The sequence below is a fragment of the Streptomyces sp. NPDC086554 genome (assembly GCF_040686095.1).
Classification (GTDB): domain Bacteria; phylum Actinomycetota; class Actinomycetes; order Streptomycetales; family Streptomycetaceae; genus Streptomyces.
Genome location: NZ_JBFBJK010000006.1, coordinates 1 through 57,412 on the forward strand (window position 1 = coordinate 1; position 57,412 = coordinate 57,412).

The window sequence follows — 57,412 nt, forward strand, 5'->3', positions numbered from 1 at the left end:
CGAGGTCGGCGAACGACACGCCGTCGCACCCCGCCACGACCCCCACCCCCTCCCCCTCCCCCTCCCCCTCCCCCGCACAGTCCGCCCACGCCGTTCCATCGGCACGGCCCTTCCCCCTGAGAGGCGACACCCAGCGAAGCCACTGACGTACCAGCATCAGCTCGGCAGCGCCGATCAGATCGAACTCGCACTGTTGCGTGTCAAGACGCTCAAGCACCATCGCCGCCTCTTCTGCCCCGCCCTGCCAGGCGAGGGAGCTGCTGAGCAGCACCATGCCGCGGCCGTCCAGACTCCCGTCCTCAAGTGCCGAGCACAGCGGCACCAGCAGCGAGGTCACCGCTGAGGGCTTGACCAGCCACAGGACCCGTGCCAGGGCCCCTAAGACCTCGGCCCGCTCCTGGGCGTCACCACAGGCTCCACGGGCAACGTCGAGGAACTCGGCCGCGCGACCTGGATCCCCCTCCCTCATGCCCTGCCGGGCCGCGTCGCGCAGGACGCCCACGGACCAGTTCTGCGGGGTGCCTCCGGCGGCGACGAGGCGTTCGGCAACCTTCGACGGCACCGCGCCGTCATGGTGAAGCAGCAGGGCGGTGCGCTCGTACAGCGCGGCGAGTGTGTCCCCGTCGAGCCCGCTCAACGCGGCGTCTTGGGCGGCGGAATGACAGAACCACCCGGAACGAAGCAGTCCCGTGCCGGTGAGAGCGCTCAACGCCTCTTCCACTGTCCGGCGTTCACTCCCCAGCAGCCGCGCCAGTACGGCAGCGGATGCCGGTCCGCCGAGAGCGGCCAAGCCGCGCGCCACTTCGAGCAGTTGAGGGTCCCAGCGGTGCAGGCAGGCCTCGATGGCGACCTGAAAATGGGCCCCTACGGAAACCTCGTCCTCCGCGGGAACCCACTCGACGTCTTCGGGATCAGGCTCGGTGCGCCCGTATAACTGATCGGATAACTGATCGGACAACTGATCCTGGCACAGCGCTTGCAGGAGCAGTGGGCTCCCTCCTGTCGCCGCCAGGAAGGAAGGGGCAAGTCGCTCGGCACGCGCCTCGCCGAGACGTTGCTGCCGCAGCCAATCGGTCACGCCGCCAAGAGAAAGCGGGCCCAATTTCAAGTAATGGAAATATGGCTGCTTGATGCACTCGGACAAGACCCCCGGGCCATTGGAGTTCGGTATTCGCCACTCGGCGAATACCGCGATGACAGGTCTCGATGCAAGTCGACGCAGCATCAGGAGGAGCGCCTGCAGACTGGCCGGATCCGCATACTGCATATCATCCAGGGCCAACACCAAAGGGCGGCCGTCGGCCGCCCCAAGGAGAATGTCCGTCAACTCATCCACCGCGCACGTACTCAGCAGGGAATCCCAGCATTCTAACTCTCGCGAGTTCAGGGTGGACTCAAGACGCTCTTTTTCCTCGACGCTTGAATAACCCTCCGCTACAGAGCCACCCAGTCAATTTTGCCTGGGCTTGGTCCGGGAGAGCTGTATGGCCAGGGCGCGGTCAGAGTTCGCTCAGTCGGCTCACCGGGGACAGGATGAGCGCGATCAGTACGGCGGCGGAGCCGATCGCCGCCACGGTCAGGGCGCCCTGGGCGCCGATCCGGCCGGACAGCAGGCCCGCGAACAGGCCGCCGAGTGCGCCGCCGCCGAACAGCAGGGTGCGGAACACCGCCGTCATGCGGCCCATCATCGACTGCGGGGTGCTGGCCTGGCGCAGGCTGACGATGATGACGCCGGCGACGCCGAGTCCGAGGTAGGTGGTGAAGAAGGAGAGGACGAACATCCCCACCATCACCGGCCGGGGGCCTGCGGCCAGGACGATCAGTGTCGGCCCTATGAGGAGGGCCGACTGGGCGACGACGTAGACGAGGCCGAGTCGGAAGCGCCGGATGACCCGTCGGGAGATGGCCGCGCCGATCAGTCCGCCCACGGAGGCGGTGGCGAAGATGCCGCCGAGGGTCGTCGAGTCCAGGTGCAGGTCCCGTGTTCCGTACAGCAGGAACATCGTCCAGACGGTGATCATGGAGAAGTTGCAGCAGAACCCGATCAGGGCCAGCGACCGCAGGATCGGATTCTTCAGCACCAGGCGCAGCCCGTCCCGGAGTTCGGTGGGCAAGTGCCGTCGTGCGGAGGGCGGTTGGGGGCGGGGCTCGGGCGTGCGGATGAGCAGCAGCGAGATCAGGGACACCAGATACGAGAAGGCGTCGACGATCAGCGCCACGGGCGCGGTCAGCGCGCCGACCAGGACGCCCGCGAGCCCGGGCCCCGCCACATCGGCCGCCGATGAGCTCATGCCCATCTTGGCGCCGGCTTCGACGTAATGCTTGGGGTCGCGTACGAGCGTGGGTACGTACGACATCCAGCTCACGTCGAACAGCACCGATGCCACGCCGACGGCGCAGGCGATGACGAGAAGCGAGGCCAGGCTGAGCGCGTCCGTCCAGTACAGGACGGGGACGAGGGCCAGCAGGATCATCCGGACGGCGTTGGCGCCGAGCATGATGCGCCGCCGTCGGGCCCGGTCCACCCACACCCCGAAGAGCAGGGCGAGGCCGAGATACGGGACGAGTTGCAGGAAGCGCAGGATGCCGACCTGCTCGTCGCTGGCGTCGAAGGCGGTGATCGCGGTCAGCGGCAGGGCGAGGTTCGTGACCTGGGTGCCGAGGAGCGACAGGGTCTCGCCGAGCCAGAACTTGAGGAAGTCGCCGTTGCGCCAGAGGCTCCGCGGGGGCGGTTCCTCGGTGCGTGTGCGGGTCTGTGTGGTGGTCATCGCCGTCCCTGGGCGGCGAGTTCCGCGACCGCGTCCGCGACGTGGTCCACTTCCTCTTCGGTGTTGTAGTAGTGCGGCGACAGGCGCAGGCACCAGTCGACGCCCTTGTCCCCGAAGTCGAACTGCGCGAACTCCCGGTAGCTGAGCGCCGAGTTGATGCCGCGGGCGTCCATGGCCGACTTGAAAGGCTGCGGCTGCCAGCCCGCCACACCGAAGGTGACGATCGCGGCGAGGCGCGGTCCGCGGTCGAGCAGGCGGATGCCCGGGATCGGTGCGAGGCGGTCGCGGAGCCGGGCCGCGAGAGCCGGGGTGCGCTGCTCGATGGCCTCGATGCCGACCTCGCGGGCATAGCGCGTCGCGGCGGCGCTGCCGAGCACCGTGGCGTACGGGAACTCCCACTCCTCGAAGCGGGCCGCCGTCGCCGCGGGCTCGTAGCCGCCCGGCTCGGTCCAGCGGGCGCCGTGCATGTCGATGAACAACGGTTCGTAGCCCGCGCGCAGGACGCGATCGGATACGTACAGGAATCCGGAACCGCGCGGGCCGCGGAGGAACTTGCGGCAGGTGGCGGTGAGGAAGTCGCAGCCGATCTCCTCCACGTCGATGACGTACTGGCCCACCGACTGGCAGGCGTCGACCAGGTAGAGCAGGTCCAACTCCCGGCAGTGGCGGCCGATTTCAACGACGGGCGAGACGAGGCCCGAGTTGGTGGGGACATGGGTGGCGGACACCAGGCGGGGTCGGTGGGTCCGCATCAACGCGGCCATCGCCTCCACATCGACGCCGCCTTCCGGGATGTTGGGCGCGTGGACGATGCGTACGCCGAAGCGCTTGCGCAGGGACAGGAAGGCGATCTGGTTGGAGACGAAGTCGTCGCGGGTGGTGAGGATGACGTCGTCGGTCTCGAACGGGATCGACGACAGGGCATTGGCGTAGGCGTGGGTGGCACTGCCCGCGAAGGCGACGTTGTCGGGCGTGGTGTTGATGAGGGCGGCGATCTCCGTGTAGAACTCCCGGACTTCGGCGGCCCGGGCGGCCGACGCCTCGTAACCGCCCATCCGGGCTTCGAGGTGCAGATGCCCGACCATCGCGTCGAGGACCGGCGCCGCAAGCAGTCCGCAGCCCGCGTTGTTGAAGTGGATGACTTGGCGGCAGCCGGGGGTGTCGGCTCGCAAAGCGGCGACGTCCAGCTGGAGTTGGCCCTGAAGTGCTTCCGGAACTGCCTGAAGTGCCGGAACTTCCTGAAGTGCCTTCTGAAGTGCTTCCTGACCAGGACCAGAAGCGCTACTGTTGTCTCTCATGAATGACAGTAGCACTTCTGTCGAGTTGGCCGACAGGCTCCGTGCACTGGTCTCCCGGCTTTCGCCCGGCGACCGGCTGCCGAGCAGCCGGGAGCTGATCAAGGAGTACCGGGTCGGCCCGGCGACCGTGGCGCGGGCCATCGCCGCGCTGGCCGCCGAGGGCGTGGTGGTGACCCGTCCGGGCAGCGGGACGTACGCGGCGCAGCGCACTCGGCTCGACAGAGAACTCGACGGAGAAGCCGACGCCGCCGACACCGACTGGCAGACGGTCGCCCTGACCGACCGCGCCGTCGACACCCACCTGATCGCCGACCCGCTCGGCCCGCCTCCGGCCGGGACGATCACGCTGGACGGCGGCTATGTGCACCGCTCGCTCCAGCCGACCCGGGCCCTGAGCGCGGCACTTGCGCGGGCGGCACGCCGTCCGGACGCCTGGGACCGCGCCCCGGCCGGCGGCCTGACGGCGCTGCGCACCGTGTTCGCCCGGATCGTCGGCGGCAGCGTCACGCCGGACGACGTGCTGGTCACCGCAGGCGGGCAGAGCGCCCTCTCGATCGCGTTCCGCGCCATCGCCGGTCCTGGCAGCCCGGTCCTTGTCGAGTCCCCCACCTATCCCCGGGCCCTGGCCGCCGCCCGCGCCGCGGGGCTGCGGCCCGTCCCCGTACCGCTCGACGCCGACGGCCTGCGGCCCGACATGCTGGCCGACGCGTTCGCGATGACCGGCGCGCGGCTGCTGTACTGCCAGCCGACTTTCCAGAACCCGACCGGCACCGTGCTCACGCCCGAACGGCGCCGCCAGATCCTCGATGTGGCGCGCGCATCGGGCGCGTTCGTGCTGGAGGACGACTTCGCGCGGCATCTGGGACACGGCAGGGCAGTACCGCGACCGCTGGTCGCTGACGACCGCGACGGCACGGTCGTGCACGTCACCTCGCTCACCAAGCCCGCCGCACCGAGCCTGCGGATCGGGACGCTCGTGGCCCGCGGACCGGTGATGGAGCGCATGCGTGCGGTGCGCCTGGTCGACGACTTCTTCGTCACGCGCCCGCTCCAGGAAGCCGCGTTGGAGGTGCTCAGCTCCCCGTCCTGGGACCGGCACGTCCGCTCGCTCGGCACGGCGCTGCGGGAACGCAGCGCCGTACTGGCCGCCGCGCTCACCCAGGAGCTCCCCGGTGCGACCCTGGCCGGGCCGCCAACGGGCGGACTGCACCTGTGGGTACGCCTGCCGCCGGGCGTGGACGACACCGTCCTCACCGCCGCCGCCCGGCAACGCGGCGTCGCCGTCAGCGCAGGCAGCCGCTACTTCGCCACCGAGCCACCGGCGGCCCACCTGCGCATCGGGTTCGCCGCGACAGCCGATCACGCGGAGCTGACGGAGGGGGCGCGCCGACTGGGGGCCGCGCTCGCCGGCCTCGGCACCACAGCGGCCTGAAGGCACCGACCCGCGACCGCGGACCACTCCGATGGCATGATCGGCTACTCGACGGGCGACCCAGTTGAACATCACCTAACAAATCGGCCAGGCAATTGATACCTATAGTTTCGCGGGTGCTTTCGCGAATACCCCGCAGTAGTGAGCTCGCCGCATGGCGTCGGCCACGGGTGATCCTGTGGGCCACGGCCGGTGTGGTGGCCCTCGGATTCCTCATCGCGCTGGAGATCGCCGCGCGTCGCTACGGCGGCGTACCGGGGCCGATCACCAACCAGGCGCGAGAGGTGCTTTTCCCGCCCAAACCGGGCCCGCTGTACGGCGGTCTGGCGTTGATGATGGTGGTGCTCACCTGGCGGCAACGGTTCATCGCGGCCGGCGCGGCGATCGGCATCGACGTCGTCTTCGTGCTGGTGCGGTGGGCGGTCGACGCCGAGGTGCCCGAAGACCAGTTCTTCGGCAATGGCGCGTTGTGGGCGATGCTGGGCTGTGCGGTCTTCGCGATCAGGCGCCGCACCGGCAAGGAACGTGTCCTGCTCCTGAAGGGCGTCGGCCTCGGCCTGCTGCTCGTGGCCGGCCGCAAGACCGGTGACACCTGGCTGCTCATCACGGCGAAGACCCGCCCGACCGTGCTCGACCCTTACGTGGCCATGGCCGATCACGCGCTGGGCAACCCCTCGTGGCTGGCGGGCCGGCTACTCAAAGCCAGCGGCCCGATCAGCACCCATATTCTCGACCTGGTCTACGCCCAGCTCGCGGTGGCCGCGGTCGCCGTCGCCCTGTACCAGCTGCGCAACGTCGCGAGCGAGGGCCGCTTTCCACGCCACCATCTCGTACGCACCTTCCTGGTGATCGGCCTCATCGGGCCTGCCTTCTACATGCTCTTCCCGGTGGTCGGGCCGATCTTCACCTACGGCCCGGGGACCTCCGGCACCGGCGGTCTGCAGTGGGCGGTGGCCGACCTGTGGCCGCACACACCGCCACCGATCGGCGCCCCGCACCCGGTGCCGTACGACGGGATCACCCCGCGCAACTGCATGCCGAGCCTGCACACGGCGTGGGCCACCGCGATCTTCATCCACTCCCGCAAGGGCCCACGGATGCTGCGCTGGGCGGGCACGTTCTGGCTGATCGCCACACTCGGCGCGACGCTGGGCTTCGGCTACCACTACGGCGTGGATCTCGTGGCCGGCGTGGTGTTCGTGCTCACGATCGAGGCGGCTCTGCGCGCGCTCGACCGCGGCTGGGACAGGTCGGGAGTCCGCCTTGTCGCCCACGGCACGGCGGTCTTCGCCGCGCTCCTGGTGTCGTACCGCTATCTGCCGATGGAGATGGCCCGGTATCCCTGGGTGTTCGGGCCCCTCGTCCTGCTGTCGATGGCTTCAGTGATCTACGGCTACGTACGGACGACAAGAGCGTGGGACGCGACGCCCGCACCGGTGCGGCTGCCGACGCAGACGGAACCGCGACCGGCAGCCGAACTGGTGTGAGCCGTGCCCAGCTCTCAGCGGCGCCCCGTCTCCGTCACCGGCCGGTCGTGTCGCAAGTCGTCGAAGAGCCGGGCCGACCGCTCGGCGTCCCACTTCAGTACGTTGCCCTTGGGCGTGGGGACGCCGATGCCGGACACGGGTACGTTGATCTGCTTGCCGTGTCCGCCCGCGACGCCCTGCACGGCGCGGAACATGTTGCTGAGATCGCGCAGGCTCATGTCCTTGTCGACGATGAGCGTGTCGAGCCCGGCCTGCACGGCCGGTCCGATCTCCAGCGGGTCGAAAAGGGTGTCGGGCCGGGCGGCCTGGTGGGCGAGGGTCGACAGGAACTTCTGCTGGTTCTTCGACCTGCCCAGATCGCCCTCCTTCTCCTGGTGCCGCTGACGGACGAAGGCGAGCGCCTGCTTGCCGTTCAGGGTGTGACAGCCCTTGCGCAGGTCGGCGCCCGACTTCTCGTCCTTGATGTCCCGGTCGAGGCACATCCGTACGCCGCCGATGGCGTCGACGATGTTCACGAACCCGGCGAAGCCGATCTCCGCGTAGTGGTCGATGCGCAGGCCGGTGTTCTGCTCGACGGTGTGTACGAGGAGTTCGGGGCCGCCGTAGGAGAACGCGGCGTTGAGCTTGTCCCCCTCGGGTCGCTTGGTCTTGCCCGTGGTCGTGTCGAGGCGGCCCGGCACGGTGACCCAGGAGTCGCGCGGCAGGCTGACCATGCTGGTGCCGTTGGCCCCGGTGTGCAGCAGCATCATCGAGTCGGTGCGCCGCCCTCCGCCCCCGCCGGCGTGCAGGTCCTTCACGTCGCCCTCGGAGAGCCCGTCACGGCTGTCCGAGCCGACGATGAGGTAGTTGGTGCCCTCGCCGGGCGGCGGACGGTCCCCGTACGCGCCCAGGTCGACGTCCCGTTGGAGCCGGGTCTCGGCCCAGCCGTACGTGCCGCCCACCGCGACGGCCACGACGGCCAGCACGACGAGCACCGCCCGCCGCAGCCTCCTGCGCTTCACCTTCGACTGCCGGGCGTGGGCGCGCCGAGGTCCGTAGTGGGAGCTGGGGCGCTCGGCGAACCGCTCACGCGCGGCAAGCGGATCTGTCATGGTCAACTCCCTTGCAGGCTCCGCCGCGCCTCTTCGGGCGGCGCTTCGAGCAGATACGGGTCGGCGGTTCCGGCGCGCTTCATGCTGTGCCACTTCAGGCGGGTGCCGAGCAGCGCCGTGGTCACGGAGTGGATGACCACCAGGTACATCAACTGCCGGTAGACGAACTGCTGGAGAGGCAGCACCCACAGCACGCGCAGCCGTTCACGGTCGAGCCGCAGCGCGTACGCGGCGGTGACCAACTGGACGGCGAGGAACCCGAACCAGACGAGGCCGGCCTCAACGGGGTCGCGGAACAACGCCCCGAACAGGGCGAACATGTCGACGACCGGTGCGCACAGCGGAAGGACGATCTGGAACAGCGTGACGTACAGCAGCACGCGTCGGCCGAAGCGTCCGGCGGGACCGATCTCCTTCACGGCGTGCCGGTGTTTCCACATCGACTGGAGAGTGCCGTAGCACCAGCGGTAGCGCTGACGCCACAACTGCCGCACGGTGCCGGGCACTTCGGTCCAGGCGACCGCCGACTCCTCGTAGACGACGCGCCAGCCGGCCCGCCACAGCGCCATCGTGAGGTCGGTGTCCTCCGCCAGGGTCTCGTCGCTGACACCGCCGACGCCCATCAGTGCGTCCCTGCGGAAGGCGCCGATCGCCCCCGGAACCGTCGGCATGCACTCCAGGACCTCGAACATCCGCCGGTCCAGGTTGAATCCGAGTACGTACTCCAGATGCTGCCATTTGCCCATCAGGCTGCGCCTGTTGCCGACCTTGGTGTTGCCGCTGACCGCGCCGACCGCCGGGTGGGCGAGCGGCTGGACGAGCCGGGCAAGCGCCTCGGGTTCGAAGATGGTGTCGGCGTCGACCATCACGACAATGTCGTGCCGGGCGTGCGCCAGGCCGGTGTTGAGGGCGCTCGGCTTGCCCCCGTTGGGCTGCCGGATCACCGTCACCCGCGGGTCGTCGATCTCCTCGGCGATGTCGGCTGTGGCGTCGGTCGAGCCGTCGTCGATGACGATGATCTGGAAGTGCGGGTGTGTGGAGGCGAGCAGCGAGTACACGGTGGAGGCGATACCGGCCTCTTCGTTGTACGCGGGCACGAGCACCGTCACCGGGTCACGCACCTCGCGCAGCCGTGGTGCGCCGGGCCGGTACCGGCGCAGCCTGCGCACGTGGAGCCGGGCGAACACCGCGAACAGGAGCATCCGCAGGACGCCGAGCAGGCCCGTGAGGGTCAGCGTCCACACCATCACGGTGAGGAAGGCACGCCCGAGCCGCTGCGACCAGATCAGGCCCTCGCCCTTGATCTCCTGGGCGACCGGGACCTCTTCGAGGAAGGAGGGCCGGCCGAGGCCGCCGCTGACGGTGGTGAACTGTTTCACGCTGCGGTCCCGCAGCAGGTCCTGGGCCTCGTGGTAGCCCAGGTCGGTCTGGCTGTGCTGGGTCACGAGGCCGCGCCACGGCTTGCGGTCCTTGTGGTCCGACGCGACCACCAGGTACCCCTGCGACGCCGCGCGCCGCGCGGCCGGCCACTGCGGGCCGCAGAGCGTGTCCGCGGCCGTGGTGTGCGGCAGCCTCAGCAGGGTGGTGTTGACGCCGGCCGAACCCGCGAGAGCGGTCTGGGTGAGCGACAGTTCGAGGCGCGCGCGCAGCACCGACGCGACGCCGAGGTCGCCGCCGCTGTAGGTGTACGACCCGATCTCGTGGCCCTCGTACAGGATCCGCCGCATCAGCTCCGGGTGGCGGGCCGCGTCCTTCCCGTAGACGAAGAAGGTCGCCCGCGCGTGGTGCCTGCGCAGCAGGTCGAGCAGGCGCGGCGTCCACACCGGGTCGGGCCCGCCGTCGAAGGTGAGCGCGACGGTACCCGGCGGCATGGCCGCGGTGGTGACCCCGTTCGGGCCGAATCGCAGCAGCGGCTTGCCGTCGTCCGCCTCGCGCGGGATGGGCCGGGTGCACAGCGGCTTGGTGCGCGCGGCATCGACCTGGTGGGTCGTCCAGCCCTCGAAGAGAAGGGCGACGGCGACCACCAGGAGAACGAGGAGGAGCACGAGCCAGTGTCCGCGCGGCGGGCGGCGGACAGCGGCACGCCGGCTCACTGGTTCGGGCCTCCGGCCGGCGGGGCGGATCTGCCGGCCGTGCCGGTGTCCGGCGCGGAAGGCGCCGGTCCCTTCGTACTCGGCGGGTGCGTGCCGACGGGCTGCCAGAGGCCGCTGATCACCGTGCCGACGAGCAGCAGATACCCGAGGCAGGCGCAACTGACGGCCAGCGCCATGCCTTGCAGCGTCCGCCTGCGCCAGCCCGACTGGTCGATGAAGACGGGGAGTTGGGGCGGCGTGCGCCGCGTCACCTCCCGCGCTGGGTGGTGCGCCGTGTACTGCTCCCTGCGGGCAGGGGGTACGGGCGACGATCGCCCGTCGTGCGGTGTGCTGGCTATGTGGGGGATGCCCTGCACTGGTGCTCCTGATCTGCGGCCGCGCACGCGCGACTCTTTGTGTATGTGGGGGGTGCGGGCCCGGGGGTCCGCCGTACCGCACGTGAGACGTCGGGGACCGCATCCCGGTGCCCGGCGCGTACGGAAGTTCCCGTACGCGCGCATGACTTGCGCCCTCCCGGGTGGGGCCGGGAGGCCGAGGTGCAGCCGTCAGCCGTCACGCAGCCCCCGACCCTACTCGGACACGCCTGGACCAACAACGCGGCCGGTTGAATTGGTAATCAATCGGCGTGGCCAGAATTTCACCCACTCAGAATGAGCCGCTCCCCCTCGCGGCAATGCGCTGAACTCGCCAGTCACATGACATTGGCAAAAATCATGCGCCACCGACCCGTTCCGTCCGGTGAATCGAAGCGTCACCCCTTGCGTGCCCTGCGAACGTATCGCGCACCCCCGGATCACGGCCTTCGGCCAGCTGTCTCAAAATGGAGGAAGCCGCATGACATGTGGGGTGCCTGTGAACACAGTTGTGGCCAAGAGCAATGGAAAGGGCATCGGTCGGCGCGCACTGTTTTCAGACAGACCATTAGAAGAGTCACCTATCCGAAACATCTGGCCCTACGGTTGCTCCACGTGGGGGGAACCACGAGGGGCATGAGGGGGGAGACGCCGATCGTGCGGGAGTGGCGTGAGAACCGGGGGGTCCGCGCCGCTCTGTAACACAAAAGGCTGTTCCTTCGAAGGGGAAGTTCCGTGCGGTCACCGCTGAACGCGGGCCGCCGGAAAGGGTGTTGCTGCCCGGCTTGATCAGCCGAGTAGGCCGCATCGGCATCGAAGTCCTTCTGCTCTTCGGCATGCTCAAAAACTCTGGAATCTGCGCAGGTTGCGTGCGCCCCACACGACCATGTCGGGCAACACAGGGACTTTCTGAAGGAGACCCTCGTGACGGAATCTCGGCCGAACAATCCCGTTTCCGAAGGGAGCGGATTACTGCTCGACGCGTTTGACGCCCAGCTGTTCAGGGAGACTTCCGAAACCGCTCTCGCGAAGCTGGAGAAGCACCTTTCCGATCTCTCCATCAGGGGCCTTGAGCTGACGGATCCGGCGCTGCTCTCGCAGGCCGCGAGGGCTCTGATGACGACGGAGCGCGAGAGCGTCGCGGCGTTCGACGAGGAGAAGCTGGCAGGGATCATCGACCTGTACATCAGGACCGGCATCCAGGTGCACTCGCCCGGATACATGGGCCGGCAGTTCTCGGGCGTCGTACCGCTGGCCGGCGTCATCGACTTCGTGAGCTCGGTGATCAACCAGCCGGCGTCGTTCTACGAAGCGGCCCAACTGCCCAACGTGGTCGAGCGGATCATGGCCGACGAGCTGAACCGGTTCATCGGCTGGGACCCGGCTCGATTCACCATGGTGACCACGTCAGGGGGGTCGCTGGCCAACCTCACCGCGCTGCTCGCGGCCCGGAACCAGAAGCTGCCCGGATTCTGGGCGCACGGCGGTTCCGCCGTGCGGGGACAGCCCCGGCCCGCCATCGCGGTGGGCGCGGACGTGCACTACAGCGTCGCCCGCGCGGCCGGTGTGATGGGCATCGGCGAGGCGCAGCTCGTGCGGCTGCCGCTGAACCCGCAGGGACAGATCTCGGTGGCCGACGCCCGCCCGGCCCTCGCGGCGGCCGAGCGGCAGAACCTGAAGGTGTTCTGCCTGGTCGCATCGGCGGGCAGTACGTCGGTGGGAGCCTTCGACCCGATCGACGAACTGGCGGAACTGGCCCGGGAATTCAATCTCTGGCTGCATGTCGACGGGGCACACGGGGCGAGCCTCCTGGTGTCGGACACGCTCCGCGAAAAGCTGCGGGGAATCGAGCAGGCGGATTCCCTGACCTGGGACGCGCACAAAATGATGTTCGTGCCCGCGCCCTGCACCATGCTCTTCTACCGGGACAAGGAGTCGAGCCGCACCGCGTTCCGGCAGAAGGCCAGCTATGTGTTCGACGAGGAGCCGGACATATACACGGCGTACGACAGCGGCGGCAAGAACTTCGAGTGCACGAAGCGCCCGATGATCATGACCCTGTGGACGCTCTGGGCCATGTACGGACCGGCGCTTTTCGCGGAGAAGATCGAGTATCTCTGCCGGTTGACGGAGGAGGCCCACGGAATCCTCAGGGCCGATCCCGACTTCGAGACGCTGCACCGTCCCGAGGCGAACATCCTGTGCTTCCGATATCACCCGGCGGACATCAGGAAGGAGGATGTGCACCACCTTCAGATCGCCATCCGAAATCGCGTCAAACTCCGGGGAAACTTCTTCATCTCCAAGGTGAACATCGATGGGGTGGCCGCACTGCGCGTGGTCATGATGAACCATCAGGTCACCGACGGGCACTTCCGGATGCTGATCTCCGAGATCAAGGCGACGGGACGGGAAATCCTCAGTAGCGAACTCAGCAGCGAACCGGGAACAGAAACAGCTTAGAGGGGATGGATGTTGAGTACATCGCACGCTCCACAGGCCACACATGTTCCACCGACCGCCACCGCGCCCGGCGGCGCCACCGAACTGGCCCATTGGCTGATCCCCGACTGGGAGTTACGGCCCGAATCGGTTGAAGCCGTAACCGTACTTCCCTCGTTCGCGAGCAAACTCCAGGAATGCGAGCGCGTCTGCCAGGCGCCGTACAGCGAGGTGTCGCACGAGGTCCAGGAAGCGCTCGTCCTGCGCCGTCTGCAGCAGATGGTGAACACGGTGATGCTCAACCCGCTCTGGCGCGAGAGGCTGCGCGGCGCGGGCACCGTCCAGGCCCCCGAGTCGTACGAGGCATGGCAGCGCATCCCGCTGTCCGACAAGGACGTTCAGCGCGACTTCTTCATGGAGTCGCGGCCCGGCATGGTCGTCCCGCTCACCCGCGGCGAGTTCGAGGTCGTGGCCAGCGGCGGCACCAGCAGCGGCCGACCCCTCGAAGTCGTCTACTCCCTGCGGGAGTTGAAGGACACCTACGAGATCGCCGGGCGTTTCATGGGCGCCTATCAGCTGGCCGAGCATCTGCGCGGCAGCGACCCCAAGTGGCTGTTCACCACGCTGGCCGACTACCAGATGTGGAGCAGCGGCACCATGGTGGGCGGCGTCCTCTCGCACGTGCCGGGCGTCAACTACGTCGGTGCGGGCCCCGTGACGGCCCCCGTACTCGAGCACATGTTCTCCTACAAGGGCCCCAAGGCGCTGATGGGGATCTCCGCCGGCATCGGCATCCTCAGCGAGCTGGGCGCGGGCATGCGCCAGGAGTCCAGGGAGAGCTTCCGCGTCGCCCTGTACGGGAGCGGGGTGCTCTCGCAGCGCAAGCGGGTCGAACTCCAGGCGCTGTACCCGAATCTCTCGATCCTCAGCTACTTCGCCGCCACCCAGGCGGAGACCATCGGGCTGCAGCTCGACGCCGCGTCGCCGGATCTGTCCGCGGTGCCGGGCCTGCACTTCATCGAGATCGTCGACGAGAACGGGCGCTGGGTCGCGGAGGGCGAGGAGGGCGAGCTCGTCGTCACCCGGCTGCACGCGCACGAGGCGCCGCTGCTCCGGCTGAAGCTGGGCGACCGGATGATCCGGCGGCCGAGGACCGAGGGCCCCGGCCTCAAGACCCAGCGGTTCGAGTTCGCGGGGCGTACCGGCGATGTGCTGCACATCAACGACAGCCAGTACTCGGCCGCGCGGGCCTATGCCTCGCTGCGCGACGAGCTGAAGGCTGCCGAAGTGGTCGACCTGGACGCGGTGGCGCACGAGGTCCAGTTCGTCAACCACCGTGAGGGCAAGCAGATCACGCTGTTCGCGTCGGTCGACGACGTGCTCGGCCTGACGTACCGGGCGGACACGGTACTCGGCCCCTACGGCCTGCAGCAGGTGTTCGTGAACGCCCTGCCACGGGCCCTTTCGCTGTTCAACCACGGAGAGGCGAACACCGCGTCGATCGAGAAGACCGGATACACCCTCCAGCTCAAGTTCGTGCCCAGGCTGTCCGCCGAGATCGAGCGGACCGCCGTCGGCAAGGTCCCGCTGGTGCGGGACCGCGGCTAGGCGCGGGGCACCGCGCGCAACCACCAGGTGCGCAGACAGGAGTGGAATGACCGTGAGTGGAACGAAATCGCAAGTGAACATCATCGCCGTCGTGGACGTCATCGGGGCGCTGTCGATCAAGTCGCTGCTCGACGGCAATCTCTGCATGGTGGACGACGGGGCGTTCAACAGCGCCCACCAGGGGACGCCGAATCTCGTCACCGTCGTCAGGCCCGGTCAGGTCGTCTCGTGGACCGCGCTCGCCGTGGACCTGCAGACGCCGGTCGAGATCAAGAACATCTCGTTCGTGCCGGGCAACGGCCACATCGCCGCGGGTGCTCCGGGGGCGGCCGTACCCGGAGCACTCCCGCAGGGCGCGGCCGCCGCGGGCAGCCCCGGCGGGCCCGTTCCGAGCGCCCCGGCACCGGGTGCGCTCGGCCCGGCGACGGCCTCGGTCGGCGCCCAGGCGCACGGCGAACCGGCGAGCGCGAAGCTGGACCTCGACGTGTGGACCGGCGTGGTGCCGCACTGGATGACACGGGGCGTGCCGTACCAGTACCGGCTCGAAGTCCAGATGTACGACGGCCCCAACAGCATCATGCACATCGACTCCCCCGCGTTGATGTGCCAGTAGCGGCAGACCCGACGACAACGGCTAGGCCGGGAACGACGACGAAGGCGGAATCATGCCCCAACAGTTGGCGATCATCGTGCTCGTGGACGTCGGCAATGCGCTGGAGTCCAACACGCTCGACGGCAACACCTACCTGTTCGACAACATGAAGCTCCACGGCTCCACGAACCAGGGGACCGGCGATCTGGTGACCGCGGTCCACGGCTCGTACTGGCGCGACGGGTCGCAGGCCAGCGAGCAGGTGCTCAACTGGCTGCCGTACAGCCTCGGTTCCATCCCGCCGACCGTGCCCCGCGGCTACGAGGTCGAGCGGGCCCGGCAGAGCGACGAGCAGGCCCTCGCCGAACTGCAGGACCTCGCGGCCAAGTCCACGGTGCCGAGCGCCGACGCGGCGGCCGAGCTCAGCCGCATCCGCAGGAACGTGGGCACCCGGGTCAAGACCACGCGGCGTACCAGTGGCCGGATGTCCGGACAGAAGATCGTGGACGTCACGGGCCAGGTCGTCACCGAGGAGTCGGCGGGCACGGCCAGCTACCCGGCCCCGGTGATCACCGACATCTACGGCGAGGCCGTGGACGCGAAGATCATGTATCCGGCGGAGTACGGCTCCCCGGACATGGTGACCGACGGCTGGTACTGGGCGGCGTCGGTCGACACGTCCCGCCCGGGGACGTACTCGTACACGATGCGCATCCAGCTGCACAAACTGGCGCAGACGAACGGCGAGATCCGGTGGGAGCCGGTGAACCTGACGTGTTCCTCGTCCGTGAGGATCACCTCGGAACCGCGGCGCAACGCCTTCACCAAGGCGGGAATCGGCCCGCTGCCCATCCCCCCGGCCCCACGGCCCGCCCAGGGCACCTGAGCACCCACACCGGACGAGGAGGAACACATGACCACCAAGCAGAGGCGGGAGGCCGCGGCGAAGCGGCCGATCTCCATCACCGCAGTCGTGGACGCGGTGGGCGCCCTCGCGGGCGGCAACCTGCAGGGCCACCTGTACATGTACGACACGAACAAGTCGGGCGGCTCCACCGGGTTCGCCAGCGGGGAGCTGCAGACCAGGGCCCAGCGCGGTGACCAACTCCTGTGGAACTGCCTGGCATTGGAGTGCGAGGCGTTCGTCGCCATCGACGGCATCATCATCGACAGCGAGTTCTGCGAGCCGGAGCGGAAGGTGTATCCCGGCACCGACGTCGCGTACTGGACCGGGACGGTGAAGAAGACCGCCGCGGGCCCGATCCCGTACCAGATCAAGTTCAAGCTGGGCACGAGGGACGAACCGCTCACCACCACACAGGCGTCGGCCATCGTCGGCCAGTGACCGGGCAGTCATGACGGTGTACGCGAAGGAGGAACGATGACGACCAGCACGCGCAGCGTCGCGCCGGAGAAGCAGAATCCCGGCCAGCTGAACTCGGTCCAGCTCAACATCGTGACGCTCATCAACATGGAGCGGGCGACGGAGACGGGCTCGCTGAGCGACTCGATGTACATGATGGACAACAGCATCGGCGGCAAGGGGCAGGGCACGTCCTCGCTGGAGACGGTCTGCAAGCAGGGGCAGGTCATCAACTGGATCGTGCGGCCGATCGACATGGAGAAGCGCCCGGACGGCACCTGGCCGCCCATGCCGAAGATCAACAACATCGTGTTCCTCGACACCGAGGTGGGTGACGAGGAGGACGTGTCGGAGCGCAGGATCTTCAACGAACTGAAGATCTACGGCGGTCCGGACCGCACCCGGGACAAGTTCACGTCCGTCTACTACTACTGGGCGGGCGCGGTCAGTCCCACCGCGAAGCCCGGCCTGTACCGCTACCGGCTCGTGATGGAGCTGGAGCAGGAGCGCAAGAAGGAGAGGCTGTACCTGAACACGGCGATCCATCCGTCGATCAGGATCCTCGGCGTGTGACGCGAGCACACCTCTGAGGCCCCTCCGGCGGGCGTGTTCCGCCGGAGGGGCCTCTTGGGCACAGGGCCGGTTCTCGGCCTGGCGGTCATGTGCCACCGGGCGTAGAGAGAAGAGTTCACCCCTGGGAGGCCGGCGTGGACAGGACCATCGACAAGGGAACGTTCCAGGACGCGTTCAAGAACCAGGCAGTCGTCATCTCCGGGCTGCCGCGGGGCACGGCGCGCAGGCTCGCCACGGAGGCCAACGCCGCGGCGGGCCCGGTCGACGCGGCGCTGCGCACCAAGGCCGAGTTCGGTGTGCTGTACGACCTGCTGCTCGCCGAGCAGGGCGACGCGCCGGCGGACGGCCGGCTGCTGCTCCTGGACGCGGACGGGCGGATCACCGCGATCGGACAACTGGTCGAGACGCTCCTCAACTCCGCGGAGAACAAAGAGGAGTTCTTCGCTCAGGACATGTATCAGGTCAAGGTCACCGGCTGGCCGCAGGGCGTGCTGACCGCCGACGAGGTGATGGTGGCCCCGCCGGGCGCCCGGCTGACCCTGGCCAGGAGCGCCACCCCCGGCGACACGCTCCTGTCGACCGGCGCGTTCTCGATGGTCAACAGCGGCAACATGACGGCCCACGCGCCCAAGCGGTCCTGGAAGGTCGACTTCGAGGTCGGGGAGAGCGAGGACCGGCTCTACGGCATGGAGCGGGTCAACCTCAAGGCGATGTACAACGACCCGTCGCAGATGCGCGAGGCCGTCGCCTGGCGGCTGCTCGACCGGGCGGGGATTCCCGCGGCGCAGCACACGTACGCGACGTTCTCCCTCAACGACCGCTACATGGGCCTCTATTCGGTCATCGAGCAGGTCGACAAGAAGTTCCTGAAGGACCACTTCGGCAAGAACTCCGCGGGCAATCTCTACAAGGCGTACTGCGGCGACGTCGGCTGCGCGACCCTGGAGCACCGCACCGGCACGGGCGGAGACGACGACGGCCGCCAGTACTTCACAGCGGGCAGCGTCGAGGACGACCGTACGTACCGTCTGAAGACGAACGAGGACGACCCGGCCGCCAACACGTACGACGATCTCGCCACGCTCATCCGGACCGTCAACGGAGTCCAACTGCCGGGCGGCGAGGACCGGTTCGCGAGTGACGCCTTCCGCGAGTCGGTCGAGCAGGTGCTGAACGTCCGCGCCTTCCTGCGCTGGGCGGGCGCCAACGTCCTGCTCGGCAGCTGGGACAACTACTTCGCCACCCCGTCGAACTACTACCTCTACAACTCGGGGCGGCTCGGCGACCCGCGGAGCTTCATCGACCGCCCGTACTTCACGCTCGTCCCCTGGGACTACGACAACAGCTCGGGCATCGACTTCTTCGGTACGCCGTGGCAGTACACGGACCTGCTCGACTGGCCCGCGATGACCCGCAACTACTGCCGGATCACGCATGCCCCGCACGAGGTCTCACGGCTTCCGCTCTTCACCAACCTGCTGCGGCACCACGACTTCTGCCAGTACTACCTCGACCACCTGGAGTACCTCCTGGACACCGAGTTCGGCCCGGAGCGGGTCGCCGCGCTGATCGGCGCCGAGGGCTCGGGGCGTACGGACGGTCTGTGGCAGCTGATCTCGTCCGCCGCGTACGGAGAGGCCGAGAGCCCGCACGGACAGCCGTTCACCGGCCGGCAGTTCACCAACGACGAGGTGTACCGGGCGGCGTACCGCCAGTGGGAACTGAGCCGCGGATCGCAGTTCACCTACGGGATCTTCCACTACACGCGGATGCGCTACGACCACGCCCGGCAGCAGCTCGCCGAGCTGCGCAAGACCTATCCCAACGGCGCCAGCGGGGCGGAGTTCCCGGGCGCGATGGAGGTACTCCCCTCATGACCGCAGCCAACAAGAAGTCGAAGAAGGCTGATCAGAAGGCTGATCAGAAGTCCGAGCAGAAGGCCGAGCAGAAGGCCGACGCCTCGCGCGAACTGCGCCTGGTGAAAGAGGCCAAGCTCCAGGACCTGATCGGCGACGGCGCCGGCACCCGCCTGGAGGCGAGCGGCGTCATCTACCGCGACGGGGCCTTCCTGGTCGTCTGCGACAACCTGACCTCCTTCATCCGGATCAGCAGCGAGCTGTCGCCGAAGGCACCCGAGAACGGCGTCCTCACCCCCAAAGGCCAGAAGAGCAAGGGAAGTTCGAAGGAGAAGGAGGTCGAAGGGTACGAGGATCTCGCCCACGACGAGCTGCGCGACCACTACTTCACGCTGAGCGAGGCCGTGCCGGTCAAGCCGAAGGGCTTCCACGCCCGCGTCCAGGAGTACGACGCGAAACTGCGCCCGAGCGGCTCCTCCTGGCTCGACTTCACCCTGACGGACGCCAACAAGGGCATGGAGGGCCTGGAGTGGGTCGAGCGCTCGGGCACGGGATACCTCCTCGGCCTGTGTGAGGGGAACCGCTGCGCCGGCGGCAAGGAGGGGCAGCGTCCCGGCGGCGGTCGGATCCAGGTCTTCCGGCACGGCGGCAAGCAGTGGGACCACAAGGCCACGATCCGGCTGCCCGCCTCGCTGCCCTTCGAGGACTACAGCAGCGTGTCCGTGCGCGATGACGGCAGGATCGCCGTCCTGTCGCAGGCGTCGTCCGCGCTGTGGGTCGGCCGTCTGTCGACGAAGAAGTGGCAGGTGGACGAGGGCACGGTCTACCGCCTGCCCACGGACTCCAAGGGCCGCACGGTCTACGGCAATCCCGAGGGCGTGTCCTGGGTCTCGGCCGACCACGTCGTGGTGGTCTCCGACCGGGCGAAGAAGGGCGCGGCCAACGAACGCTTCCGGGCGAAGGACCAGTCGATCCACCTGTTCCTGATTCCCGGCACGAGCTGACCTTCCCGAAGTCCCCGACGGGGCGGCCGGGTTACTCGGCCGCCCACATGCCGCGCACATGGCCGAGATGGCGGGTCATCACCTCGCGGACGGCCTCCTCGTCGCGGTCGAGCAGCGCGTCGAGGATCTCCAGGTGCTCCTCGGCCGACGCCTCCAGGCGGCCCGCGTCGACCAGCGCCTGCAGCCCGTAGAGACGGGAGCGTTTGCGCAGGTCCCCGACCACCTCGACCAGGTGGTCGTTGCCGGACAGCGCGAGCAGGCCGAGGTGGAAGCGGATGTCCGCCTCCACGTACGCGATGAGGTCGCCCTTGGCGGCGGCGGTGACGATCTCCCGCGCGACCGGACGCAGCGCCTCGAGCGCGGCGGGGTCCGCGGTCGTGGCGAGCTCCGCCGTGGTGGGGATCTCGATCAGCGCACGGATGTGCTTGTACTCGTCGAGCTGCTTCCCGGAGACCGCGGTGACCCGGAAGCCCTTGTTCGGCACCGTGTCGACGAGCCCCTCCTTGGCGAGGTCGAGCATGGCCTCGCGCACCGGCGTCGCCGAGACGCCGAAGCGCACGGCGAGGGTGGGTGCCGAGTAGACCTCGCCCGCACGCAGCTCGCCCGCGATCAGCGCGGCGCGCAGCGCGTCCGCGACCCGCTCGCGGTAGCTGCTGCGCGTCCCGCCGAGGCTGGGCAGGGCCGCGGGCGCGGCGGACGGGGCACTGCTGCTCCGGTCGGTCATGGGCCGGTCCTCCTTGGTGCTGTCACGTGCAATGCACACGTGCAATGTCACATGCAATGTCACGTGCCGCGAGTATGCCAACCCGCTGCAGGACGAATCCCGCGGGGAAGGGATCGTCCGGGTCGAGCAGGTACTGGGCGGTGCCCGTCACCCATGCCCGCCCGGTGAAGCTGGGCAGCACGGCGGGGAAGCCCGCCACTTCGGTCGTCCCCAGAAGCCGCCCGCTGAACCGTGTCGCTCGTGCCGGTGCCGCACGGCGAGCGGTCGAACCAGCCGGGGTGGATCGCCATCGCGTGCCGTGAGTGGCGGGCGGTGGCCATCAGCGAGAGCCCGGCGGCGAGGATGTCGTCCTTGCGGTCGAGGGCGACGGCGACCTCGGCGACGACGAGACCGGCGGGGGTGTCCAGACGAATGGTGGTGACCGGCTCAGTTCAGCGTCGTGCCGGGGACGGTGCCGATGCCGCCGGTGATCACCCGCGTCGGCATGCCCTCGGTGTGCGAGTCGACCGCGTGCAGGACGAGTTTGCCAGCGTGTCAGGCGAGCCCGGCGGCGACGGCCCGCTCGGTGGCGGCACGCACCGACTTCTCCTGCTCCGGGAGCAGCGGCACACGCGGCGGACGGCAGGGGCCGCCGTGCCGCCCGACGATGTCCATGGACAACTTGATGGCCTGCACGAACTCCGGCTTGGAGTCCCAGCGGAGCAGCGGGTGCAGCTGCCGGTACAGCTTGCCCGCGGTGGCCAGGTCGCCGGAGACGGCGGCGTGGTAGAGCTCGGCGGACGCGGTGGGCAGCATGTTCGGGTAACCGGCGATCCACCCCTTGGCGCCCGCGACGGCGAGTTCGAGGAGCACGTCATCGGCGCCGATCAACAGGTCAAGATCCGGGGTGAGTTCGGCGATGCGGTAGGCGCGCCGCACGTCCCCGGAGAACTCCTTCACGGCATGGACGTACCCCTCGCCGTGCAGCTTCGCCAGGAGCTCGGGCACCAGGTCGACCTTGGTGTCGATGGGGTTGTTGTACGCCACGACCGGGATGCCCGCTTCGGCGACGTCGGCGTAGTGGGCGATGACGGAGCGCTCGTCGGCGCGGTAGGCGTTCGGCGGCAGGAGCATCACGGACGCGCAGCCCGCATCCCTGGCCTGCTCGGCCCACCGGCGTGCCTCGGCGGAGCCGTAGGCGGCGACGCCGGGCATCACGCGCTGCCCGCCGACGGCCGCGACGGCGGTCTCCACGACCTTGGCGCGCTCCTCGGACGTGAGCACCTGGTACTCGCCGAGGGAGCCGTTGGGCACGACACCATCACACCCGTTCTCGACGAGCCAGGCGCAGTGCTCGGCGAACTTGCCGTAGTTGACGGAGAGATCGTCGTTCAGCGGAAGGGCGGTGGCGACGAGGATGCCGTGCCAGGGGCGGTGCTGGGATGTGGCGGCGGGGGTGCTGGGCGTGGTGGGGGTGCTGGGGGTGCTGGGGGTGCTCATGTGCTTGGTCCCTTCTCGGTGCGAGGCGGTGCGGATTCGTGCGGGCCGGGGTCGGGCTCCTCCTCGCCCGCCCGTGCGAGGACCCCCAGCGGTACTGGCCGGGCGAACGGCCTGCGCGCGGAGCGCTCATCGCAGCCCGCGAGCGGGGACCTCCTCGCAGCGGCAGGCGAGGGTGTCGTCGCGGAGTTGCTCGGCCCAGTGTGCGGGCGGCGCGTACACGGCGTCGACGGCGGCGGCGAACTGCCGTGCTCTGGTACGGGACTTGGCCGCCGCCGCCCACGAGCGAGGGTCGGGCTCCCGCCCCCGGAGCCCGCCGCGTTCACGACGGCCGGGGCGTGGATCTCCCCCTGGTCGGTGCGGACCCCGCGGAGCACGGCGGTGACGGTCAAGCCGGTGCGCAGTTCAGTGCCCAACGACCGGGCAAGTCTCACCAGTTGGGCCGCCGCGAGGGACGGCATCACCTGGCTGTCCTGGGGATAGTGACGGCCCGCGCGTCGACCCCGGCAGCCCGCTGCCCGCTGCCCGGCGGCGAACTCCCCCAGCGCCGCGAGCCCTTCACCCGACGAGGCCATGATGACGCCGCCCTTGGCCTCGAACTCGATGCCCGCACCGAGGCCACCAGGACGACGGACAGCCCGGCACGCGCCGCGTACAGCGCACATGCGGCGCCCACCATCCCGGCGCCGACAACCACAACATCGCAGGTCAGCCGCTTGGCCACATCAGTACTATGTCACATATTCCTTTACCGGCCAAGGGTCTCTACGCTGACAGGACCGCTGTCGCGCAACGCCCGCACGAGACGACGTAACTGACGTAACTGGTGAAAAAGGTGAACCAGATGACCGATTCCACGAAGCCCGCCCCCAGGCCCGAGGGGCGCAAGAACGGCCTCTACCCCGCCATCTCCGAGGAACTCTCCGCCCTGATGAGGACGGGCTGGGCCGACACCGAGCAGCGGGACCTGCGCCCGGCCGAGCAGTCCGCACACGCCGCCCGCCGCCGCGCCGCCCTGTCCGCGCGCTTCCCGGGCGAGCGCCTCGTGATCCCCTCGGGAAAGCTCAAGACCCGCTCGAACGACAGCCATTACCCCTTCCGCCCCTACTCCGCGTACGTCCACATGACCGGCGACCAGGCGAGGGACTGCGCCCTGGTCCTCGAACCGCGCGCCGACGGCGGCCATGACGCGCACCTCTACCAGCTCCCCCGCGACGGCCGGGACAGCGACGAGTTCTGGACCGGCATGACGGCCGAGCTGTGGATGGGCCGCCGGCGCAGCCTCGCCGAGTCCGAGCTGCTGCTCGGCCTGCCCTGCCGCGATGTCCGCGACGCCCCGGCGGAGCTGACGGAATCCGCCGCGCCGACCCGCATCGTGCGCGGCCACGACCCGGCGCTGGAGGCGGCGGTGACGACCGACGAGCAGCGCGACGCCGAGCTGGAAGAGGCGCTCTCGGAGCTGCGGCTGATCAAGGACGACTGGGAGATCGGCGAGCTGCGCAAGGCCGTGGACTCCACGGTGCGCGGATTCACCGATGTCGTACGGGAGTTGGCGACCGCGATCGCCACGTCGGAGCGCTGGATCGAGGGCACCTTCTTCCGCCGCGCCCGCCTGGAGGGCAACCACATCGGCTACGGGTCGATCTGCGCGGCGGGCGAGCACGCCACGATCATGCACTGGGACCAGAACGACGGGCCCGTGCGCCCCGGCGAACTCCTGCTCCTGGACGCGGGCGTGGAGACCCACTCCCTCTACACCGCCGATGTCACCAGGACCCTCCCCATCGACGGCACCTTCACGCCGCTCCAGCGCAAGATCTACGACGCGGTGTACGAGGCGCAGGAGGCGGGCATCGCCGCCGTGAAGCCGGGTGCCGCCTACCGGGACTTCCATGACGCGGCGCAGCGGCACCTCGCGCACCGGCTTGTCGAGTGGGGCCTGCTCGACGGCGACCCGGACCGGGTCTTCGAGCTGGGCCTTCAGCGCCGCTTCACCATGGCAGGCACCGGCCACATGCTCGGCCTTGACGTCCACGACTGCGCCCAGGCGCGCACCGAGGAGTACGTCGGCGGCGTACTCGAAGCGGGCATGGTGCTCACCGTCGAGCCCGGCCTGTACTTCCAGCCGGACGATCTCACCGTGCCCGAGGAGTACCGCGGCATCGGGGTCCGCATCGAGGACGACATCCTGATCACCGCCGACGGCAACGAGAACCTGTCGAAGGGTCTGCCCCGGACCGCTGCCTCGGTAGAGGCCTGGATGAGCGACCTGACGGCCGGGCGGTAAGCGCTCCGCGCGGGGAACTGCCGCCCTCACCTGCGGGCGCGTCGTGGCTGGTCGCGCAGTTCCCCGCGCCCCTTCGGGGCGCTCCCCCGCTGCCCACTATGCACTCGATGTATACACACTATGTATAGTCATCGCATGCCTGCTGCTGCGAACAACAAGATGAAGAGACTCGCCAACCGGTTGCTTTCAGCTCCCACCTTTACGGCGGTAGCTGCCCTTGGCCTCGCCGTGGCCCTCACGGGATGTACCAAGCTGGACACCACATCGCCCAGTACCGTCCGCAAGGACGGGGCGGCCGCGAAGGCCGTGAATCAGGTGAAGCTCGGCACGGTCGACTGCCGCAAGGCCAAGTGCGTCGCGCTGACCTTCGACGCCGGGCCGAGCGAGAACTCGGCGCGGCTGCTCGACATCCTCAAGGAAGAGAAGGTGCCCGCCACCTTCTTCACGCTCGGCAAGAACCACATAGCCAAGTACCCCGAGCTCGTGAAGCGCATGGACGCCGAAGGGCACGAGGTCGCGAGCCACACCTGGTCGCACAAGATCCTCACCGACATCGATCCCGACGAGGCGCGTGAGGAGCTGCGCAGGCCCAACGAGGCTATAGAGAAGCTGATCGGCCACAAGCCGACGCTGATGCGTCCGCCGCAGGGGCGCACCAACGACGAGGTCAACAAGATCTCCCGCGAGGAGGGCCTCTCGGAGGTCCTCTGGACCGTCACCGCCAAGGACTACACGACGAACGACTCCGCGCTGATCAAGAAGCGCGTCCTCGACCAGACGGAGCGGGACGGCATCATCCTGCTGCACGACATCTACAAGGGCACGGTGCCCGCGGTGCCGGGCATCATCGACGGCCTGAAGAAGCGGGGATTCGTCTTCGTGACCGTCCCGCAGCTGCTCGCGCCGGGCAAGGCGGAGCCGGGGAAGGTCTACCGCTGAGCGCTCCGCGGGAAGTGCGGTGCTCGTCCGCGGGTCCGTCGCGGCCGGTCGCTCAGCCCCGCGCCCCTTCGGGGCGCTGCCGAACCGCAGTGGGCTTCGACAAGACCGCTCAGCCCGCCACCTGGGAGGATCGGCGGGTGGCTCTCTTCCGGATCGACCAGGAATCGCCCCTGCCCACCCGCGAGGTCTGGCGGCGGCTCACCGTGTGGGAGCGGCACGGCGATGTGGTCCCGCTGACGCGGGTCGCCGTCAGGACGCCGCCTCCGACGGGCGAGGGGACGGTGTTCGTCGCGCGCACCGGACTCGGGCGCATCGGATTCGACGACGTCATGGAGGTCGTGGTGTGGCACCCGCCGGGCCCGGACGGCGCGGGCCTGTGCCGGTTGGAGAAGCGGGGGTCGTTCGTGACGGGGTGGGCGGAGATCGAGGTGTCACCCCGGAGCGCCGAGAGCGGCGGGAGCGCAGGGGACGCCGGGACCGCCGGGACCGCCGGGACCGCAGGGACCGCAGGGACCGCAGGGGATGCCGGGACGGCCGGGACCGCCCGGACCGCCGGGGACGCCGGGACCGCGGGGGACGCCGGGGACGCCGGGACCGCCGGGAGCGCCGAGGACGCCGGGAGCGCCGGGGACGCCGGTTCGCTCATCGTCTGGCGCGAGGACCTGCGGGTGCGGTGGCTGCCGGCCGTCTGCGACGGGGTGTTGGCGGGGGCGGCGCGGTGGATGTTCGGCCGGGCGGTGACGGGGCTACTGAAGTCTCCCCGCATCTAGCCCGTCCGGCGTTCGAGGACGAACTCGGCGAAGCCGGAGCCCCGCAGCGCCAGCCCCCGCCAACCCCCGCCAACCCCCGCCAAAATCCGCCTACTTCAGCCGCACCGGCAACGCAGCGAACCCGTCCGCGATGAAGGACCCCACCGGGAGCGCACCCCCGGCCCCCGGATCCAGCCGCAGCCCCGGGAATCGCGAGAACAAGGCAGGCAGCGCCACCCCCGCCTCCAGGCGGGCCAGCGGCGCGCCCATGCAGTAGTGCACCCCGTGGCCGAAGGCGATGTGCCCCTTGTCGACGCGGCCGATGTCGAACTGCCCGGCGGTGGCGCCGTGCCGCTGCGGGTCGCGCCCCGCGGCTCCGTACGCCGCGAGGATCGCGTCCCCCTGCGCGATCACCGTCCCGTCCGGCAGCTCGATGTCCGAAACGGCGTACCGCAGCGGCAGATTGGCGATCGACGGCGCGTACCGCAGCGTCTCCTCGATGACATCGCTCCACGGCACCTCCCCGCTCAACACCCGCGCCAACTGCTCGGGGTGGCTCAGGAGCGCGTGCACCGCGTTGCCGATGAGGTTGACCGTCGTCTCGTGCCCCGCCGCGATGACCAGGAGCAGCGTGTCGATCAGCTCGGCCTCGGTGAGCGCCGACCCCTCCTCGTCGCGGGCCGCGATCAGGACGGTCGTCATGTCGTCGCCGGGCTCCGCCCGCTTGAGGGCCACGAGACCGGCGAGCAGCTGATGCACTTCCTGCCAGGTGGCCGCCGCCTGCTCCGGCGTCGCGGTGGTGTCCATGATCGACTCGACGAGGCGGGCCGTGTCCGCCTGCCGGTCCTCCGGAAGACCGAACAGCTCGCAGATGACCTGCATCGGCAGCGGATGGGCGTAGGCGGCCCGCAGATCCACGCTCCCGCCCCCGCCATCGCCCTCGTCATCGGCCTCGGCCTCGGCCTCGGCCTCGGCCATCCGGTCGAGCAGCCCGGCGGTCAGCTCCTCGATACGCGGCCGCAGCGCGTCCGTACGGCGTTTGGTGAACGCGGGCGACACCAGCTTGCGCAGCCGCCGGTGATTCGAGCCGTACGCGGTGAACATATTCGTCACGCCCACCCAGGAGTTGACCCAGGTCTCACGGAACTCGCCGTCGATCCAGGCGGGCCAGTGCTGGTTCGGATCCTTCGACACCCGCTCGTCGGCGAGGAGTTGCTTCAGTACGTCGTACTGCGTGGGGGCCCATGCCCTTATGCCGTCGGGGAGTTCGACCAGGGCGGCACAGCCGCGCTGCCGCAGCCGGTCCGCCTCCCCGTGGAGATCGCGGCCCGCGGGATCGAGGGCTATGGGCTGCTGCGGCACGGTCGACTGCGACATGAGGGCTCCTGCCATGGGGGGATGGGGGGAGGGGACGGGATGTCGTGGATCAAGATCATCCTAGGCGTCCGCCCCCTCCCCCTGCCGCAGTCCCCGAGGCCTGGCTCAGCCCCCCGAAGCCCGCGACCGGCTGTGCAGCGTCCGTGCCACCCTCGGCCCCAGCCACCGCTTCATCCTCCGCAGCGGCTCCAACTGCTCGGCTGCCCGGTCGATTCGGTAGTAGAGCTGCGGCGGAATGTGCGGAAGGAGCGGCGAGTGGCGCTGGCCGAGGAGCGCGAACATCTGGGGCGGGTCGAGGCGGATGTAGCGCGGCAGGTTCTCGTACCACTGGGCGCTGTAGCGGGCCGCGCTCTGGACGGAGAGCAGGGCGGACCTCCGCTCGCGCTCGTAGGCGTCCAGGGCGGGTTCGAGGCGCGGGCTCCCGCGCAGGGCCGCCGCCAGGGCGATGGCGTCCTCCAGGGCGAGGGTGGTGCCGGCTCCGATGGAGTAGTGCGTGGTGTGTGCCGCGTCGCCGAGCAGGACGAGGTTGCCCCGGTGCCACGTCCGGTTGGTCAGGGTACGGAAGTTGAGCCACTGCGCGGTGCCGTCGTCCTGCGCCCTGCCGATCAGGCGGTGCCCGTCGAGCGGCCCCGCGAAGAGCCGTTCCAGGAGGACGAGGCTCTCGGCCTCGCTCGCCTCGTGCAGACCGAGGCCGGCCCAGGTCTCCGGGGAGCACTCGACGACGCAGGTGCTCCGCTCGTCGCTGAACCGGTAGCCGTAGCACCAGATCCAGCCGTGCGCGGTCTCGACGAAGGCGAAGGTGAAGGAGTCGAAGACCTTGCTGGTGCCGAGCCAGATGTACTTGTTGCGGCCGACCGCGACCTCGGTGCCGAAGTGCCCGGTGTGCTGCTCGCGAAGACCGCTGTGGACGCCGTCGCCCGCGACGACCAGGTCGGCGTCGGAGAGCATGTCCGCAGCCGTGATCTCGCTCTCGAACTCGACGCGTACGCCCAGGGATCGGGCCCGCCGGGTGAGGATGTCGAGCAGCCGGTGGCGGCCGATGCCGAAGCCCTCGTCGCCGTGGTGCACGGTCGTGCGGTCCCCCACGTGCGCGATGCCGTCGCTCCAGCGGACCGAGTGCTCGACGACGGCGTGCGCGGACTCGGGGTCCCCGGCCCGGAGCTTGTCGAGCAGCCCGCCCCAGTAGGTCACCCCCCAGCCGTACGTGGACCCGGCCGGGTTCCGCTCATGGACGGTGATGTCGTGGGACGGGTCCTGCCGCTTGAGCAGGATCGAGAGGTACAGGGCGGCGGGCCCGCCGCCGACGCAGGCGACCTTCACACAGGCTCCCATTGCGACACAAAGCGAATGATTTGTGTCGCAAGGTAGCAGGGAGGGTGGAAGGCGCAGCGGAAGTCACCACGCCGGGGGCGGCGGCGACGCGACGGGATGTCCGGCGAGCCGGTCGAGCCCGGCGCGGCCCGCCGCGAAGTCCCAGCGCATCAGCGTGCCGCGGCCCGCGAGCCAGTCGCCGCTGGGGTTCTTGCGGATCCACAGCACCCCGCCGTCGGCCGCGCGCAGGTCGATGAGGTCTCCCGCGGGCCCGGAGCGGGGCGCGGGTCGTGCGGCGAGAAGGGTGACGGTGTGTCAGCGGCAAGGGGCAGGAGGTAGAGCCGGGTGCCTGCCGCGAACGCCGGTCCCAGCAGGTGCGCCTGCGGGGTCGGTTCGAAGTTCCGCTCGGGCAGGAAGGCCGGATGGCACCCGTCCGCGGTGAACGCGGGCGAGCGGTCGCTGAACCGCGGCTCGGTCGCCCTCACCACCGTTCCGTCCTCCAGGTGCGCGAGTCTGATCTGGCGCACCTTGTTGGGGTACGGATGTGATGTGACCAGGCGAGCCACCTCGAGTCCGGCGAGAAGACCACGTCGGTGACCTCCCCGCCGTCGGTGCGGTCCACCTCGGTCACCTCACCGGAGTTGAGCCGTGGTCAGGCGACCGAACCGATGTGCCCCGCCGCCTTGCGCGAGCCGTCGTGGTGGATCGGCGTGTGCGCGCCCATCAGCGAGACGCCGCTGCCGCCGCGCCGGTTGGCGACGATCTCCGAGGCGATGGAGAGGGCCGTCTCCTCCGGCGTGCGGGCGCCGAGGTCGAGGCCGATAGGCGAGCGGAGCCGGGTCAGTTCGAGCTCCGTGACACCGACCTCGCGCAGCCGCTTGTTGCGGTCCTCGTGAGTGCGGCGCGAACCCATCGCACCGACGTAGGCGACGGGCAGCCGCAGGGCGATCTCAAGGAGCGGCACGTCGAACTTGGCGTCGTGCGTGAGCACGCACAGCACGGTCCGCCCGTCGACCTCCGTGCCCTCCAGGTACTTGTGCGGCCACTCGACGACGATCTCGTCGGCGTCCGGGAAGCGGGTCTTCGTGGCGAAGACGGGGCGCGCGTCGCACACCGTCACGCGGTAGCCGAGGAACTTGCCCATGCGGACAAGGGCGGACGCGAAGTCGATGGCCCCGAACACGATCATGCGGGGCGGCGGCACGCTCGACTCGACGAGCAGGGTGATCGGCTGCCCGCAGCGCGAGCCGTCCTCCCCTATCTCGACGGTGCCGGTGCGTCCGGCGTCCAGCATCGCGCGGGCCTCTTCGGCCGCGGTCCGGTCCAGCTCGGGATGTCCGCCGAGCCCGCCCTCGTACGCCCCTTCGGTACGTACGAGAAGAGCGCGCCCCATCAGGTCCGCGGGGCCGGAGGTGATGCGGGCGACGGCCGCCGCCTCCCCCGCCGCCGAGGCGGCAAGGGCGGTGGCGAGAACCGGCCGCGCGGAGGAATCCGCGCGGACCGGGGTGACCAGGATGTCAATGATGCCGCCGCATGTCAGGCCCACGGCGAAGGCGTCCTCATCGCTGTATCCGAAGCGTTCGACGACGCTCTCGCCGTCTTCGAGGGCCTGCTGACACAGGTCGTAGACAGCGCCTTCCACACACCCGCCGGAGACCGATCCGATCGCCGTGCCGTCCGAGTCGACGGCCATCGCCGCTCCCGGTTGCCGGGGCGCGCTGCCGCCGACGGCCACCACGGTGGCGACGGCGAAGTCACGTCCCTGCTCGACCCACCGGTTCAGCTCTTCGGCGATGTCCAGCATGTCGGCCTCCTAAAAGGTTCTACGGGTGTGTGGAGGGCTTGGCGCCTAGTGGACGCCCAGCCAGCTCTCGATGGGGTTGAGGGCGAAGTAGACGATGAAGATCACCGTCAGGCCCCACATGAAGGCCCCGATCTCGCGGGCCCTGCCCTGCGCGACCTTGATGGCAACCCAGGAGATGACACCCGCCGCGACACCGGTCGTGATGGTGTACGTGAAGGGCATGAGCACGACGGTCAGGAAGACCGGGATGGCGGTGGCGCGGTCGGCCCAGTCGACGTGCCGGGCGTTCATCATCATCATCGCTCCGATGACGACGAGGGCGGCGGAAGCGACTTCCTGCGGCACGATCGCGGTGACCGGCGTGAAGAAGAGGCAGGCCGCGAAGAACAGGCCGGTGACGACCGAGGAGAGACCCGTACGGGCGCCTTCACCGACGCCGGTCGCCGACTCGACGAACACGGTCTGGCCGGAGCCGCCCGCGACACCGCCGATGGCACCGCCGGCGCCGTCGATGAACAGCGCCTTGGACAGGCCGGGCATCCGGCCCTTGTCGTCGGCCAGCTTGGCCTCGGTGCCGACGCCGATGATGGTGGCCATCGCGTCGAAGAAGCCGGCGAGCACGAGCGTGAAGACGATCATGCCGACGGTCATCGCGCCGACGTCGCCCCAGCCGCCGAACTCGACGTCGCCGAGGAGCGAGAAGTCTGGTGTGGAGACCGCGCTGCCGTGCAGTTCGGGGGCGCCGTTCGCCCACTGCTTGGGGTCGATCACATCGAGGGCGTTCAGGATGACGGCCACGATGGTGCCGGTGACGATGCCGATCAGGATCGCGCCAGGGGTGTTGCGCGCCTGCAGCATGAAGATGAGGAGCAGGGTGCCCGCGAAGAGCAGGACGGGCCAGCCCGCGAGTTCACCGGCGGGGCCGAGCGTGAGCGGGGTCGCCTTGCCGGGGTGGACGAAGCCGCCCTTGACCAGGCCGATGATGGCGATGAACATGCCGATGCCCATGGTGATGCCGTGTTTGAGGGCGAGCGGGATGGCGTTCATGATCATCTCGCGGAGCCCGGTGACCACCAGGAGCATGATCACCACGCCGTACGCCACACACATGCCCATGGCCTGCGGCCAGGTCATCTGAGGCGCGACCTGCGAGGCGATCACTCCGGACACGGAGAGTCCGGCGGCGAGGGCGAGCGGCACCTTGCCGACGAAGCCCATCAGCAGGGTGGTGACCGCCGCGGCGAGCGCCGTCGCGGTGACCAGGGCCTTCTGGCCCATGGTGTCCCCGGCCACGTCCTTGCCGGACAGGATCAGCGGGTTGAGCAGGACGATGTACGCCATCGCCATGAAGGTGGTGATTCCGCCGCGCACCTCACGCGCGACCGTGGATTCCCGCAGGGATATGTGAAAGTACCGGTCGAGCCAGGACCTGCCGGCCGGGACGCGTGAGCCGTTGCCCGCGTCCTCTGCCGTGGTCTTCGGCTCCGTTGACTGCTGGGTCATGGTGCCTAACTCCCAAGGTTCAAAGGGGCACCCGCAACAGGTGGTTCAGATGGGTTGACCTGTGGAGACTGCGGGATTTGGGATGGTGCGTTGGCTGCACGACCCGGGGGACGGCCCGAGACGAACTGGGGCTCCTGAGAGCGGGGGTACTGCGTGGGTACTGCGCTGACCGCGAGCGGTGCGGTACTTGCGATCTCCGGGCGGCACGGGCAAGCGGAAGTGTGACGTTCCAAGGGAGGCACACGCCGCCCGGAGAGTTGGTGGGATCAGACGCCGGTGAGGTGCTCCGGGCGTACCGGCGTCCTGTTCAGCTCCAGGCCCGTCGCGTTCCGGATCGCCGCGAGGACGGCCGGAGTCGACGAAAGGGTCGGAGCCTCGCCGATGCCACGGAGCCCGTACGGGGCGTGCTCATCGGCGAGTTCGAGCACGTCGACGGGGATGGTCGGCGTGTCGAGGATGGTGGGGAGCAGATAGTCCGTGAAGGAGGGGTTCCTGACCTTCGCCGTCTTGGGGTCGACGACGATCTCCTCCATCACCGCGATGCCCATGCCCTGGATGGTGCCGCCCTGGATCTGGCCGACGACGGAGAGCGGGTTGAGCATCTTGCCGACGTCTTGGGCGCAGGCCAGTTCGATGACCTTGACCAGGCCGAGTTCGGTGTCGACCTCGACGACGGCGCGGTGCGCGGCGAAGGTGTACTGGACGTGGCCGTTGCCCTGTCCGGTGACGAGGTCGAAGGCGACGGTGGGCCGGTGGCGCCACTCCTCCTCGATCTCGACGGTCTCGTCCTCCAGTACGTCGACGAGATCGGCGAGGACCTCGCCTCCGTCGGTGACGACCTTGCCGCCTTCGAGAAGGAGTTCGGCCGTCGCCCACGCCGGGTGGTACGAGCCCATCTTGCGCCGGCCGATCTCCAGGACCTTCTCGCGCACCAGCTCACAGGCGTTCTTGACGGCGCCGCCGGTGACGTACGTCTGACGGGACGCGGACGTCGACCCTGCCGAGCCCACCTGGGTGTCGGCCGGGTGGATGGTCACCTGCGTGACACCGAGCTCGGTGCGGGCGATCTGGGCGTGCACGGTGACGCCGCCCTGGCCGACCTCGGCCATCGCGGTGTGCACGGTGGCGACGGGCTCGCCGCCGACGACCTCCATGCGCACCTTGGCGGTCGAGTAGTCGTCGAAGCCCTCGGAGAAGCCGACGTTCTTGATGCCGACCGCGTAGCCGATGCCTCGTACGACGCTTTCGCCGTGCGTGGTGTTGGACAGACCGCCGGGCAGCTGCCGTACGTCGGAGCCCTCGCTGGACTCCCACTGACGCTCGGGCGGCAGCGGCATCTCCTTGACGCGGCGCAGCAGTTCGGCGACCGGTGCCGGGGAGTCGACCGGCTGCCCGGTCGGCATGATGGTCCCCTGCTCCATGGCGTTGAGCTGCCGGAACTCGACCCGGTCCATGCCCAGCTTGTCGGCGAGCTTGTCCATCTGCGCCTCGTAGGCGAAGCACGCCTGGACGGCGCCGAAGCCGCGCATGGCGCCGCAGGGCGGGTTGTTGCTGTAGAGCGCGACGGCCTCGATGTCGACGTCGTCGATCACGTACGGGCCCACGCTCAGCGAGGACGCGTTGCCGACCACGGCCGGGGAGGCGGAGGCGTACGCGCCGCCGTCGAGCACGATCCGGCACTTCATGTGCGTGATCTTGCCGTCCTTGGTGGCGCCGTGCTCGTAGGTGAGCTTCGCCGGGTGGCGGTGCACATGGCCGAAGAAGGACTCGAAGCGGTTGTAGACGATCTTGATCGGCTTGCCCGTGCGCAGGGCCAGGAGGCACGCGTGGATCTGCATCGAGATGTCCTCGCGACCGCCGAAGGCACCGCCGACGCCGGAGAGCGTCATGCGCACCTTCTCCTCGGGCAGGCCGAGGACGGGGGCGATCTGTTCGAGGTCGGAGTGCAGCCACTGGGTGGCGACGTACAGCTCCACGCCGCCGTCCTCGGACGGCACGGCGAGGCCGGACTCCGGGCCTAGGAAGGCCTGGTCCTGCATGCCGAAGGTGTACTCGCCCTTGACGATGACGTCGGCCTTCTTGGCCGCCTCGTCCGCGTTGCCGCGGATGATCGGCTGGCGGTGCACGATGTTCGGGTGCGGGACATGGCCCATGTGGCTGTCGGTGCGGCCCTCGTGCACGAGCACGGCATCGGGAGCGAGCGCGGACGCCTCGTCCGTGATGACCGGCAGCTCCCGGTACTCGACCTTGATCTTCGCGGCGGCGCGGCGCGCGGTCTCCGGGTGGTCGGCGGCCACGAGGGCGACCGGCTCACCGTGGTGGCGGACCTTGCCGTGCGCGAGAACCGGCGTGTCCTGGATCTCCAGGCCGTAGTTCTTCATCTCGGCCGGCAGGTCGTCGTACGTCATGACGGCGTAGACGCCGCTCATCGCGAGGGCCTCGGAGGTGTCGATCGACACGATCTCGGCGTGCGCCACGGTGGAGCGCAGGGCCTGGCCCCACAGCATGTCCTCGTGCCACATGTCCGAGGAGTACGCGAACTCTCCGGTGACCTTCAGGGTGCCGTCGGGGCGCAGCGTCGACTCGCCGATGCCGCCCTTGGTCTGGGAACCCTGGGTGATCTTGGTGGGGGCTCCGGTCGTACGGGTGGATCCCATGGTCAGACCGCCTCTTCCTGACGATCCTGACGGGCGGCCGCGAGGCGGACCGCGTCCAGGATCTTCTCGTAACCCGTGCAACGGCAGAGGTTGCCGGAGAGCGCCTCGCGGATGTCCGCGTCGGTCGGCTGCGGGTTGCGCTCCAGCATCTCGTCGGCCGCGATGAGCAGACCGGGGGTGCAGAAGCCGCACTGGACGGCACCGGCGTCGATGAACGCCTGCTGGACCGGGGAGAGTTCGGTGCCCTCGCCGGTCTGGCCGTCGGTGCCCTCGGCCTGCCAGCGCTGGGCGCTGTCCAGGGAGACACCGCAGGCGCCGGACGCACAACCGCCGTGCTCCGCGCGCTGCTTGGCGAAGTCGGCGAGGCCCTCGACGGTGACGACCTCACGGCCCTCCACCTGTCCGGCCGCGACCAGACACGAACACACCGGCACACCGTCGAGACGGACGGTGCAGGAACCGCACTCGCCCTGCTCGCAGGCGTTCTTCGAACCGGGAAGCCCCATGCGCTCGCGCAGCACGTACAGAAGGGACTCGCCCTCCCAGACGTCATCGGCTTCCTGCTGACGGCCATTGACCGTGAAGTTGACACGCATTACGCGACTCCCTCAGTGCTGCGGCCCTTGCCGCGGTACGTCTCCCAGGTCCAGCCGAGCGTGCGGCGGGCCATGATGCCGACGGCGTGCCGGCGGTAGCTCGCCGTGCCACGTACGTCGTCGATCGGGTTGGCGGCGCCGGAGGCGAGCTCCGCGAACTGCTTGGCGATCGAGGGGGTGATGATCTTCTTGCTGTCCCAGAAGCCACCCTCCTCGAGCGCCGCGTTCAGGAACTCCTCGGCGGCCTTGGCCCGGATCGGGGTCGGGGCGGCGGAGCCGATGCCCGTCCGTACCGTCCGGGTCTCGGGGTGCAGGGCGATGCCGAAGGCGCACACGGCGATGACCATCGCGTTGCGGGTGCCGACCTTCGAGTACTGCTGCGGGCCGTCCGCCTTCTTGATGTGGACGGACTTGATCAGCTCGTCGGGGGCCAGCGCATTGCGCTTGACACCAGTGTAGAAGTCGTCGATCGGGATGAGGCGCGAGCCGCGTACGGACTCCACCTCGACCTCGCAGCCGGCGGCGAGCAGCGCCGGGTGGGCGTCACCCGCCGGGGACGCCGTGCCCAGGTTGCCGCCGACGCCGCCGCGGTTACGGATCTGCGGCGATGCGACCGTGTGCGACGCGAGCGCGAGACCGGGAAGCTCGGTGCGCAGCTCCTCCATGATCTGGGTGTACGGGACGGAGGCGCCCAGCTGGACCGTCTCCTCGCCCACCTCCCACTCGCGCAGCTCGACGATGCGGTTGAGGTCAAGCAGGTACTCGGGACGACGGTGGTCGAAGTTGATCTCGACCATCACATCGGTGCCACCCGCAATCGGCACAGCGGTGGGGTGCTCGGCCTTCGCGGCGAGCGCCTCCTCCCAGCTGGCGGGGCGAAGGAAGTCCATGAGGCTCTCTTCTTCGTATCGTGGGTCGTTCGGTGGAGGTGATCCAGCCAAGCCGGGCCGGAGGCCTCTCGACTGCTCGTTCATGTGCTGTTAACGCGGAGTGGAGCAAGTACACCGCCAGGCCGTCCGATGGGGTCAGTCACCGAAACCATGAAGGAGTTGGCTGGCCAAGCCGCGCGTCTTGTAGATTCGTATGAAGAACGGTCCTCAGTAGCCTCGCGGCTTCCCCCTGGAAACCCCGGGCGCCCGACGACCCACCACGCCGGGTAGCCGGACGGGGACTGCATGTACATCCCATTCGAGACAGATCGGCGGCGACGACACCATGCGGCTGCGCGCACTCCTTGACACCGACGCGCTGGGCCTGCGGCTGCTCGGCGGTGAGGACGAGCTGGACCGCACGGTGCGCGGTGTGATGACCACCGACCTGCGGGACCCCAGCCGCTACCTCACCGGCGGCGAGCTGGTCCTCACGGGCCTCGCCTGGCGCCACGACGCCTCGGACACGGAACCTTTCGTACGGATCCTGGCGAGCGCCGGAGTGGCCGCGCTCGCCGCCGGCGAGGCCGAGCTCGGCGACATCCCCGACGACATCGTGGAGGCCTGCGCCCGGCACCGCCTGCCGCTGTTCGCGGTCAACGAGCGGGTCGCCTTCGCGACGATCACCGAGCACGTCGTACGTCAGGTCTCCGGCGAGCGGGCCGGTGACCTCGCGGCGGTCGTCGACCGACACCGCCGCCTGATGACCTCGGGCCCGGCGGGCGGTGGCCCCGATGTCGTCCTCGACCTGCTCGGCTCCGACCTGGACCTGCGGGCCTGGGTGCTCTCCCCTGCGGGCCGCGCCATCGCGGGCTCCAGCGCGGCGGGGCCCGCCCTGTCCAGCGAGGTCTGCGCGCGCCTTGCGGGCGAGCACCTGGCGGCGGCGCGCACCGGGCGGCGCGGGCCGCACCGGGTCGTGGTGGACGGCGTCACGTACTCGCTGTTCCCCATTCGGAGCAGCGGGCGGGCGTCGACTTCCGCGGGCGCGGGTACGGCGGCCTCCCGTGACGTGCGCGAGACGATCCTGTCGGACTGGCTCCTGGCGGTCGAGGCCGACGCGGGCGACTGGCCCGAGGAGCGGCTCGACCTGCTGCAGGGCGTGACCCAGCTGATCGCGGTCGAGCGGGACCGGCGGGACGCCGCCCGCACGGTGCGCCGCCGCCTCGCCCAGGAGGTGCTCGAACTGGTCCAGACGGGCGCGGCCCCGGCGGAGATCGCCGCACGCCTCCGGGTGGCCGCCCCGGTGCTCCTTCCCGGCCTCGGTGCGGCGCCGCACTGGCAGGTCGTGGTGGCCCGCGTCGAGTGGGAAGGCGACGAGATCGAGGGCGGCCCGGTGGCCCAGTCCCTCCTGGAGGAGATCCTCGTGGACCCGCTGTCGGCGGGCCCCGAGCCCTCCGACCGGATCGCGGTGGCCCATACGGGTGACGAGGCGATCGCGCTCGTGCCGCTGCCCGCGGTGTCCTCGGAACACGACGGCTCGGAGACAGGCCTGCTCGCAGATTCCCTCCTCGAATCCGTCCGCGACCCCTTGTCGGCGGGCCTCGACGGCGACGGCCGCCTGACCCTGGGCGTCAGCGCGTCCGTGCACTCGGCGGAGGGCCTGCGCGGCGCCCTGGAGGAGGCCCGGCACGCCCGCCGGGTCGCCGCGGCGCGCCCCGGCCGGGTCTGCGCGGCCGGCCACCAGGAACTGGCCTCGCACGTACTTCTGCTCCCCTTCGTGCCGGACGACGTCCGCAGGGCGTTCACGGCCCGCCTCCTCGACCCGCTGCGGGACTACGACCGGCGCCACCGCGCGGAGCTCATCCCCACGCTGGAGGCGTTCCTCGACTGCGACGGTTCGTGGACGCGCTGCGCTGCGCGGCTGCACCTGCACGTCAACACGTTGCGCTACCGCGTCGGCCGTATCGAGCAGTTGACGAGTCGTGACCTTTCGCGCCTCGAGGACAAGCTCGATTTCTTCCTGGCACTGCGCATGAGCTGACAGCGGGCCCGACTCTCAAACCCCTTCCATGACCCACCCTTTGTGAAATCTTTCACCCAGCCCCTTGGCCGGACGTGTCGATCCGTGCTGAGATGCGCCCACGACTCAACAGCTCAATGGCGTGCTCGGGGAGGGCAACGTGGCGCATACCGCCATGTCTGGTACCGGAACGACTGCAGGGGACGATCCACTCCAGACCGCGGTATGGCGGCTGCGCTCGCGCGGCTGTTGGACCGACGCGGCCGCACTGCTCGCCTCCCGGGAGGGGGCGGCGGCGGCCCTCCAAAGAACGTCACTCCTCGTGGAGTGCTGCCTGTTCACCGGGGGCGGGTGGAGCGAGGCCGAGGACGGGCTGCGTACGGCGGAGGCGCTGGCCGTCGAGGACGACGACCGGGGCGCGGCGGCGTGCGAGCGGGGGCAGTTGGCGTACGCGTCGACGGTGCTCGGGGTCCGGGACCGGGCGGACGAGGCGCGTACGGCGCTGGGGCGTGCGGCGGCGTTGCTCGCCCCGAACGCCTCGGGGCGGCCTCTCCTCGACTTCCGTCGCGGTCTTGTCGCCGAGCATCTCGCGGACTCACCGCAGGCGGCGCGGGCCGCCTACCGGCGGGCGCATGCCGGGGCCACGGCGCACGGCGACTCGTTGCTCCTGTCCTTCACGTGGCGACATCTGGCCGGACTCGCCCTGCGGGAGGGCGAGTTGGCGGAGGCACGGCACGGCTTCTCCGAGTCCCTCCGCATCCGCGAGGAGCTGGGCTATCTGGTCGGCACGGCCCCCGCGTTGGCCGCTCTGGCGGACGCGGAGCCGGAACCGGAGGCGGGCCGCCTACGGGCCGAGGCGGCCCGCCTGTTCCGCCTGATGGGCGGGGTCCCGTCATGGCTGGCCCAGCATTTGTCGCCGCCGGCACCGGCGGCGTGAGGTTGGGGCGGGTTCCCGAAACCTGGGGCTGCGCCCCAGACCCCGCTCAAGACCGCCGCTTCGCGACGGATCTTTCCCACCCACCCACCCGTTTACCCGGCAGTGGCCTTCTCAGCCCGTCGAGGGGGTCCCCCTGCTCTTTAAGAGCTTGGGGGAGTTTGAGGACGAACTCGCCGAAGGCGGTGATCGACGGCCACCTCGCGGCCGGCGAAGCCGGACCACGCGGCGCAGCCGGACCACGCGGCGGAGCCGCAAATTGTCACAGCCGGGAAGGGGTGGGATTGGGGAAGGCCCCGCAGGGCCCCCCGCCCCCCACTAGCCCCCCGCCCCCGCGAAATGCTCCCGCACCAAGGACTGGACGACGGCCAGGTCGCGGGCCACCAGGGCCTCAAGCAGGGCCGTGTGCTCCGCCGCGTCGGCGATGAGGTCGGCGCGGCGCCCCGAGACGGGGCCGCTGACCAGCGGCCACTGCGATCGCCGGTGAAGATCGTCCGCCACCTGCACCAGCTGCTGATTCCCGGAGAGGCCAAGCACCGCCCGGTGAAAGGCCCGGTCCGACTCCGCGTAGCGGGCGAGGTCTCCACCCGCCGCCGCCACCACACTCGCCTCCGCCAGCGGCCGCAACTCGCACCACCGCGCGGCAGGCACCGTACGGGCAAGCCGCAACATCACCGGCACCTCGATCAGCGCCCGCACCTCCGCAAGCTCCCCCAGCTCCCGAGCGCTCCGCTCGGTCACCCGGAAACCACGGTTCGGCACGACCTCGACCGCGCCCTCGATGGCGAGCTGCTGCATCGCCTCGCGCACGGGAGTGGCGGAGACCCCGAAGCGCTCGCCGAGCACCGGCGCGGAGTACACCTCACCGGGCGCGAGCTCACCGCCGACCAGCGCGGCGCGCAGCGCGTCGAGCACCTGACCGCGGACCGAGCTCCGCTGCACCTGCTTGCGCGGCGCGGGCGGCGCAGGCGGCACGACCGGCGCGGACGGCTCGGCCTCAGCCTCCGCGTGCGTGTGCTCACCCCGCGCCGAGCCCGACCGCGGCTGCTCCGGCACACGGACGGCAAGGCGGTACGCGTCATGCGCTCTGGCCTGCTCCACGAGGTCCACCCATAGTCCGCTCGGTCCGAAAGGTACGAGAGGCACCATAGGCGGACAGCACCGCCGTTGAAACCTCGATCACATCGGGTAAGGTAAGGCTAACCTGCAATCGATCGTGATTCGGTGGTCCCCCTATGCACGTTCCCGCCTTGGCGAAGCGCGCCCCGAGCGCCCTCGCGGACGCGTACGCCCGCCTCACCGAGGTGTTCCCCGGACTGCGTGTGACCGAGCTCGGCGGCGCGGAGGAGGCCCCACAGGGCGACGGCTGGGTCACCGCCGCCCGGCTCGCGGAGGACGGGGCCGACCTCGACGCGTTTCTGGCGTGGGACGAGACACAGGTCATGAAGGACTACGGGCAGGCGGGGCGTCCGGACGTCATCGCCAGCTTCGGGCTGCACCGCTACGCCTGGCCGGCCACGCTCCTGATCACCATTCCGTGGTTCCTGCACCGCAGAGTCCCCCGCTACCCCGTACAGAACGTCGCCTTCCAGCGCACCCTGGGCCGGATGGCCGTCCGCGACGCGGGCTTCGCCTGCCTGCCTGGCGATCCGGCCGCGACCCTGCCCGGCGCCCGTGTCGTACCCGACGAGGAGGCGCTGCGCGCGGAGGTGCGGGCGGCCGTCGCCGAGCACCTGGGACCGCTGCTCGACGCCTTCGGGCCCCGGATGCGGCGCCGCTCGCGCGCCCTGTGGAGCGTCGCCACCGACGAGATCGTCGAGGGCCTCTGGTACATCGCCCACCTCCTGGGCGAGGAGCAGCGCGCCACGGCGGAGCTCGAGCTGCTGCTGCCGGGCGCCACCAAGCCGTACGTCGGAACGGCCGGGTTCCGGGAGCTGACGGGGCCGAACGGCGAGTCCCTGCCCACCCGCGACCGCGCGAGCTGCTGCATGTTCTACACGCTGCGCCCCGAGGACACCTGTGTGACCTGCCCGCGCACCTGCGACACGGAGCGCGTCGCACGGCTCAGCGCCGCGGCCTGACCGCCCCCCAGCGCCCCCACGGTCTCCAAAACCTCAGCCACTTCCCCCTGAACCACCCTTTCGTGTCCGTTTAATCGAACTCAACTTGCCCTCCTGGCCGCTGAGTTCGAGCAAAACGGCGCGCGCCGCACCCCTTTGCACCTCCCAAGGCGTTCTCTTGCCCCGAAACCCCTCTGAGGGCCACCGGGATTGGGTCACTATGGCGCCCGAACGCCCTACCGCGACGCAAGGGACCCCAGATGAGACTGACCGACATATCGCTGGACTGGCTGCTTCCCGGCTGCGTCCTGCTCCTGGGCATGCTGGTGGCGGTGGCGGTGCTCGCACGCGGCAAGCGGGCCGGGCAGAAGGCGGCCGCCGGTGCCTCCAGCGACGAATCGTGGGAACGCAGCGAGGAGCGCCGCAGGCGCAAGGAAGCGGTCTATGGCTCGGCTTCGTACGTACTGCTTTTCTGCTGTGCGGCGGTCGCCGCCGCACTCTCCTTCCACGGCCTTGTCGGCTTCGGCCGGCAGAACCTGAACCTGTCCGGCGGCTGGGAGTACCTGGTCCCGTTCGGGCTCGACGGCGCGGCGATGTTCTGCTCCGTGCTCGCCGTGCGCGAGGCGAGCCACGGGGACGCGGCGCTCGGCTCGCGGCTCCTCGTGTGGACGTTCGCCGGCGCGGCCGCCTGGTTCAACTGGGTGCACGCACCCAGGGGCCTGGGCCACGCGGGCGCCCCGCAGTTCTTCGCGGGGATGTCGCTCTCGGCGGCGGTGCTCTTCGACCGCGCGCTGAAGCAGACCCGCCGTGCGGCGCTGCGTGAACAGGGCCTGGTGCCGCGGCCGTTGCCGCAGATCCGCATCGTGCGCTGGCTGCGCGCGCCGCGCGAGACCTTCGGCGCCTGGTCGCTGATGCTCCTCGAAGGCGTACGCACCCTGGACGAGGCGGTCGAGGAGGTCCGCGAGGACCGGCGCGAGAAGGAGCAGACCCGCACGCGCAGGCGTGACCGGGAGAAGCTGGAGCGTGCGCAGCTCAAGGCGATCAGCCGGGGCCACCGCGCCCTGCCCGGACGCGGCGGACGCCAGGTCGACATGCAGGCCGTGGCACCGGCCGCCGGGTCCGCGCAGGTCGGCGCGGACCCTGCCATAGCGCCGCAGGAACAGCTGGCGCTGCGCTCCCGACCCTCCCTCCAGGCCGTCAGGAGCGGTTCTGAGGCCGCCATGCCGGTGACGGTCGACCTCACGGCCGAGGACGACACACAGACGCTGCCGAGGCTCGACTCCCTGGAGCAGAAGCTCAAGGACCTTGAGCAGCAGTTCGGTTGATGCAGGGCGGGTAACGGTCGGCGGTCCGGGTCACACCGGGCCGCCGTCCAGTTCGAACCACACCACCTTCCCCACCCCGTGCGCCCGCACGCCCCAGGCGTCGGCGAGGGATTGCACGAGGACCAGGCCTCTGCCGTGCGTACCGTCGTCGGCGTTCGGTAGGCGCAGCTTGGGGCGGCGCCCCACGAAGTCCCTGACCTCGACCCGCAGCCGTCCCGGCCCCACGGTCGCCGTCAGGATCGCGTCGTGATCGGTGTGCACCAGTGCGTTCGTGACCAGTTCGCTGGTCAGCAGCTCGGCTATCTCGGATCTTCCCGGTTTGCCCCAGGACCGCAGGAGTTCACGCAGCGCCCCGCGCACCTCGGACACCGCCCGTAGGTCTGATCGCCCCAATCTGCGCCGGAGTTGAGCCCGGTCGGACTCTCCCACCATGTCGTCGGTCGGCTCGTCCCTTATCTTCGGTGAAGCAGCCCCGGATCGACTGGGACCACCCCCTCGCACTTGCCTTGTCATGACCCCCGCCCACAAAACGAGTCCAGTTCCTTCCTGCTCGAACGCGTTCACGGAATGCATGCCCCACCCGGTCGGCGGCACTCATGTCCATCAATCAACCATCGGAACGGATGCACCCCCGTCCGGCGGGGAAGTGAAGCGGTGGATCAGTCCCGTCCGAGCCTGACGAGGAGCCGCCGTGCACGACGACCGACTGCTGGTGGAGGGACGCCTGGAGCGCGCCCTGCGGCAGTTCATCCGCCCCGCCCAGTACACGGACCGTGTGCCGCTCACCCTCTCGGTCTGGCACGCCCCGGGCGAGCCCGTGCCCGTCGCCGAGGCACTGGAAGCGTCGTATGCGCCTTTCGAGGCCGGGACGGAGTGGGGAAGTCCCTGGTCAACCAGTTGGTTCCGGCTGCGGGGGCAGGTGCCCGACGCATGGCGCGGGCGGCGCGTCGAGGTGGTCGTCGATCCCGGGTTCACCGGTGACGGGCCCGGTTTCCAGGCCGAGGGTCTGGTGTACGACGCTTCGGGTGTTCCTCTGAAGGGTGTTCACCCGCGCAACCGGCACATCCCCGTGGCGGCTCCCGCGCAGGGCGGTGAGGCGGTGCATCTGCTCCTTGAGGCAGCGGCCAATCCGGTCGTTCTGCGTGACTTCGAGCCGACGCCGCTCGGCGACGTACTGACCGCGGGCGATCGGCCCATCTACCGATTCGCCTCTGCCGATCTCGCCGTACTGAACGAGGAGGCCTGGCGTCTTGCCCTGGACATCGAGGTCCTCTCGGAGCTGATGTACGAGCTGGACCCGGCCCGGCCGCGCCGCCACGAGATCCTGCGGGCCCTGGAGCGGGCGCTCGACGCGCTCGATCTGCACGACGTGCCGGGCACGGCCGCGGCCGCCCGCGCCGAGCTCGCCGGGGTCCTCGCGAGCCCCGCCCACGCCAGCGCGCACCGCGTATCGGCGGCCGGGCACGCGCACATCGACTCGGCCTGGCTGTGGCCGCTGCGCGAGACGGTGCGCAAGGCGTCCCGCACCTTCGCCAATGTGACGGCGCTGGCCGATGAGTATCCGGAGCTGGTCTTCGCCTGCTCGCAGGCCCAGCAGTACGCCTGGGTGAAGGAGCACCAGCCGCACATCTGGGAGCGCATCAAGAAGGCGGTGACGGACGGCACTTGGGCGCCGGTGGGCTCGATGTGGGTCGAGTCGGACGCCAACATGCCGGGCGGTGAGGCGCTCGCGCGGCAGATCACGCACGGGATGCGGTTCTTCCGCGAGGAGCTCGGCGTCGAGACGGAGGAGATCTGGCTGCCGGACTCCTTCGGATACACCGCCGCCTTCCCGCAGTTGGCGAAGCTGGCGGGCGTCCGCTGGTTCCTCACCCAGAAGCTGAGCTGGAACCAGTCCAACAAGATGCCGCACCACACCTTCTGGTGGGAGGGCATCGACGGCACCCGCGTCTTCACGCACTTCCCGCCGGTGGACACGTACAACTCGCAGTTCCACGGCGCCGAACTGGCCCATGCGGAGCGCAACTTCACCGAGAAGGGCCGTGCGTCCCGCTCCCTTGTGCCGTTCGGCTGGGGCGACGGCGGGGGCGGCCCCACCCGCGAGATGATGGAGCGGGCGCGACGCCTTCGCTCCCTTGAGGGTTCGCCGCGCGTCGAGATCGAGCGGCCATCGGCGTTCTTCGCGGCCGCCGAGGAGGAGTACGGGGAGCGGGCGCCTGTCTGGTCCGGCGAGCTCTATCTGGAGCTGCACCGGGCGACGTACACCACGCAGGCGGCGACCAAGCGCGGCAACCGCCGCAGCGAACACGCCCTGCGCGAGGCCGAGTTGTGGTGCACGGCGGCCTCGCTGCGGGACCCTTCGTACGCCTACCCGTACGAGGCCGTCGACCGGCTGTGGAAGACGGTACTCCTGCACCAGTTCCACGACATCCTGCCGGGCTCGTCGATCGCCTGGGTGCACCGGGAGGCCCGCGACACCTACGCACGGGTGCTTGCCGAGCTCGATGAGATCACCGCCGACGCGGTACGTTCCCTCGGCGCGGGCGAGCCCGCCGCGCTCAACGCGTCGCCGTACGCCCGCAGCGAGGTCGTCACGACCGACGACGGGGCCCTGGTACACGTCGACGTCCCGGCCCTCGGCACGCAGAGCCTGGCGGTGGCGGCAGGACACACCCGCGCGCCGGGCGCCGGTGTCACCGCTCAACTCACCGATGGTGCAATCGAGTTGGCGAACGAACACCTCCGTGTCAGGGTCGACGCGGACGGGCTCCTGACCTCCGTACGCGATCTCGACGCCGACCGCGAGGTCCTCTCGCCCGGTTCGCGCGGCAATCTTCTCCAGCTGCACCCCGACCATCCCACGCACTACGACGCCTGGGACCTCGACCGGCACTACCGCAACACGCACACCGACCTCACGGACGCCGAGTCCGTAGAGCTTGTGGAGGACGGGCCGCTGCGGCTCGCCGTCCGCGTGGTGCGGGTCTTCGGGGACTCGCGCATCACGCAGGAGATCCGGCTCGCCGCGGGCAGCCGGCGCGTCGACGTGGTCACGGACGTCGACTGGCGTGAGTCGGAAAAGGTACTCAAGGCCGCCTTCCCGCTGGATGTGCACGCCGAACGGTCCGCCGCCGAGATCCAGTTCGGGCATGTGCACCGGGCGACCCACGCCAACACCGGCTGGGACGCGGCCCGTTTCGAGATCTGCGCGCACCGGTGGCTGCGGGTCGCCGAGGATACGTACGGCGTCGCGGTGCTCAACGACTCGACGTACGGCCATGATGTGACGCGCGCACCGCACGCGGACGGGCTCGGCACCACCGTGCGGCTCACGCTCCTGCGCGCCCCGCACAGCCCGGACCCGGAGACGGATCTGGGTGCGCACCGGTTCACGTACGCACTGCTGCCCGGTGCGACGACGGGCGACGCGGTCGCGGAGGGTCTCGCGCTGAATCTGCCGCTGCGGGTGGCCGACGCGCCCGTCCTTCCGTCCCTTGTGAGCGTCGACAATCCGGCCGTGACCGTGGAGTCGGTGAAGCTCGCGGACGACGGGAGCGGCGATGTCGTGGTGCGGCTCTACGAGTCGCGGGGCGGGCGCGCGGCGGCCGCGCTCACCACGTCGTTCGCGGTGAGCGCGGCCCGGGTGACGGATCTCTTGGAGCGGCCGCTCGGCCCTGCCGACATCGGCGGCGCGGGTCTTGCGCTCGATCTGCGGCCGTTCCAGATCCTGACGTTGCGGCTGACTCCGGTGAGGTGACGGACCATCAGGGACGGGGCACGTTCCGGAGGTTGGAGCGTGCCATCTGGACCATGCGGCCGACCCCGCCGTCCAGGACGATCTTGCTGGCGGAGAGCGCGAAGCCGGTCACCATCTCGGAGCTGATCCTGGGCGGGATGGAGAGGGCGTTCGGGTCGGTGACGATGTCGACGAGGGCGGGGCCCTTGTGCGCGAAGGCGTCCTTCAGGGCGCCCGCGAGCTGCTTGGGCTTCTCCACGCGCACTCCGTAGGCACCGGCGGCGCGGGCCACGGCGGCGAAGTCGGGGTTGTGGTTGGCGGTGCCGAACGACGGGAGTCCTGCCACCAGCATCTCCAACTCGACCATGCCCAGGGAGGAGTTGTTGAACAGGACGATCTTCACCGGCAGGTCGTACTGGACCAGGGTGAGGAAGTCGCCCATCAGCATGGAGAATCCGCCGTCGCCCGACATGGAGATGACCTGGCGCTTGCGGTTGGTGAACTGGGCGCCGATCGCCTGCGGCAGGGCGTTGGCCATCGAGCCGTGGCTGAAGGAGCCGATGATGCGGCGCTTGCCGTTCGGTGAGATGTAGCGGGCCGCCCAGACGTTGCACATGCCCGTGTCGACGGTGAACACGGCGTCGTCGGCGGCGAGTTCGTCGACCACGGACGCGACGTACTCGGGATGGATCGGGATGTGCTTCTCGACCTTGCGCGTGTACGCCTTGATGACACCTTCGAGCGCGTCCGCGTGCTTCTTCAGCATCTTGTCGAGGAACTTGCGGTTGCTCTTCGGCGTGACGCGCGGGGTGAGACAGCGCAGGGTCTCGCGTACGTCGCCCCAGACGGCGAGGTCCAGCTTGGAGCGGCGGCCGAGCCGCTCGGGGCGCACATCGACCTGGGCGATCTTGACGTCGTCGGGCAGGAAGGCGTTGTACGGGAAGTCCGTGCCGAGCAGGATCAGGAGGTCGCACTCGTGGGTGGCCTCGTACGCGGCGCCGTAGCCGAGGAGGCCGCTCATGCCGACGTCGTACGGATTGTCGTACTGAATCCATTCCTTGCCGCGCAGGGCGTGGCCCACCGGCGACTTGATCTTCTCGGCGAACTCCATGACCTCGGCGTGCGCGCCGGCCGTGCCGCTGCCGCAGAAGAGGGTGATCTTGTCGGCGTCGTCGATCAGCGCGGCGAGCTTCTCGATCTCCGCGTCACCCGGGCGCACGGAGGGGCGCGATGTGACGAGGGCGGTCTCGGCGGCCTTGTCGGGAGCGGCCTTGTCGGCGACGTCTCCCGGCAGCGTGACCACGCTGACGCCGCTCTGGCCGATCGCGTGCTGGATGGCGGTCTGGAGCAGACGGGGCATCTGCTTCGGGTTGGAGATCATCTCGCTGTAGTGGCTGCACTCGCGGAAGAGCTGGTCGGGGTGCGTCTCCTGGAAGTAGCCGAGACCGATCTCGCTCGAAGGGATGTGCGAGGCGAGGGCGAGGACCGGGGCCATGGAGCGGTGCGCGTCGTACAGGCCGTTGATCAGGTGGAGGTTGCCGGGCCCGCAGGAACCGGCGCAGGCGGCGAGGCTCCCGGTGATCTGGGCCTCGGCGCCGGCGGCGAAGGCGGCGGTCTCCTCGTGGCGCACCTGCACCCAGTCAAGTCCCTTGGTGCGCCTGATCGCGTCCACCACCGGGTTCAGGCTGTCGCCCACGACTCCGTACAGGCGCTTGACGCCCGCGCGGACGACGATGTCGACGAACTGTTCGGCGACGTTCTGCTTGGCCATGGCTTCACGAACCCTTCAGTCCCCTTGACGCTCTTGGGGTCCATGAATTCACAGTGCTGGCCCTCACGCCTCCCAAACGGCGGCCGCGGTCCGGTCGTCCGCGTACCCCTTGACCCTGACCTGGATGTCCGCGAGGAACTCCGCGAGGCCGGGCGGACCGGCGTCCGACCACCGCTCGGTGAGGTGTCCCGCGAGGTCGGGCTCGCCCCGCAGCGGCTCGGCGAGGCCTCCGCTGCAGAGCAGCAGGGCGTCACCCGGGCGGGCGACGGAGGCGCGGAAGCGGAACGGCTCGCGGGGCGGCGGCTCCGGTGCCGGTTCGTAGGGACTCGGCGGCGTGATGATCCCCATGTCCATGGTGAGACGGTCGCCATCGGGGGTCTCCGAAGGCACCGAGCCGAAGCCGACGACGGGAGGTCCCGCTTCGCCCGCGGGGTCCGCGACCCGTGGCTCTATGTCCTGCCACTCCCCGTCACGGAGGCGGAAGAGTCCGCCGCCGCCGGCGCCGAAGAAGACGCGGGTGCGGCAGGCGGGGTCGGCGGGCAGCAGCAGACAGCGCAGGGACGCGGCGTACTCATCGGGCTCGATGCCCAGATCGGCGGCCTGCGCGCGGAGCTTGCCGAGGCTGCGGTCGGTGAGGCGGTGCAGGCCGCTCTTCAGGTCGCCGCGCCGGGCGGCCCTGATGTCCTCGGCGAGCCGCTGGTGACTGCGGCCCACGGCACGGCCGATCCATGCGCAGGCGTCGGCCGCCGCCCGGTGGGCACCGGGCGTGGCCCGCGCGCCGGTGGCCATGGCGACCAGGATCAGGGCGCCGTCGCCCGTCCCGAAGCGGGCAGTGAGCAACGAGTCCCTGCGCGGCTCGCCCCGGTACCGGGCGGAATCCCCGCGCACGGAGACCGCCCGCAGGGTGGCCGTGCCGTAGCGCGCGCCGTCGAGGACGGTGTCGGCGACCAGGTCCGCCAGGTCGTCGGGGTCGGCGGCGGGCAGCACGGTGGGCTCGGCGTCGTAGGTGGGCGGGCCGTCGCCCACGTAGTCGACGGCGCGGGGCGCTTCGGCGGCGGGGGCGGGTACGGGTCCAGGTGCGGGTGTGGACGGCTCCGGTGTGGACGGCGGGGGTGGTTCCGGCGCCGTCTGCTCCGGTGCGTCGGTACGCACGGACGGCGGCGGTCCCGCGGACCCGTGGGGCGGGCGGGGCGCCGGGACCGCGGTGGTGCGGCTCGGGGCTTGCGCGGGAGGCTTCGGTCCCACCGGGAAGGTGACCGGGCCTGCCGCAGCCGCCGGAGGTTCCCAGGGGCGGGCGGGGCTCGGGGCGACGGACGGCTCGCGGTGGGCAAACGGTTCGCCCGGAGGGGGCGGCCCCGAGCCCGTGAACGGTTCATCCTCCGGAGGCGCAACTCCACCGCTCTCAGGGGCGGTTCCCACGGACGCGGAGACCGCCGATGCGAATCTGTCGTCGAGGGTGTCGGCCGCCTTCGCGGGGCCCGTGTCGTGCGCGGAGTCGTCGTACAGCTGACCCCACCAGTCGTCTTCCTGGCCGGAGGCCCCGGTGTGCTTCTCCCCCTGCTGGCTCATGCCCCTATTGTCCACCGCACGGGCCGTACGAAAACGGTGCATCCGGAAATTCCGGCCGCCAGGGGTACGGAATTGAGGCCGCCGGGCGGGCCCACCCCCCACGGGAGGACCGCCCGGCGGCGTCTGTGTGACTAACGCACGTCGTAGGCGCGAGCCACGGTCTGCGTGACGGAACTGTTGTTCGTGTCTGTCAACTCGGTCTTCAGCCAGACCTGTTTGCCGACGTCCGGGCTTGTGGCCGGCGTGCCCGGTGGCCGTGAGAGTGATCGTCTCGGTGGACCGCGCCCAGACCTTCGACCCGATCTTCCGGGTTTCCAGGGTGAGTTCGTACGCCGAGTCCTCATCCGGTCTTCGCCGGGTTGCCGAGGCTCATCGAGACGACGTCGGCTTTCTCGTCGACGGCCCACTGCATGCCCGCGATGATCCATGAAGTGGCGCCCGAACCACTGTCGTTGAGAACTTAGTTCTCCGTCGCGCCGATGCGGCCCTTGAGGTCGACCTTGGCGTCGAGCCAGAGCTTCGCGTGGACCGCGCCCTCGGGGCAGACGTACAGGTCCTTGCCGCCCGACGTCACGCTCGTCACCAGGATCCGGTCACCGGTGGGTTGACGGGCATGCATGACCGCAGGGTTGGTGCTGCGGTGGCGGCACCTTGGCAGAGAGGTGGCTGGTACGGGGATGATGTCCTGGGGCGGGTTTACGCCGTGGCCGTTCTCCGCCACGGAGCCGTCGGAACAGATCCTTGGGGAGGGACGTCGCCGCATGCTCGCTGCGATAGGTCTGGACGAGACACATGAGTCGGCGTACCGCGCGCTGGTGGCGGTGGGGGCCGCCGACGTGCCCGATCTCGCGCGGCGGCTCACGCTGGGCGAGCCGGAAACGGTGCACGCGCTGCGCCGCCTTGAACGGCACGGCCTGGCGGCCCAGGCATCCGGCAAGGCGGGCCGGTGGGTGGCGGCCCCGCCCGCCGTCGCGCTCGGCGCGCTCCTGACGCAGCAGCGGCACGAGCTGGAGAAGGCGGAGCTTGCGGCGACGCTGCTCGCCGAGGAGTACCGGGCGCAGGCCGCCGAGCCCGCGGTGCACGACCTGGTCGAGGTAGTTACCGGCGCGGGCGCCGTCGCGCAGCGCTTCCTCCAACTGCAGCTCGGCGCGAGCGACGAGGTGTGCGCCCTGGTGACCGGCAACCCGGTCGTGGTCTCCGGCATGGAGAACGACGCGGAGGAGCAGGCGGCGGGCCGCGGCGTCGCCTACCGCGTGGTGGTCGAGCGCTCGGTCCTCGCCCTCCCCACCGGCCTGCTCGAACTGTCGACGGCGATCGGCCGCAACGAACAGGTGCGCGTCGTGGACCGCGTCCCGACGAAGCTGGTGATCGCCGACGGCTCGCTCGCGATGGTGCCGCTGACCTCGCGCACGGCGGAACCGGCCGCGCTCGTGGTGCACGCGAGCGGCCTGCTCGAATCCCTGACGGGGCTCTTCGAGGCGGTGTGGCGGGACGCGCTGCCGCTGCGGCTCGGCGAGGGTGGCCACGCGGTCACCGAGGACGCCCCGGAAGGACCCGACGGAGCGGATCTGGAGATCCTCTCCCTGCTGCTCGCCGGCCTGACCGACGCGAGCGTGGCCAAGCAGCTCGATCTGGGCCTGCGGACGGTGCAGCGGCGGGTCAAGCGCCTGATGGAGCTGACGGGCGTGACGACGCGCCTCCAGCTGGGCTGGCACGCGTACGAGCGGGGCTGGGTCGCACGCTGACGCGTCCGGTCAGCGGGTGGGGCTCTCGCGACCTGCGGGTTTGCCCCGTTTCCTGCACGCTTGGCAGATGGGAGTGTGGGAACTCCTGCTGGTCGCGGTGGTGCTGCTGCTCGGCCTGTGCGGAGTGCTTGTGCCCGGTGTTCCGGGGCCGTGGCTGGTGTGGGCCGCGGTCCTGTGGTGGGCCCTGAAGGACACGGCCCCGGTCGCCTGGTGGGTCCTGGTCGGCGCGACCGTCGTCCTCCTGCTCGCCCAGGGCATCCGCTGGCAGCTGCCACCACGCCGCTTCCGGCAGAGCGGGGCGACGCGCCGTACGGCCGTGTACGCGGGCTCCGGGGCGCTCATCGGGTTCTGCGTGCTGCCGGTGATCGGAGCGATACCGGGGTTCATCGCCGGGATCTACCTAGGGGAGCGGCTGCGCCTGGGCGGGCACGGCGAGGCGGTGACGGCGACGCGGACGGCCATGCGGGCGGGCGGCTGGAGCGTCCTGACGGAGTTCTTCGCGTGCCTGCTGATCGCGGGGGCGTGGCTGGGGGCGGTGATCTGGGGCTGAGCAGCCGGGGTAGCCGGGGCAGCCTGGGCAACCCGGGCCAAGTAGCCGAATGGCCCCGCAGGACCTGCAGACGAAGCGAGCCTGACTGGCCCGGTTCGCTTGGTCGATGTGCCCGCATTCGGCACAGGTGCGCGAGGTGTACGCCGGATCGACGTGCACCACCGGCACTCCGGCCTTACGGGCCTTGTACGCGATGAACTGCCCGAGCTGGTGAAACGCCCAGGAGTGCAGGGTGGCCCGTTGGGGCTTTCGAAGCCGTACCCGTTGTGGTTGATGTCCTTGGCCCGCCGTGCCTCCTTGCGCCTACGCTTCTTGGCGCGAGGTCTGGCGGACGGGGTGTTCTTGATCTCGCCGTCCGACGTGGTGGCGATGTTCACAATGCCCAGATCGACGCCGAGGAGGTCCACCGGGTCGGCGTTCAAGGGCGCTTCGGGGACTTCGCAGGTCGCCATCAGGAACCACATGGCGTCCCGGCACACCAGATCCGACTCGCCCCTCCGGCACGCCGCAAGTGTGGCCAGCTGCTCCAGCGAGGCGGTAAAGGCCACGTAGTCGGCGCTGATCACCGCGAAGGGCGACTGGCCTGACCTACGGATCGCTCCGGTCGAGCCGAACGAACAGGCGCCGCGCTGGGGCCTGTCCGGGGCCTAGACCGGGCGTCCTAGGACCAGGAGCCGATGCGTCGAAGGGGTACGCGTGCGAGGCTCGCGGCATGACCGAATTCAGCGAGGCCGAGCAGGCGTACCTCAAGTCGCAGCGGCTCGGGCGGATGGCGACCGTCGATGCGTCGGGGCAGCCGCAGGCGAATCCCGTGGGGTTCTTTCCGCAGGACGACGGGACGATTCTGGTGGGTGGGTATGCGCTGGGGACGACGAAGAAGTGGCGCAATCTGCGGGGCAATCCGAAGGTGTCGCTGGTCGTGGACGACATTGTGAGTGTGCGGCCGTGGAAGGTGCGGGGCGTCGACATCCGTGGCGATGCGGAACTCCTCACGGGGCCGCACGATTTGGGCCCTCACCTCAGCGAGGAACTGATCCGCATCCATCCTCGGCGGATTCACAGCTGGGGGCTGGAAGGGTAGGTAGGGGGGCCTCAGCGGGGGCGTCGTCCGGCGGCGGAGCCGCGCACCATCACGCCACCCGCAGATGCCACCCGCCGTAAGACCGCCACGGCCTCCACGCATCCGGCACCGCCTCCCCCGGCAGCGCCACGTCCGGATCGCCAAGGGCCCGCATCCTGATGACCGCCACGGTCCCCGCATCCACCCCCGGCAGGGCCCGCAGCGACGCCTCCGCGTCATCCCGATCCGCCCCGGCGTCCAGCCGGACCCGCCCATCGGCGAGGGCGGCGGCCAGCGCCCCCAAGGCCCCTGGCTCCCCGGCCAGCGCCCCCGGCTCGGGGAAGACGTGGGTCAGCGCGCCGCACGGAGCGTCCAGCGCCTTGCCGTACCGCTGCACAAGCTCCGAGGCCCCCGCGCACCCCGCAAGCGCCCGCACCGCAAGCTCATCGGGGTCCGCCGCACCGGGCGAGCGAAGACCGGGGCGGGCGGCGACCAGCGGGGCCAGGCGCGGGTCGGAGCCGAGGCGCTCGTCAACGGCGTACGGATCCGCGTCCAGGTCGAAGAGCCGGCGCAGCCGCTGCACCGCCGTGGTGAGATCCCGCAGGTCGGTCAGGTGCAGCCGGGTGTCGAGCCAGCCGCCGACCCCGTGGTCGCGCTCCTCGACCGCCGCGATCCCCGTCCCGTACGGCAGCCGCAGCGTACGCCGATAGGTCCGCCCGCCCGGCTCTCCGGTGACCTGCTCCAGCCCGTCGACCGCCTCACCCGCGAGCAGGTCGAAGACGGCGCCTGCCTGGTACGCGCCCCGGTAGGCAAGCCGCAGCGGAACACCCGCGGCCGGAGTCGCCCGCCCCGCGGCCCCGCCCCGCGGCGCCGCGTCCCGCAGCGCGGTCGGCGTCATCGCGTACACCGCCCGGATGGTGTCGTTGAACTGCCGCACGCTGGCGAACCCCGCGGCGAACGCGATCTCCGTGATCAGCAGCCCCGTGGTCTGCAGCAACACCCGTGCGGTGTGCGCCCGTTGGGCCCGGGCGAGGGCGACAGGTCCCGCGCCGAGCTCGGCGGTGAGCTGCCGCTGCACCTGCCGGGCGCTGTAGCCGAGCCGTACGGCGAGACCGGAGACGCCCTCGCGGTCCACGACACCGTCAGCGATCATGCGCATGGCACGGCCGACGACATCCGCGCGTACGTTCCACTCGGCGGACCCGGGCACGGCGTCCGGGCGGCAGCGGCGGCAGGCCCGGAAGCCGGAGCCCTGGGCAGCGGCGGCCGTGGTGTAGTAGCGGACGTTCTGCCGCTTGGGGGTGACGGCGGGGCAGCTGGGCCGGCAGTAGATGCCGGTGGTCTCGACGGCGAAGAAGAACTCACCGTCGAAGCGGCCGTCGCGGCTGCGTACCGCCTCGTACCTGGTCTCTTCATCGGTATCGATCACGTCATCCAGTGTGCGGCCTCCCCGGCGACCCGGCTGGCGGGAATCGGACATCACGTTGCCCGGGACGGGACCTGGGCGGGGCGGTGCGAGGCTCAGGACAGAGCCCCACACCGCCCGGCCCGCGCTATCGGATCCGCCCCCGCTTGGCCTCCATCGCCGCCCGTCCCTCCGCGCCCCGCATCTTCCACACGCGGCGCATGTCCGCACGGAGCCGTGCGTCCGTCTTGGCGACGATCCGCTGGTTCTCGCGGATCAGCTTGCGGTAGCTGTCGAGGCGGCGCTCCGGCAGCGTGCCGTCCTCCAGGGCGGCGAGCACCGCGCAGCCGGGTTCTGCGGTGTGCGCGCAGTCGTGGAAGCGGCAGTCCCGCGCCAGGTCCTCGATCTCGGAGAAGACCTGGCCGACACCCGTACCGGCGTCGTACAGGCCCACGCCGCGCAGGCCCGGTGTGTCGATGAGGACTCCGCCGCCGGGCAGCACGAGGAGGTTGCGGGTCGTGGTGGTGTGGCGGCCCTTGCCGTCCACGTCACGGGCGGCGTTGACGTCCATGACGTCCTCGCCGACCAGCGCGTTGGCCAGCGTCGACTTGCCCGCTCCGGACTGGCCGAGCAGCACGGACGTACCACCGGAGACGACGGCCGCGAGGATCTCGACGCCTTCGCCGGTGGTGGCGCTGACGGGGAGTACCTGGACGCCGGGGGCCGTCGTCTCCACGTCCTCGACGAGATAGGACAGGCCGGTGGCGTCCGGCACCAGGTCGGCCTTGGAGAGGACGACCACCGGTTGGGCACCCGATTCCCAGGCCAGGGCCAGGAACCGTTCGATCCGGCCGAGGTCGAGCTCGACGGCGAGCGAGACCGCGATGATCGCGTGGTCCACGTTGGCCGCGAGGATCTGCCCCTCGGACCGCTTGGAGGAGGTGGAGCGCACGAAGGCGGTGCGGCGCGGAAGGAGCGTACGCACGTAGCGCGGGTCGCCGCCCTCGGGGTCGACGGCCGCCCAGTCGCCGGTGCACACGACCTTCATCGGGTCGCGCGGGACGACGAACTCGGTGTCGGCGCGGACGGTTCCGTCCGCCGTGACCACGTCGCACTGACCGCGGTCGACGCGTACGACACGGCCGGGCAGCAAGCCCTGCGCCGCGTACGGGGTGAACTCGGCTTCCCAGTTCTCGTCCCAGCCGTAGGGCGCGAGAGGGTGCGAAGACGAGGAAGAAGCCTGCATGGATGCAGCGAGAGAAGACAAGGGGGACCCTTCACAGGGGTGGCCCCGGCGCACGCGCACGCTGGCACGCGAAGGTGAAGAGGAAGGTCAGCCGGTGACCACGGAGGTGGAATGAACGGACTTCTCGATGCGGGCAGCGCCCATCTCAACGACAGCCATCGGTCACACCTCCTGGTACATACGGCGAAAGGAGGCCGCTCAGAACGGCCCCTTCGGAACGGCCCCAACGATAGGCGGGCTTCCGTGCGGGGCGCCAGCCATTTACGCGGCGAGGGCCGCCGACTCCGCGTCGCGGCCGAAGAGTGGTGGATGTTGATCACCCGGCCCGCGAGCTTGCGGCACAGTTCGTCGGAGAGCACCTGCACATAGCGAGGGGCTCGGTGCCATCAGGGGATCTCCGGTGCGCGGTACTCGCTCATCGCGTCGATGAGCCAGCGCGCGAGGTAGTCGGCGAAGGAGGCCCGCGGGAGCAGCCGGTAGGTCGGTGCGCCATCGGCCTGGCCGTCGACCTGCCAGAGGAGTACGGGGATGGGGCCCACCGTGGTGGACACCGCCCGGCCGGGGCCGAAGGAACGGGGGTGCAGGTCGAGCGGGCAGCCCTTTTCGAGGACCTGGCGGGCGGCCGGGCCTGTCAGCTCCAGGGTGGTGCGGTTCGCCGATACGTCCACCACAGAGCCGGGGTCCCCGTCGAGCGCCTCCCTCAACTCGGCGTACGTGACATTGCTTTCGGCCTGGGAGAACACGAGCCACTCGTCGGGGCCGAGCCACGCGACCGTATGGGCGCCGGCCGCGGTGGTGTGCCCGCACTGCCGGGGAAGCGGCGTCCCCAGGGTCTGCTCGATGCGGGCGGCCGCTTCGGATGCGGGGTCCACGCGAAGGTTCAGCATCGTGATGAACGGCCACTCGGTCAGCGCCACGCCGCGGGCGCCGGTGACCGTGGCGGCGCGCATCCGCTCGTCCAGGTGTGCCAGCGGGCTGCGGCGCAGGAGCGTCGGTCCTGGGGCTGCCTCGGTCGGCTCAGCCATCTCGCTTGGTCCCTTCGGGGTCGTACAGCACGGAGTCGGCCACCAGGACGGGCACCAGGTCGTCGCCCACCGGGGCGAGGAGGGTCTCGCCGATCCTTGCCCGTCCGTCGGCTACGAGGGCGAGCGCGAAGGGGCGGCCCAGGGCCGGGCTGTGGTAGCTGGATGTGACGTGGCCGAGCATCGGCACCGGCCCGGCATCGAGGGTGAAAGGCACGTCGGGGGCGACGAGTTGGGTGCCTTCGGGCAGGCGGGTGGTGCGGTCGCTCGGCAGCAGACCGACCAGTTGCTTGCGGTCGGTGCGGGCGGTGTCCGCGCGCGTGTAGGACCGGTTTCCGATGAAGTCCTTGCGCTGGGAGACCACCCACTCCATGCCCGCGTCCTGCGGGGTTACGGTGCCGTCGGTGTCCTGGCCGACGATGATGAAGCCCTTCTCGGCGCGCAGGACGTGCATCGTCTCGGTGCCGTACGGCGTGATGTCGTACGGCCGTCCGATCGCGTCCACCTCCTCCCAGACGTCCAGGCCGTACCACGCGGATACGTTGATCTCGTAGGCGAGTTCACCGGAGAAGGAGATCCGGCAGACGCGGGCCGGGATGCCGGAGGCGAGGGTGGTCTCGCGGAAGGCCATGAACGGGAAGGCCTCGTTCGACATGTCGATGTCGGGGGCGAGTTGGGCGACGACCTCGCGCGACCGGGGTCCGACGACGGCGATCG

General features: G+C 70.2%; 44 protein-coding genes and 7 pseudogenes (1 of these 51 cut by a window edge). 21 read left to right on the forward strand and 30 right to left on the reverse strand.

Annotated features, from left to right (window positions below; genetic code table 11):
* The 3 genes and pseudogenes from AB0O76_RS11500 to AB0O76_RS11510 form a co-directional block, all read right to left on the reverse strand.
* Window positions 1-1,327 (reverse strand): annotated as a pseudogene (locus tag AB0O76_RS11500) (helix-turn-helix transcriptional regulator); the annotation flags it as partial.
* A gap of 172 nt (window positions 1,328-1,499) precedes the next feature.
* On the reverse strand, window positions 1,500-2,768 hold the full coding sequence (locus AB0O76_RS11505; RefSeq protein ID WP_365488113.1) for an MFS transporter: 1,269 nt from the start codon (window positions 2,766-2,768) through the stop codon (window positions 1,500-1,502).
* Window positions 2,765-3,940 carry an aminotransferase class V-fold PLP-dependent enzyme gene (locus AB0O76_RS11510; RefSeq protein WP_365488115.1) on the reverse strand — a complete coding sequence of 392 codons (1,176 nt, stop codon included), beginning with the start codon at window positions 3,938-3,940 and terminating at the stop codon, window positions 2,765-2,767. Before AB0O76_RS11510 ends, AB0O76_RS11505 begins: the two co-directional genes overlap by 4 nt.
* A gap of 124 nt (window positions 3,941-4,064) precedes the next feature.
* Here AB0O76_RS11510 and AB0O76_RS11515 point away from each other — a divergent pair, with 124 nt between their 5' ends.
* Window positions 4,065-5,498 carry a PLP-dependent aminotransferase family protein gene (locus tag AB0O76_RS11515; RefSeq protein WP_365488118.1) on the forward strand — a complete coding sequence of 478 codons (1,434 nt, stop codon included), beginning with the start codon at window positions 4,065-4,067 and terminating at the stop codon, window positions 5,496-5,498.
* A gap of 170 nt (window positions 5,499-5,668) precedes the next feature.
* Window positions 5,669-6,985 carry a phosphatase PAP2 family protein gene (locus AB0O76_RS11520; protein ID WP_365488919.1) on the forward strand — a complete coding sequence of 439 codons (1,317 nt, stop codon included), beginning with the start codon at window positions 5,669-5,671 and terminating at the stop codon, window positions 6,983-6,985.
* A 14-nt stretch (window positions 6,986-6,999) separates the two neighbouring features.
* Here the strand turns inward: AB0O76_RS11520 and AB0O76_RS11525 are convergent, their stop codons facing one another.
* Genes AB0O76_RS11525 through AB0O76_RS11535 form a run of 3 tightly spaced genes read right to left on the reverse strand, consistent with a single transcriptional unit; the run spans window position 7,000 to window position 10,525 of the window.
* Window positions 7,000-8,076, reverse strand: a complete 1,077-nt coding sequence (locus AB0O76_RS11525; RefSeq protein WP_365488121.1) for an LCP family protein — start codon at window positions 8,074-8,076, stop codon at window positions 7,000-7,002.
* A 2-nt stretch (window positions 8,077-8,078) separates the two neighbouring features.
* Window positions 8,079-10,169 carry a bifunctional polysaccharide deacetylase/glycosyltransferase family 2 protein gene (locus AB0O76_RS11530; RefSeq protein WP_365488124.1) on the reverse strand — a complete coding sequence of 697 codons (2,091 nt, stop codon included), beginning with the start codon at window positions 10,167-10,169 and terminating at the stop codon, window positions 8,079-8,081.
* A complete protein-coding gene (locus AB0O76_RS11535) occupies window positions 10,166-10,525 on the reverse strand; it encodes a hypothetical protein (RefSeq protein ID WP_365488127.1) in 360 nt (119 codons plus the stop codon). Before AB0O76_RS11535 ends, AB0O76_RS11530 begins: the two co-directional genes overlap by 4 nt.
* Before the next feature lie 921 nt (window positions 10,526-11,446).
* Between AB0O76_RS11535 and AB0O76_RS11540 the strand changes: the two genes are divergently transcribed.
* The 8 genes from AB0O76_RS11540 (at window position 11,447) to AB0O76_RS11575 (ending at window position 19,960) form a co-directional block, all read left to right on the forward strand.
* Window positions 11,447-12,985: an aminotransferase class V-fold PLP-dependent enzyme gene (locus AB0O76_RS11540; RefSeq protein ID WP_365488130.1), complete on the forward strand. Its 1,539-nt coding sequence runs from the start codon at window positions 11,447-11,449 to the stop codon at window positions 12,983-12,985.
* Between the two features lie 12 nt (window positions 12,986-12,997).
* Window positions 12,998-14,572, forward strand: coding sequence for a hypothetical protein (locus AB0O76_RS11545; RefSeq protein ID WP_365488133.1), 1,575 nt, complete (start codon window positions 12,998-13,000; stop codon window positions 14,570-14,572).
* 52 nt (window positions 14,573-14,624) lie between these two features.
* A complete protein-coding gene (locus AB0O76_RS11550; RefSeq protein WP_365488136.1) occupies window positions 14,625-15,185 on the forward strand; it encodes a hypothetical protein in 561 nt (186 codons plus the stop codon).
* Window positions 15,186-15,237: 52 nt separating this feature from the next.
* Window positions 15,238-16,050 carry a hypothetical protein gene (locus AB0O76_RS11555; RefSeq protein WP_365488139.1) on the forward strand — a complete coding sequence of 271 codons (813 nt, stop codon included), beginning with the start codon at window positions 15,238-15,240 and terminating at the stop codon, window positions 16,048-16,050.
* Between the two features lie 27 nt (window positions 16,051-16,077).
* Window positions 16,078-16,509, forward strand: coding sequence for a hypothetical protein (locus AB0O76_RS11560; protein ID WP_365488142.1), 432 nt, complete (start codon window positions 16,078-16,080; stop codon window positions 16,507-16,509).
* Between the two features lie 36 nt (window positions 16,510-16,545).
* Window positions 16,546-17,100, forward strand: a complete 555-nt coding sequence (locus AB0O76_RS11565) for a hypothetical protein (protein WP_365488144.1) — start codon at window positions 16,546-16,548, stop codon at window positions 17,098-17,100.
* Window positions 17,101-17,234: 134 nt separating this feature from the next.
* Window positions 17,235-18,977, forward strand: coding sequence for a CotH kinase family protein (locus AB0O76_RS11570; RefSeq protein WP_365488147.1), 1,743 nt, complete (start codon window positions 17,235-17,237; stop codon window positions 18,975-18,977).
* Window positions 18,974-19,960, forward strand: a complete 987-nt coding sequence (locus AB0O76_RS11575) for a hypothetical protein (RefSeq protein ID WP_365488150.1) — start codon at window positions 18,974-18,976, stop codon at window positions 19,958-19,960. The genes AB0O76_RS11570 and AB0O76_RS11575 overlap by 4 nt, the downstream gene beginning before the upstream one ends.
* A gap of 31 nt (window positions 19,961-19,991) precedes the next feature.
* On the opposite strand, the gene AB0O76_RS11580 is transcribed toward AB0O76_RS11575, so the two are convergent.
* The 5 genes and pseudogenes from AB0O76_RS11580 to AB0O76_RS11600 form a co-directional block, all read right to left on the reverse strand.
* On the reverse strand, window positions 19,992-20,684 hold the full coding sequence (locus tag AB0O76_RS11580; RefSeq protein ID WP_365488153.1) for a GntR family transcriptional regulator: 693 nt from the start codon (window positions 20,682-20,684) through the stop codon (window positions 19,992-19,994).
* A 22-nt stretch (window positions 20,685-20,706) separates the two neighbouring features.
* Window positions 20,707-21,001, reverse strand: a pseudogene (locus AB0O76_RS11585) (proline racemase family protein); the annotation flags it as partial.
* Between the two features lie 217 nt (window positions 21,002-21,218).
* Window positions 21,219-22,163, reverse strand: a complete 945-nt coding sequence (locus AB0O76_RS11590) for a dihydrodipicolinate synthase family protein (protein WP_365488156.1) — start codon at window positions 22,161-22,163, stop codon at window positions 21,219-21,221.
* Window positions 22,160-22,472: pseudogene (locus AB0O76_RS11595) on the reverse strand (FAD/NAD(P)-binding oxidoreductase); the annotation flags it as partial. The pseudogene AB0O76_RS11595 and the gene AB0O76_RS11590, both read right to left, overlap by 4 nt.
* Window positions 22,460-22,884 (reverse strand): annotated as a pseudogene (locus tag AB0O76_RS11600) (FAD-dependent oxidoreductase); the annotation flags it as partial. The pseudogenes AB0O76_RS11600 and AB0O76_RS11595, both read right to left, overlap by 13 nt.
* A gap of 120 nt (window positions 22,885-23,004) precedes the next feature.
* Between AB0O76_RS11600 and AB0O76_RS11605 the strand changes: the two are divergent.
* The 3 genes and pseudogenes from AB0O76_RS11605 to AB0O76_RS11615 all read left to right on the forward strand — a co-directional run.
* Window positions 23,005-24,447 carry an aminopeptidase P family protein gene (locus tag AB0O76_RS11605; RefSeq protein WP_365488159.1) on the forward strand — a complete coding sequence of 481 codons (1,443 nt, stop codon included), beginning with the start codon at window positions 23,005-23,007 and terminating at the stop codon, window positions 24,445-24,447.
* A 159-nt stretch (window positions 24,448-24,606) separates the two neighbouring features.
* Window positions 24,607-25,386, forward strand: coding sequence for a polysaccharide deacetylase family protein (locus AB0O76_RS11610; RefSeq protein ID WP_365488922.1), 780 nt, complete (start codon window positions 24,607-24,609; stop codon window positions 25,384-25,386).
* Between the two features lie 137 nt (window positions 25,387-25,523).
* Window positions 25,524-25,823 (forward strand): annotated as a pseudogene (locus AB0O76_RS11615) (SRPBCC family protein); the annotation flags it as partial.
* A 423-nt stretch (window positions 25,824-26,246) separates the two neighbouring features.
* Here AB0O76_RS11615 and AB0O76_RS11620 read toward each other — a convergent pair.
* From AB0O76_RS11620 to AB0O76_RS11655, 8 genes are all read right to left on the reverse strand, one after another.
* Window positions 26,247-27,512 carry a cytochrome P450 gene (locus AB0O76_RS11620; protein WP_365488162.1) on the reverse strand — a complete coding sequence of 422 codons (1,266 nt, stop codon included), beginning with the start codon at window positions 27,510-27,512 and terminating at the stop codon, window positions 26,247-26,249.
* A gap of 105 nt (window positions 27,513-27,617) precedes the next feature.
* Entirely contained in the window at window positions 27,618-28,832 is a 1,215-nt protein-coding gene (locus tag AB0O76_RS11625) for an FAD-dependent monooxygenase (RefSeq protein ID WP_365488165.1), read from the reverse strand.
* Window positions 28,833-28,907: 75 nt separating this feature from the next.
* On the reverse strand, window positions 28,908-29,051 hold the full coding sequence (locus AB0O76_RS11630; RefSeq protein ID WP_365488168.1) for a hypothetical protein: 144 nt from the start codon (window positions 29,049-29,051) through the stop codon (window positions 28,908-28,910).
* Window positions 29,052-29,475: 424 nt separating this feature from the next.
* On the reverse strand, window positions 29,476-30,627 hold the full coding sequence (locus tag AB0O76_RS11635) for an XdhC/CoxI family protein (RefSeq protein ID WP_365488171.1): 1,152 nt from the start codon (window positions 30,625-30,627) through the stop codon (window positions 29,476-29,478).
* A 45-nt stretch (window positions 30,628-30,672) separates the two neighbouring features.
* Window positions 30,673-32,130: an NCS2 family permease gene (locus tag AB0O76_RS11640; protein ID WP_365488174.1), complete on the reverse strand. Its 1,458-nt coding sequence runs from the start codon at window positions 32,128-32,130 to the stop codon at window positions 30,673-30,675.
* Between the two features lie 266 nt (window positions 32,131-32,396).
* On the reverse strand, window positions 32,397-34,787 hold the full coding sequence (locus AB0O76_RS11645; RefSeq protein ID WP_365488177.1) for a molybdopterin cofactor-binding domain-containing protein: 2,391 nt from the start codon (window positions 34,785-34,787) through the stop codon (window positions 32,397-32,399).
* Between the two features lie 2 nt (window positions 34,788-34,789).
* Window positions 34,790-35,383 carry a (2Fe-2S)-binding protein gene (locus AB0O76_RS11650; protein ID WP_365488180.1) on the reverse strand — a complete coding sequence of 198 codons (594 nt, stop codon included), beginning with the start codon at window positions 35,381-35,383 and terminating at the stop codon, window positions 34,790-34,792.
* Window positions 35,383-36,273, reverse strand: coding sequence for a xanthine dehydrogenase family protein subunit M (locus AB0O76_RS11655; protein ID WP_365488182.1), 891 nt, complete (start codon window positions 36,271-36,273; stop codon window positions 35,383-35,385). Before AB0O76_RS11655 ends, AB0O76_RS11650 begins: the two co-directional genes overlap by 1 nt.
* Window positions 36,274-36,598: 325 nt before the next feature.
* Here AB0O76_RS11655 and AB0O76_RS11660 point away from each other — a divergent pair, with 325 nt between their 5' ends.
* Window positions 36,599-38,293: a PucR family transcriptional regulator ligand-binding domain-containing protein gene (locus AB0O76_RS11660; RefSeq protein ID WP_365488184.1), complete on the forward strand. Its 1,695-nt coding sequence runs from the start codon at window positions 36,599-36,601 to the stop codon at window positions 38,291-38,293.
* A gap of 154 nt (window positions 38,294-38,447) precedes the next feature.
* A complete protein-coding gene (locus tag AB0O76_RS11665; protein WP_365488186.1) occupies window positions 38,448-39,209 on the forward strand; it encodes a hypothetical protein in 762 nt (253 codons plus the stop codon).
* 315 nt (window positions 39,210-39,524) lie between these two features.
* Here AB0O76_RS11665 and AB0O76_RS11670 read toward each other — a convergent pair whose 3' ends face one another.
* Window positions 39,525-40,307 (reverse strand): GntR family transcriptional regulator, encoded by a 783-nt coding sequence (locus AB0O76_RS11670; RefSeq protein ID WP_365488189.1) that lies wholly within the window; start codon window positions 40,305-40,307, stop codon window positions 39,525-39,527.
* A 134-nt stretch (window positions 40,308-40,441) separates the two neighbouring features.
* Here AB0O76_RS11670 and AB0O76_RS11675 point away from each other — a divergent pair, with 134 nt between their 5' ends.
* Window positions 40,442-41,287 (forward strand): (2Fe-2S)-binding protein, encoded by an 846-nt coding sequence (locus AB0O76_RS11675; protein ID WP_365488192.1) that lies wholly within the window; start codon window positions 40,442-40,444, stop codon window positions 41,285-41,287.
* A gap of 239 nt (window positions 41,288-41,526) precedes the next feature.
* On the forward strand, window positions 41,527-42,591 hold the full coding sequence (locus AB0O76_RS11680; protein WP_365488195.1) for a DUF2637 domain-containing protein: 1,065 nt from the start codon (window positions 41,527-41,529) through the stop codon (window positions 42,589-42,591).
* Between the two features lie 30 nt (window positions 42,592-42,621).
* Here the strand turns inward: AB0O76_RS11680 and AB0O76_RS11685 are convergent, their stop codons facing one another.
* Window positions 42,622-43,023, reverse strand: coding sequence for an ATP-binding protein (locus tag AB0O76_RS11685; RefSeq protein ID WP_365488198.1), 402 nt, complete (start codon window positions 43,021-43,023; stop codon window positions 42,622-42,624).
* 259 nt (window positions 43,024-43,282) lie between these two features.
* On the opposite strand from AB0O76_RS11685, the gene AB0O76_RS11690 reads away from it, so the two are divergent.
* A complete protein-coding gene (locus AB0O76_RS11690; RefSeq protein WP_365488200.1) occupies window positions 43,283-46,348 on the forward strand; it encodes a glycoside hydrolase family 38 C-terminal domain-containing protein in 3,066 nt (1,021 codons plus the stop codon).
* 7 nt (window positions 46,349-46,355) lie between these two features.
* Here AB0O76_RS11690 and AB0O76_RS11695 read toward each other — a convergent pair whose 3' ends face one another.
* From AB0O76_RS11695 to AB0O76_RS11710, 4 genes and pseudogenes are all read right to left on the reverse strand, one after another.
* Window positions 46,356-48,098 carry a pyruvate dehydrogenase gene (locus AB0O76_RS11695; RefSeq protein WP_365488203.1) on the reverse strand — a complete coding sequence of 581 codons (1,743 nt, stop codon included), beginning with the start codon at window positions 48,096-48,098 and terminating at the stop codon, window positions 46,356-46,358.
* Between the two features lie 63 nt (window positions 48,099-48,161).
* Window positions 48,162-49,667, reverse strand: a complete 1,506-nt coding sequence (locus tag AB0O76_RS11700; RefSeq protein ID WP_365488206.1) for a protein phosphatase 2C domain-containing protein — start codon at window positions 49,665-49,667, stop codon at window positions 48,162-48,164.
* A gap of 358 nt (window positions 49,668-50,025) precedes the next feature.
* Window positions 50,026-50,127: pseudogene (locus tag AB0O76_RS11705) on the reverse strand (S8 family serine peptidase); the annotation flags it as partial.
* Complete coding sequence (locus AB0O76_RS11710) at window positions 50,128-50,286, reverse strand: hypothetical protein (protein WP_365488209.1); 159 nt, start codon at window positions 50,284-50,286, stop codon at window positions 50,128-50,130.
* Between the two features lie 142 nt (window positions 50,287-50,428).
* On the opposite strand from AB0O76_RS11710, the gene AB0O76_RS11715 reads away from it, so the two are divergent.
* Window positions 50,429-51,412: a helix-turn-helix transcriptional regulator gene (locus AB0O76_RS11715; RefSeq protein ID WP_360766648.1), complete on the forward strand. Its 984-nt coding sequence runs from the start codon at window positions 50,429-50,431 to the stop codon at window positions 51,410-51,412.
* Window positions 51,413-51,479: 67 nt separating this feature from the next.
* Entirely contained in the window at window positions 51,480-51,962 is a 483-nt protein-coding gene (locus AB0O76_RS11720; protein WP_365488213.1) for a DUF456 domain-containing protein, read from the forward strand.
* 54 nt (window positions 51,963-52,016) lie between these two features.
* On the opposite strand, the pseudogene AB0O76_RS11725 reads toward AB0O76_RS11720, so the two are convergent.
* Window positions 52,017-52,510: pseudogene (locus tag AB0O76_RS11725) on the reverse strand (transposase); the annotation flags it as partial.
* Between the two features lie 164 nt (window positions 52,511-52,674).
* Here AB0O76_RS11725 and AB0O76_RS11730 point away from each other — a divergent pair.
* Window positions 52,675-53,043, forward strand: a complete 369-nt coding sequence (locus AB0O76_RS11730; protein WP_365488216.1) for a PPOX class F420-dependent oxidoreductase — start codon at window positions 52,675-52,677, stop codon at window positions 53,041-53,043.
* Window positions 53,044-53,092: 49 nt separating this feature from the next.
* Here AB0O76_RS11730 and AB0O76_RS11735 read toward each other — a convergent pair whose 3' ends face one another.
* The 4 genes from AB0O76_RS11735 to AB0O76_RS11750 form a co-directional block, all read right to left on the reverse strand.
* Window positions 53,093-54,502, reverse strand: a complete 1,410-nt coding sequence (locus tag AB0O76_RS11735) for an AlkA N-terminal domain-containing protein (RefSeq protein WP_365488219.1) — start codon at window positions 54,500-54,502, stop codon at window positions 53,093-53,095.
* Window positions 54,503-54,575: 73 nt separating this feature from the next.
* Window positions 54,576-55,673 carry a ribosome small subunit-dependent GTPase A gene (rsgA, locus tag AB0O76_RS11740; protein WP_365488223.1) on the reverse strand — a complete coding sequence of 366 codons (1,098 nt, stop codon included), beginning with the start codon at window positions 55,671-55,673 and terminating at the stop codon, window positions 54,576-54,578.
* Window positions 55,674-56,059: 386 nt separating this feature from the next.
* On the reverse strand, window positions 56,060-56,698 hold the full coding sequence (locus AB0O76_RS11745; RefSeq protein ID WP_365488225.1) for a sarcosine oxidase subunit gamma family protein: 639 nt from the start codon (window positions 56,696-56,698) through the stop codon (window positions 56,060-56,062).
* On the reverse strand, window positions 56,691-57,412 hold the 3' portion of the coding sequence (locus AB0O76_RS11750) for a sarcosine oxidase subunit alpha family protein (protein ID WP_365488228.1). It continues 2,185 nt past the right edge of the window; only the last 722 of its 2,907 coding nucleotides appear in the window; its start codon lies off the right edge, out of view; it ends in the stop codon at window positions 56,691-56,693. Before AB0O76_RS11750 ends, AB0O76_RS11745 begins: the two co-directional genes overlap by 8 nt.

Bases quoted from the DNA above. Each gene is read 5' to 3' on its own strand.
- AB0O76_RS11560 (WP_365488142.1), top strand. From the start codon at position 16,078: ATGACCACCAAGCAGAGGCGGGAGGCCGCGGCGAAGCGGCCGATCTCC.
- AB0O76_RS11710 (WP_365488209.1), bottom strand. From the start codon at position 50,286: ATGCATGCCCGTCAACCCACCGGTGACCGGATCCTGGTGACGAGCGTG.
- rsgA (WP_365488223.1), bottom strand. From the start codon at position 55,673: ATGCAGGCTTCTTCCTCGTCTTCGCACCCTCTCGCGCCCTACGGCTGG.
- AB0O76_RS11695 (WP_365488203.1), bottom strand. From the start codon at position 48,098: ATGGCCAAGCAGAACGTCGCCGAACAGTTCGTCGACATCGTCGTCCGC.
- AB0O76_RS11655 (WP_365488182.1), bottom strand. From the start codon at position 36,273: ATGGACTTCCTTCGCCCCGCCAGCTGGGAGGAGGCGCTCGCCGCGAAG.
- AB0O76_RS11635 (WP_365488171.1), bottom strand. From the start codon at position 30,627: ATGCTGGACATCGCCGAAGAGCTGAACCGGTGGGTCGAGCAGGGACGT.
- AB0O76_RS11685 (WP_365488198.1), bottom strand. From the start codon at position 43,023: ATGGTGGGAGAGTCCGACCGGGCTCAACTCCGGCGCAGATTGGGGCGA.
- AB0O76_RS11730 (WP_365488216.1), top strand. From the start codon at position 52,675: ATGACCGAATTCAGCGAGGCCGAGCAGGCGTACCTCAAGTCGCAGCGG.
- AB0O76_RS11620 (WP_365488162.1), bottom strand. From the start codon at position 27,512: ATGTCGCAGTCGACCGTGCCGCAGCAGCCCATAGCCCTCGATCCCGCG.
- AB0O76_RS11735 (WP_365488219.1), bottom strand. From the start codon at position 54,502: ATGTCCGATTCCCGCCAGCCGGGTCGCCGGGGAGGCCGCACACTGGAT.
- AB0O76_RS11645 (WP_365488177.1), bottom strand. From the start codon at position 34,787: ATGGGATCCACCCGTACGACCGGAGCCCCCACCAAGATCACCCAGGGT.
- AB0O76_RS11650 (WP_365488180.1), bottom strand. From the start codon at position 35,383: ATGCGTGTCAACTTCACGGTCAATGGCCGTCAGCAGGAAGCCGATGAC.
- AB0O76_RS11605 (WP_365488159.1), top strand. From the start codon at position 23,005: ATGACCGATTCCACGAAGCCCGCCCCCAGGCCCGAGGGGCGCAAGAAC.
- AB0O76_RS11555 (WP_365488139.1), top strand. From the start codon at position 15,238: ATGCCCCAACAGTTGGCGATCATCGTGCTCGTGGACGTCGGCAATGCG.
- AB0O76_RS11745 (WP_365488225.1), bottom strand. From the start codon at position 56,698: ATGGCTGAGCCGACCGAGGCAGCCCCAGGACCGACGCTCCTGCGCCGC.
- AB0O76_RS11590 (WP_365488156.1), bottom strand. From the start codon at position 22,163: ATGAGCACCCCCAGCACCCCCAGCACCCCCACCACGCCCAGCACCCCC.
- AB0O76_RS11640 (WP_365488174.1), bottom strand. From the start codon at position 32,130: ATGACCCAGCAGTCAACGGAGCCGAAGACCACGGCAGAGGACGCGGGC.
- AB0O76_RS11525 (WP_365488121.1), bottom strand. From the start codon at position 8,076: ATGACAGATCCGCTTGCCGCGCGTGAGCGGTTCGCCGAGCGCCCCAGC.
- AB0O76_RS11575 (WP_365488150.1), top strand. From the start codon at position 18,974: ATGACCGCAGCCAACAAGAAGTCGAAGAAGGCTGATCAGAAGGCTGAT.
- AB0O76_RS11675 (WP_365488192.1), top strand. From the start codon at position 40,442: ATGCACGTTCCCGCCTTGGCGAAGCGCGCCCCGAGCGCCCTCGCGGAC.
- AB0O76_RS11680 (WP_365488195.1), top strand. From the start codon at position 41,527: ATGAGACTGACCGACATATCGCTGGACTGGCTGCTTCCCGGCTGCGTC.
- AB0O76_RS11580 (WP_365488153.1), bottom strand. From the start codon at position 20,684: ATGACCGACCGGAGCAGCAGTGCCCCGTCCGCCGCGCCCGCGGCCCTG.
- AB0O76_RS11660 (WP_365488184.1), top strand. From the start codon at position 36,599: ATGCGGCTGCGCGCACTCCTTGACACCGACGCGCTGGGCCTGCGGCTG.
- AB0O76_RS11700 (WP_365488206.1), bottom strand. From the start codon at position 49,667: ATGAGCCAGCAGGGGGAGAAGCACACCGGGGCCTCCGGCCAGGAAGAC.
- AB0O76_RS11610 (WP_365488922.1), top strand. From the start codon at position 24,607: ATGAAGAGACTCGCCAACCGGTTGCTTTCAGCTCCCACCTTTACGGCG.
- AB0O76_RS11505 (WP_365488113.1), bottom strand. From the start codon at position 2,768: ATGACCACCACACAGACCCGCACACGCACCGAGGAACCGCCCCCGCGG.
- AB0O76_RS11720 (WP_365488213.1), top strand. From the start codon at position 51,480: ATGGGAGTGTGGGAACTCCTGCTGGTCGCGGTGGTGCTGCTGCTCGGC.
- AB0O76_RS11715 (WP_360766648.1), top strand. From the start codon at position 50,429: ATGCTCGCTGCGATAGGTCTGGACGAGACACATGAGTCGGCGTACCGC.
- AB0O76_RS11565 (WP_365488144.1), top strand. From the start codon at position 16,546: ATGACGACCAGCACGCGCAGCGTCGCGCCGGAGAAGCAGAATCCCGGC.
- AB0O76_RS11665 (WP_365488186.1), top strand. From the start codon at position 38,448: ATGTCTGGTACCGGAACGACTGCAGGGGACGATCCACTCCAGACCGCG.
- AB0O76_RS11515 (WP_365488118.1), top strand. From the start codon at position 4,065: ATGAATGACAGTAGCACTTCTGTCGAGTTGGCCGACAGGCTCCGTGCA.